Below are 57,671 nucleotides of genomic sequence, written 5' to 3' on the forward strand. Positions count from 1 at the left end.
ACGCGGACGAAGCCGATCGGAAGGCGGTCGAGAGCAAGGTCGAGGCGGTCGCGTTCGGGTTCCTCGTGCCGGTCTTCTTCGTCTACACCGGCGTGACCTTCAACCTCGAGGCACTGCTCGAGCAGCCGGTCCTCTTCCTGCTGCTGCCCGTGGTCCTCGTCCTGCTCCTGGTGGTGCGGGGCCTTCCCTCCATGCTCGCGGCACCCGAGGGCGCGACCCGGCCCGAGAGGGTGTCGCTCGCGCTCCTCGGCGCGACGGCGCTGCCGATCATCGTCGCCGTGACGGCGATCGGGGTCGACGAGAAGATCCTCTCGACTGCGAACGCGGCACTGCTCGTCGGTGGCGGCATGCTCTCGGTGCTGCTGTTCCCGCTCCTCGCGATGACCATCCGCGGAGAGCGGAAGGCCCTTCTGCGCGAACCGGTCGAGGACGATCAGGCGTGACGCTCGCCGGGCTTCTCGCCGACGCCCGCGCCGCGCTCGCCGGAGCGCCGCGCGAGCCGCTCGGCGAGCTCCGCGAGCCGCGACGGGTGCTCGGTATCGCACGTGCGTCGCGGATCATCCCGGTCGGCGAGGCCTGGCATCTCGGCGTGCTGCTCGTGGGCGACGACGCCGTGTTCGCGACCGGTGACATCGTGCGTGCGCGCCAGGACGCACCGCGAGGCTACACCGCGCAATCGCAGCGAGCACGCGCGGAGCTCGCGGCCGCCCTACGTCGCGGCGGCTTCGCCGAGGGACAGCCCGTGCACATCGGGTGGCGGATGCTCGACCTCGATGCCGTGGAACGGGGTGAGGCATCCGGCCCGCTCGCCCTGCGCAACGGTGTCCCGAGCGTCCGCTGGAGCGCCTCCGGCGCGTACGTGCCGCTGGACGGCTACCTCACGGAGCGCATCGCCCTGCTGCGCGACCCGCCGGCCGGCGCGTAGCAGGATGACTCAGTCGGCGGCCGGTCCGAACGCACGCGCGAACGCCCGCAGCAGCCGGGCCGGCTCGGTGACGGATGCCGCGAGCACCCTTGCGGCGATCGCGTCGTAGTCGTTCGCGGCGAAGTACCCGTCGTCTCGGTACACCGCCATGCGCTCGGTGAAGGCGGCTCCGGTGGGCTCGGGATGGAACTGCGTCGCGTAGAGGCGGTCACCGATGCGATAGGCCTGCACCGGGCACGCGTCGTTCCTCGCCAGCAGGGTGGCGTCCGGAGGCGGCTCACCCGCTCCCTCCTTGTGCGCCGTGAGGGCTGAGAAACGCGTCGCGAGCCCTCCGAAGAGCGGGTCGGACTGGCCGTCGGGGCTCAACTCGACCGTCACCGGGCCGGTGTTCTCCGGGTACGCACGGCTGACCTCGCCGCCGAGCATGCGGGTGACGATGCCGATGCCGTAGCACGTGAAGATCGCCGCGGGCCCGGTCGAGCCCGACGACGGCGCCGCAGCCGCAGCGATGCGTTCGAGATCGGACTCGAGCCTGCGCTGCACCTCGGTCTTCGTCGACTCCGGATCCGAGACGTTGAAGGGGCTGCCGCCGATCAGGAATCCGCTGTACCGGTCGAACACGTCGTCCGGCAGCGGCTCGCGCACGAGGTCGAGCTGGGCCACCTGGTCCTCGGCGAGCTTCATGGCGTGGCGGAACGACTCGTACTCGGCCGCGGCCGCTCCTTTCTGCGGACGAACGCAGACGTAGAGCAGCGGCGCGGACATGGCGCGAGTCTAGGCGGGCTCCTCGGACGGCGCGAGCGTGTTCGACACGTGACGAGACCTCCGGCCGCGGGCGGCGCGGGCGCGGCATCCGCTCGGCGAGGGGCGCTGCATCCGCTTGGCAGACATGTATCAGCGGGCACTATCGCTTCTCTGCTCAGTGTGGACACAATTGGCGCTATGACGCATGCGGGCGGTGAGGCCACCGTCGACTCCGTCGAGCCCGCACGCTGGGAACGCGCCGCGGCGCTCTTCGTGCGCTGGCGCGAAGGCGAGTCCCGCGCCATGGATGAGCTCGTGCGCCTCATGACGCCGCCGCTCTGGCACATCGTGCGGGCCTATGGGCTCGACGCGGCGCTCGCGCAGGATGTCGTGCAGACGACGTGGCTGACGCTTGTGCGCCGGCACGAGTCGATCCTCGATCCGCAGGCGGTGTCGGGATGGCTCACGATGTGCGCACGCCGAGAGGCGTGGCGCGTCGGAAAGCTGCATCGCCGGGCAGACGCGACTGATGTCGAGACGCTCGAGCCGCACCTGCCGGTGCAGGAATCCGCCGAGCAGACCGCCGCCACGGATGACGAGTCGCACCGCCTATGGGTGGCGGTGGGCACGCTCAACGAACGATGCCAGCGCCTGCTGCGGATCGTCGCGTTCGAGGAACGACCCGACTATGCGCGCATCGCGGAGGATCTCGCGATGCCGATCGGGTCCATCGGGCCGACGCGCCAGCGCTGTCTCGCAAAGCTTCGCGCCGTACTCGAGGGCGCCGGATGGGGGAGTGATGACGATGGAGACTGAGGACTTCGGCGCCGATGCGGCGCTGTTCGCGCGACTTCGCGCGGTGTGGGAGGAGGTCGATCCGGCACCGGCCGACCTCGTCGACCGGATGGTGGCCGCGGTCGCCGTCGAAGACCTCTCACGCGAGTACGCGATCCTGACGCTGGTGGAAGGATCGACGCTCACCGCTGTGCGCGGTGAGACCGATACGGCGACGCTGCAGTTCAGCGACGGCGAGACGAGCGTGCTCCTGCACGTGACGACCGCGGAGGGTGGGTCGCATCGGGTCGATGGGTGGGTGGATGCCGAGGCTCTCGCCATCCGCCTCATTCAGGGTGACCGCGATTGGTCGGCCGAGGCAGGGGCGCACGGGCGCTTCGCGTTCGAGGCCGTGCCCTCGGGCGTCTCGAGGATGCGCATCGTCGTGCGCGGCGTGGATGGCGAGCTGCGTGAATTCCAGACTCCGCAGTTCGAGGTGTGAGAAGCGATCGGGCGTTGCGATCCTGTGGCGCGCTGGGTCCTGAGACGAAAGGCATGATCCGTGGCCGAAGAGCAGACATGGCGCGACCGAGAAGCGGCAGACGAATTCCGAGGGGTCGTGCTCGACCCGTCGCGGGATCCTGTCCCGGGTCTGCGCGCGTACACGACGGTCTACGCCCCCGGGCACCTGCTGATCTCCGGCGGCACAGACGATGCCGCGAGTGCGCTCAGATCCGCGGGCGCCGAGCTCGGCTGGGATATCGAGTTCGAAACGGTCGGCAACCCTCAGCGAAACGGCGCTCCGCTCACCCGGGCGCGCATCATCCAGCTGCCGAGACCCGATCGTGACGACGAGCCGGTGCCCGTCGTCGATGCATGGCGCCTCCTGCAGCTGGCACGCAGAAAGGCACTGTTGGCCGACGTCGTCGGTCCGATCGACGTGATCCGGCCCGCGAGGCCGAGACCGCGCGATGCAGCGGCACCGATCGGCGACCGACCGGACGTGGTCGCGGCACCCGTTGCCGACCGCCCCGAGGACGTCGCGATCGACGAGGACTCCGCGGCGAGGATCGCCAGCGCACGACGGGACATCGCGCTCGCCGCATCCGCGTCCGTCGATCGAATCAACCTCGGACCGAAAAGGGAGGACCCGAGGTACCTGCGTCGGGAGGGCGATGCTCCTGCTCTTCGCGGGGTCGGGCTCGACCATGTGCTGACCGTCGATCCGATCGGGCTCAACCCGCACGGCCGCACCAATCCCCACGGCAGGACCAATCCTCACGGGCGTACCAATCCCTCCGGCACGGAGGGCTACGGATACCCCGGAACCGGGGGGCTCGAGATCGTGTCGTACGTCGGGCCCGCACCGGTGCGCACGCTGGGGTTGGCGGACAACGGCCGGCGCCCCGTGGTCGCGATCGTCGACACGGGATGCGGCATCCACGATCCCTGGCTTCCGGCGGAGACGGGGACGGACGACATCGTGCGTCGGCGCCTCGCGTCCCCCTCGGGTGTGGGCGTGGTCGGCATCGAGGACCCCAACACCGATCCCGAGGTCTACGGCGATCAGGCGGGGCCACGCGACGGCTTCCTCGACGATGCGGCCGGTCACGGCACATTCGTCGCGGGCATCATCCGGCAGGTCTGCCCGGAGGCGGATCTCATCTCGGTCCGTGTGGCGGACAGCAACGGCAGCGTGCTCGAGAGCGAGCTGATCGTCGCCGTCGAGGAGCTGGCGGACTGGGTCGAAGGCGTCGGGGGCAACGCGCCCCAGCACCTCGACGTGCTGAACCTGTCGCTCGGCTACTACCACGAGACGCCCGAGGACGGCCGATACAGCACGCGTCTGCACGAGGCGCTCTCGCGCCTGCGCGCCAAGGGATGCGTCGTCGTGTGCTCCGCGGGGAATGACGCCACCGACCGACCCACCTTCCCCGCCGCGCTGTGGCAGTGGGACGGCTCGGAGCTGAACCTCGATGAGCCCGATGGACTCGCCAGACACCTCGCCGTCGGAGCCCTGAATCCGCAGCGCACGTCGGTGGCGCTGTACAGCAACATCGGAAAATGGGTCGGGTATTTCGCCCCGGGGACCTCGGTGCTGAGTTCCTTCCCTTCGCTCACCGGAGGCGTGCAGGCCGGGTCTCGGTTCGACCTCTACGGGCGCTGCCGCCAGGGCATCGATCCGGACGACTACACGGGCGGGTATGCCATCTGGAGCGGAACGTCCTTCGCCGCGCCGTTCGTCGCCGGCACGATCGCCAACGCGCTGGCGCCCTCCCTGATGGCCGCCGCGCCGAACCTGGTCGACCCGCTCGTGACCGCGCTCGCTGCAGTGGAGAGTATCGACCTCTCCAGGAACTGATCGCGGGAGATCCCCGGCGGCGATCTCGCAGGTGGCCGCCGGGGAGGCCATCATTGCTGAATGGCCAACCGCGCCGAAGGACTGTATCGCCGAGGCGTCGAGCTCGCCAACCGCGGGCGCTACGCGCAGGCCCAGCGGGCGCTCGCCGCAGCGCAGCGGGTGGCGTCGACGGCCGGCGATCCCGACCTGCTCGCACGGATCGAGGGCACCACAGCGTATGTGCTGGCGCGACTGGGCGACGTGGACGGCGGCGAACGGCTGTGCCTGGAGGCGATGGGTCGCGACGGTCTCTCGGCGGCGGCGATCGCTCAGCTCCAGGGCCAGCTCGGCGCGCTCGCACTGGAGAGAGGACTGCTGGATGACGCCGCCACCTGGCTGAGCAAGAGCATCCACGGGCTCGCGGGCGAACCGGTCAAAGAGGCGAACATGCGCATGAACCGCAGCCTCGTCGACATGCAGCGCGGACGGCTCACCGAGGCCATGACCGACCTCGAGCTCGCCGAGGCGGCCTATCTCGAAGCAGGCCTTGTCGCCGAAGCCAATCAGGCGATCCACAATCGGGGATACACCTGGATGCTCTCGGGAGACCTGGTTCGTGCGCTGCAGATGATGCAGGCGGTGCGCGAGCCGCTCGACGAGGAGTCCGACATGTGGGCGGCCATCAACGAGCTCGACCATGCCGAGGTGCTGCGCGAGGCAGGACTCGTCACCGAGGCGGAGCGGATCCTCGAGAGCGTGTCGGTCGCCTTCGGCCGCCACCGCGCCCCGCGCGAGCGGGCCTCCTCCGACTACCACCTCGCGCGGTCGCTCCTCAGTCATGATCCGGTGCGCGCAGCGGTCGTCGCTGCGGCCTCTGCCAGGCGATTCCGGCGGCTCGGAAGCCACGGCTGGGCCGTGCGCGCCGAGGCCATCCAGCTGCGCGCACGGCTCGCGCTCGGTCGCGACGATCGCGCGGGCCAGTCGACCCAGGCACCGGGGCGACTTCCTGCCGCCAGTCAGATCGCGGCTGTGGTCGACGAGCTGCGCGCGACGGGGTTCGCGCCCGAAGCCGATGCGCTTCACCTGACGGACCTGCTGGCGCGGATGCGGCGGCGGCTCCCGGTGACGGTCTCGCCGATGCAGGTGCGCGAGAGCACCCCCCTCGAGGTGGCGCTGCTGGTTCACGAGGTACGGGCCGCCGGCGCCGCGTCGCGCGCGCACGAAGGGCAGGTGCGCCGGCACGCCGCGCGAGGTCTCGACCTGCTCGAGCACACGCAGCTGGCCACGGGCAGCCTCGATCTGCAGGGTTCGTCGGCCATGCGCGGCTCGGGCCTCATCACCGCCGGCCTCTCGTCCGCAGTGCGGTCGAGGCAGCACGATGTCGTCTTCGACTGGTCCGAGAGGGCCAGGCTGATGAATCAGCAGATCATCCCGGTCCGGCCCTCTCCCGATCCGGCGCTGGCCGCGGACCTCGCCGAGCTTCGGGTCCTTCGTTCGGCCGAGCCAGACGGCGACTGGCTCGCAGGTCCACGTGCTGTCGTCCTGAGAGACCGCGCGCGCGAGCGACAGTGGTCGGCCACGACCGCGGGTGAGCTGCGCCGTCGTGCGAGTCTCGAGGAGGTGCGGGCCGCCCTCACGGCCGACGAAGCGCTCGTCTCGTATGTGTTCGACGGGCGGAGACTTGTTGCCCTCGGCGTCTCACTCACGCGCGTGGAGCTCGTCGACCTCGACTGGCGTGCGGTCCGGTCGGCGTTGGGCGGACTGCGCGCCGAACTCGATGTGTCGGCGGGTTTGACGACCGGGCCGATGGCCCGGGTGGTGCGCGCGAGCCTCGACGACCGCCTCGCGGCGCTCTCGTCGCTGCTCGTGTCTCCCCTCTGCTCCGTGCTCGATGGGGCGGAACGCGTCGTCGTGACGGCCCCCGGAGTGCTCGCAGGACTGCCGTGGACGATGCTGCCGCCGCTCGTGGGGCGTCCCTTGACCCTGGCGTCATCCGCGTCGGGATGGATGCGCGATCGACGACGCGGGTGGGCGAGGCCGAACGCGGCGGGTTTCGCGGTGGGGCCGCGTGTGGCGCGAGGAGAAGAGGAAGTGAGCGTCGCAGCATCCGCGTGGGGCGAGGCGACAGCGCTTCTCGGGGACGCGGCTTCCGTGGCGGCCGTCATCGGCGTGGCTTCGACCGTGGACGTGCTGCACATCGCGGCGCATGGTCGCCATGCCGTCGACAACCCGCTGTTCTCGGGGCTCGAGCTCGCCGACGGCGCGCTGTTCGGCTATGACATCGACCTGATGGAGTCTGTGCCTGACACCGTCGTGCTGTCGTCCTGTGAGGTCGGGCGGTCGTCGGTGCGGTGGGGGGAGGAGGCGATCGGCATGGCCCGCATCTGGCTTCACGGCGGCGCTCGATGCGTGATCGCAGCGCCGGTGGTCGTCGCGGATGACGCCGCCTGCGAACTGCTCGGCGCCATGCACGAGGGGCTGGCGGCCGGCGCAGCGCCCGCGATCGCCCTCGCCGAGGCCGTGACACGGACCGGGGTCTCGTCGCCCTTCCAGGCGCACGGCGTCGGATTCTGAGACCGATGTATCAGGGAGCATCGCATCCGCTCCTGCATTTCGGAACGTCTTTCGCGGCCCGCGATCGGGGAATCACGGGCACTGGGGGCGACAGGCTCTACGGGGGCGTGATCTGGACACGGAGCCTCAGAGACGGAACCACGGGGGATGTCGCCGGTATCGATCGGAGACATCCCCCGAACCGTCCCGCCCCGAATCCAGTCGGAGTCAGCGGGACGAATTGGCGGTGCGCCCGCGCACGATGCCGACGAACGCCTCGACCGCGGGCGTCGTGCGTCCGGCTGGCCACGCCAGCGCCACGGTCGAGCCGGGCCCGTCGCGAAGCGGTCGGTGGTCGACATCCTTGCGACGGTGCAGCCGAGCCAGCGACATGGGCACGATCACCACGCCCACACCCGAGGCGACGATCGCGATGGCTTGCTCAGTGTCCTCGGGTGGGGAGAACGATGCCGCGACACCGCCGGGAACCAGGACGCCGAGCACATCGTCCTGCGGCACGATGACGATCTCGCCGGCCAGATCGTCGAGACAGAGGTCGTCGGCGGCCATGAGGTGCGAGTCGACAGGCGCGATGACCACGGGCACTTCGTCGTACAGGGCGATGACGTGGAGGTCGTCTCTCGAGATGGGCAGCCGAACGAGTGCGGCACTGAGCTCGCCGTCGAGGACGGCGGCGCGCTGGCCGGCGACCGAGATCGGCCGCAGTTCGAGCGCGATGTCGGGCGTGCGCTCCTGCCACTCGTCGATCCACTTGCCTGGGGTCGCACCGGGGATCGCGCCGAGGATGAAGGGCCCTTCGATCACCGGGCTTTCATCGAGTGGCTCGACCGCCGGGCGGGCGTCGGACTTCTTGGCCGGCTTCGAGGGCTTCGCCCCCTTCGCGGGCTTGCCGGGGCGCTGGGCGCCGGCATTCCGTCGTGGACGAGCCGGCCCACCGCGCGAGCCGCGCGCACCCGGGGTCTTGGCCATTCCGCCAGCGTAGCCCGGGCGATATCGTTCGGAACATGATCCCGATCCTCGCCACCGTGTTCGGCTCGCTGGCCGCCCTCCTGCACGTCTACATCTTCGTCATGGAGAGCGTGCAGTGGTCCCAGCCGCGCATCTGGCGGCGATTCGGTGTGCCCGATCAGGCGACCGCGGACGCGACCAAGCCCATGGCCTACAACCAGGGCTTCTACAACCTCTTCCTCGCGATCGGCGCCATCATCGGAATCGTGCTGTTCTGGGCGGCAGGCCCCGATACGCCGGTGGATGCCGCGGGGCGAGCGCTCGTCCTGTTCACGCTCGGCTCGATGGTCGCGGCGGCGCTCGTGCTCCTGACGACCGGCATGAAGTACCTGCGCCCGGCGCTCATCCAAGGCACCCTGCCGCTCATCGGCTTCGTGCTGTTCCTGTTCGCCTGACCTTTGCGGCACCTCGTGTCAACCCGGTTCTGCGGCGGTCGCGGCGCACCGTACGGTGGGGGCGACGCGTCACAGCGCGTCGGAGGAGATGATCATGGCCGATCACATCGCGCGGGTCGAGACCGACATCCGCGCCACACCCGAGCATGTGTGGCACCTGCTCACGCAACCCGGATCCAACCCCGACATCATGTTCGGCGCCGAGGTCGTCAGCGACTGGCTGGTCGGCTCGCCGATCCGATGGAAGGGCGAATGGGAGGGCAAGTCCTTCGAGGACAAGGGCGAGATCGTCGAGATAGACCCGCCCTCGCGCCTCGTCGTCACGCACTTCAGCCCGATGTCGGGCGATGACGACGTTGCGGAGAACTACCATCGGCTGTCGTACGAGCTGGAACGGTCGGATGACGGCACGCACGTCACGCTCGAGCAGGGCGGCAACAAGACAGCGGATGCCGCGGAGCACTCGTCGGCGAACTGGCAGGCCATGCTCGACGGCCTGAAGAAGGCAGCCGAGAACCCCTGAAGGTGGGCAGGAACGCGCTCAGGCCGCTAGACGCAGGCCCTTCCGGTCGGTCGCGACACGTTCGCCGTCGCCGATCGTCTCGTCATCGCCGATGAGCGAGCCCACTGCGACACGAGCTCCGGTTCCGACGTGCGTGCGCACGCCGATCTTCGCGCCGGCGCCGATCGCGGCTCCGGAGCCGATGTAGGCGTGCGGCGCGATGTCGGCGTCAGGGCCGATCACGGCATCCCGTTCGACCCACACGCCGCGGCCCACGTGCGCGCCGGCAGCGATCTGAACGCCCGGCTCGACGTACGCCCCGGTTTCGACGACGGCGCTCGGGTGCACCTTCGCGCCATGCGCGACGAGTCCGCGACCGTTGGCGTGCTTGCGATAGCGCAGCATCTCACCGCGGTCGTTCTCGATGTCGACGTAGTTCTTGCCCACTGTCCCCTCCGGCGGCGCCCTGATAGTGCCGAGTAAATGAATAACCGTCACGGCGGATGATTCATTCCCGTGCATGCCTTTCTGCCGCACCGATTATTCGAAGACGACCCGAGATCGGATTGCGCCGGCCGGCGCCTCGGCGCTCTGGCCGACATCCGGACAGATCGACCGGGTGGATTAGGCTGACGGAACCCCGGTACGGCAATCCAGAAAAGGCGTTGACGGTGCTCGAACGACGTGATGATCGGGCGATCAGTACAGATCGTCCGGGCCAGGCCTCGGCCTCCGAGACGTTGCCCACGGTGCGCGAAGTGATCGCGCTCGACGCGGTCGCCTCCGGCGTACCCGAGGTGCTGGTGGGCGATGACGCGCTCGAGGCGCGCGTGCGGTGGCTGCACGTCTCCGACAGCGCAGGCGTCGCGCGCCTGCTCGACGGCGGTGAGCTGCTCCTGTCGACCGGATCGTCCTGGCCCTCCGAACCGCCGGCTCTCCGCCGCTTCATCGGCGAACTGGCGGATGCCGGGCTGTCCGGCCTGGTTCTGGAACTCGGGACGCACCACCGTCACGTTCCCCCGGGTGTCGTCGAGGCAGCCGCGGAACGGGGACTCGCGCTGATCGTGCTCCACCGCGAGGTGAAGTTCGTCACGCTGACCGAGGCCGTGCACAGCCGGATCATCGCGGGGCAGACCGACGCGCTGCGTTCTCGTGACGAGGTGCGAGAACGATTCACGGCACTCGTGCTCCGCGGCTCGCCCGCCGACTTCATCGTCCATCAGGTGGCTCAGACTCTCAGCGCGCCCGTCATCCTCGAGAACCTCGCGCACGAAGTCGTGGCGGCCGAAGTCCCGCTGGCACTCGAGGAGGAGCTCTTCACCGAGTGGGAGCTGCGCTCCCGTTTCGCCCACCGACGCGCGCAGCAGCGCCGCGAGCGCGGCGGAGCCTCGCTGGGCGAGGACGAGTGGCTCGTCGTTCCGGTCGAAGCCCGTGGCATCCGCTGGGGCAACCTCATCGCGCTTCCGGGGCCCGATCACGCGGCCGGTCGCACCGCCGTTCTCGAGCAGAGCGCCATCGCGCTCGCGGTGGGCAGACTCGCAGACGGCGACTCCGACGAGTGGGGACGGATCGGGCGTCAGAGGCTGCTCGACGGCCTGCTCGCGGGCCGCTTCGCCGGTGCCGGGGGTGCGGCGGCGCGCCTCGAGGCGGCGGGTCTTCCGCTGCGCGGTGCACGGCTGTTCGGCATCGTGGTCTCGGGCGCGCCGGTGTCGGCGGAGGCTGCCACTGCGGCAGCCCGCGCACTGCGCGGACGCGCGCTCACCGGATCGGCTCCGGACGGCGTCGTCGCACCGGCATCCGCAACTCTGCTGTCGATCCCGGCCGACGTGACGTTCGACGACACCGCGGCGCTCGCGTTCGCCCGGTCGCTCGTCCAGGGCACCGGCGAACTCGATCGAGTGGTCGTGTCGGTCGGGCGGAGTGCGGAGGGGCTCGACGCGGCGCTGGTGTCGCTTCACGAGGCGGTCGACCTCGCGCGAGGCCGTCGTCGCCGCGCCGGGGCGGGGCCGCACCTGCGCCGCGCCGAGAATCGGCCGCTCGTACAGCTCGTGACCGCGCTGCGCGACGATCACCGGGTGCTCGAGCACGGTGAGCGGATGCTGGCGCCGCTGATCGTCCACGATCTCGGGCGCGGCGGCGACCTGCTGGACGTGCTCGAGGCGATGCTCGCGCATCCGGGCAACCGGACCGCCGCGGCATCCGCTTCTCATCTCTCGCGTTCGGTGTTCTACCAGCGCATCGCACTGCTCGAGGAGCTGCTCGGCGTCGATCTCGATGACGGCGAGACGCAGACGGCGCTGCATCTCGCATTGCTGGTACGGCGCAGCGCCGGGCGCTGACGGTGGTGGCCCGGGGGACTGACCGGTGTCGGGCTCCGGTGCTAGCGTCGGATCATGACCCCGCAGGAGATCGAGACGCTGACGTACCTGCGCCGCGCCCGGGATCTCATCGACCGCGAGTACGCGAAGCCGCTCGATGTCCCCACCATGGCCGCGAAGGCCCTCATGTCGCCGGCGCATTTCTCTCGCCGGTTCCGCGCCGCGTACGGCGAGACGCCGTACACCTATCTGATGACGCGCCGTATCGAGCGCGCCATGGCCCTGCTGCGCGAAGGGGCGAGCGTCACCGATGCATGCATGACGGTGGGCTGTACATCGCTCGGGTCGTTCAGCTCGCGATTCGCCGAGATCGTCGGAGAGTCGGCGAGCTCGTACCGCAACCGAGAGCATCACGCGGTCAATGCCATGCCGGCCTGTGTGGCGAAGTCGCACACGCGCCCGGCACGCAATGCATCGAGCAGGAATGGAGAAGCGGTGGCGCGAGAGGCGGCCTAAAGTCGCACTCATGACCATTGCACTCCGTTTCACCAATATCACCGTCAGCGATGTCGACGAGGCGATCGCGTTCTATCGCGACGGGCTCGGCCTCGAGGTCACGAACGACGTCGGCTCCGGCGATTACCGCTGGGTCACGCTCGGCAGCGAGTCCCAGCCGGGGCTCGGAATAGTGCTGTCGGAACCGCATGCGGGTCGTTCCCAGGCGGACGGCGACACCATGCAGGAGCTGCTCGCCAAGGGCGTGCTGCCCATGCTCGTCTTCGTGACGGACGACCTCGACGCGACCTTCGAGACCGTGCGCGCGTTCGGCGCCGAGGTTCTGCAGGAGCCCATCGACCAGGGCTGGGCGCGCGACTGCGCGTTCCGCGACCCGTCTGGCAACACCGTCCGCATCTCCCAGGCGGCCAGTCGCTGACCCGGGACCTGCTGCTCGGGGCGCCAGTTTACGGCGTGAGGTAGACCTTTCGCAGCGTCTCGCGCACGGTCCACACTGTGCGCATTCCCGCGGTGAGCCGCACCACGGCACCGGGCGCCAGCGGGATCGGCGGGAGCGCCGGGTCGACGAACTCGACCGTCGCGTCACCCGCGAGGACGACGAACAGCTCGTCCGCCTCGACGTCGCTCATCGCCCCAGGTGACATCTCCCACACCCCGAGCTCGGCGCCGCCGCTCTCATCGAGCGTCGCGTAGCCGGTGGTCGGGTCGCCCGCCACGATCTGTTCGGCCGGCACCGGATCATGCTCGAGCGGCAGAGCCGCGGCATCCGTCGCCGTACCTGGACTCAGCCGGCTCACGAGTCGAACCCGAGCCCGAGTGAGTCGAGCGTCTTCAGGAGGAGGTTGCGCCGTCCGCGGTTGTGATCGGCGCGGTCGAGAGACCAGCGTGTGGCATTGATGCCGACGGCCGCAGCCGGCTCGGGCGGGAAGGGCAGCGGGCGCTTGCGCACCATCTCGAGCTGAGTGCGTTCGGTCCGCTCGCCGGCGAGGAGATCGAGCATGACGTCGCCGGCGAACCGCGTCGCGGCTACGCCGAGTCCGGTGAAACCGGCGGCGTATGCGACGCGGTTGTCGCGGGCGGTGCCGAAGAACGCGCAGAACTGCGTCGAGGTGTCGATCGCGCCCGCCCAGCGGTGCGTGAATCTGGTGCCCTCGAGCTGAGGGAAGGTCGTGAAGAAGTGGCTCGCGAGCTTGTCGAACGTCTCGGGGCGATTCTCGTAACCCGACCGCACTCGGCGTCCGTAGTGGTAGACCGCGTCGTAGCCGCCGAACAAGATGCGCTTGTCGCGGCTCATCCGGAAGTAGTGGAACTGGTTCGCGAGATCGCTGATGCCCTGCCGGTCACCCCACCCGATGTCGTCGAGCTGGTCGTCGGTGAGCGGCTCGGTCATGAGCACGTAGTCGTATACGGGAACCGTCATGAGCCGATTGCGGCGGAGGAGCGAAGGGAAGACGTTGGTGGCGAGGACGACGCGCTTCGCCGTCGCCCGGCCGCCGTGTGTGATGACCGTGACGGACGCCTGATCGTCTTCGAGCCCGCGCACGGGCGACGACTCGAAGATCTCGACCCCGGCGTCTTCCGCGGCGCGTGCGAGCCCCGCTGCGAGCTTGCCCGGATGGACCAGCGCTGTCGCGTGCTTGTCCCACACCGCACCGAGGAAAGTCGGCGACGCGACGGAGGCCTGCACCTCGGTCGCGCTCAGCCGCTGGATGCCTTCGTCGCCGCGGGATGCGGCATCCGTCGCCCATTCATCGAGCCATTCGAGTTGGTGCGGCTCGGTCGCGACAGCGAGGCTGCCGACACGCTCCCAGTCCGCGTCGATGCCGTAGGCGGCGATGTCTTCGCCCATGGCGTCGAGGTTCGCCATGCCGAGCCGGTCGAGGGCCGCGATCTCGTCGGGCCACCTGCTGATCCCGTTCTCGTGGCCGTGGGTGAGGCTCGCCTCGCAGAACCCACCGTTGCGACCGGACGCCGCCCACCCGACCGTGCGCGCTTCGAGGATGACGACGCGGGAACTCGGGTCGCGACGCTTGGCATGCAGCGCCGTCCAGAGGCCGGTGTATCCGCCGCCGACGATCACGAGGTCAGCGGTGGTCGGGCCGGCGAGCCGTGGACGCGCCTCGCGTGCACCGAGGTCGTCGAGCCAGAACACGCTCTGCCGCGCGTCGGCGAGGCTTTGACGGATGACGGATGCTGCCGGCCGCTGTCGTTCGAAGACGGTCGTGCCCACGGGTATCACTTCCCTGTCGCTCGGTGCTCTTCCCATCCTTCCGGGCGCGTGCTCGCGACGCGAGTGGTGGCTGTCGGGACTTGCGCGACTTCCGGACAGGCTGTCGGGGCGGGGCGGGGCGGGGCGGGGCAAGCGTCGGGCCTGAGCACCGGGAGCGGGTCAGGCATCGGGTGCCGCGTAGACGCGGGCGCCCTCGACGAAGGTCTGCAGCACCCGCGTCGCTCCGATCTGATCGGCCGGACCGTCGAACGGATCGCGGTCGAGCACCGCGAGGTCGGCGTACTTTCCGGTCTCGATCGTGCCGGTGTCGGCGTCGAGATGGTTCACCCACGCAGAACCGGCGGTGTACGCCGTCAGGGATGTCGCGAGGTCGATCGACTGCTCGGGGAGGAACGCGTCGTACTCGCCCTCTTCGTAGCCGGGCGCGGACCTCCGGTTCACCGCGACGTGGATCGCCGCGAGCGGGTTGGGAGTCGAGACCGACCAGTCGCTGCCTGCGGCGAGCACGGCGCCGGAGCGCTGCAGGTCGCCGAACGGATACTGCCAGGCATCCCGAGGCGAACCGAGGAACGGCAGCGTCAGGTCGACCATCTGCGGCTCGAGGGCCGCCCAGAGGGACTGCATGTTGGCGGCGACTCCGAGCCGACGGAACCGCGCGATGTCTTCGGGATGCACGACCTGGATGTGGGCGATGTGGTGACGGTTGTCGCCGCGGCCGTTGCGGGCGATCGCGGCCTCGACGGCATCGAGGCACTCGCGCACGGCTCGGTCGCCGATGGCGTGGAAGTGCACCTGGATGCCCTCGGCATCCAGCCGGGGCACCGCCTCGGTGAGGATCTCGGGCGGCACGAACGAGATGCCCGAGTTGTCGGTGAAGTGCCCGTGGCCGTCGTGATACGGCTCGAGCATCGCCGCGGTGAAGTTCTCGGCGACGCCGTCCTGCATGATCTTGACGGATGTGGCGGCGAAGCGGCCGCCGCGGTAGCGCTCGCGACGCTCGAGGATGGAGGGGATCTGCTCGAGACCCCTCGCACGGTCCCACCAGATCGCCCCGACCACGCGGGCCGTCAGCGTGCCGTCGGCCGCGGCTCGCAGGTACGCCGGTGCCGCATCGATCAGGTCGGCGTACTCGCCGATGATCGCGTCCTGCCACGCCGTGATGCCGTAGGAGTGCAGGTACTCCTGCCCCCGCAGCAGGGCCTGCGTGAGCACGTCGACGGTGGTCTTCGGCAGCAGCCGGTTCACGAGCGACATCGCACCCTCGTGGAGGGTGCCGGTGGGCATGCCGTCCCCGTCACGCTCGATGCGGCCGTCCGCGGGGTCGGGCGTGTGCCGGTCGATGCCGGCGAGCCGCAGCGCAGTGGAGTTGACCCACGCGCCGTGGCCGTCGCGGTTGGGAAGGAACGCCGGGCGGTCCGGAAGCACGCGATCGAGGGATGCCGCGGTCGGCGTGCCGCCGGGGAACGCCGACATGCCCCAGCCCCCGCCGAGGATCCACTCGTCATGCGGATGCGCTGCCGCGTACGCGGCGATGATCTGCAGGTACCCCTCTTCGGTCGAGCCTGCGTTGAGGTCGCAGCGAAGCAGCTCGAGGCCGCCGGAGACGGGATGCACGTGCGCGTCCTGGAAGCCGGGCACCAGCATCCGCCCGCCCAGGTCGACCACTTCGGTGCTCGGTCCGATCAGCGCGCGGACGTCATCTCCGCCGACGGCGACGATGCGACCATCTGTCACCGCGACCGCGCTGGCGCGTGAGCGCACCGTGTCTGCGGTGAAGACGGGTCCGCCGCTGAAGACGAGATCGGCGTGGGGCATGGATGACTCCTTGGGGTGTTCGGTCGTTGAGCGACGAGCGAAGCGAGGAGACGAAACGCAGCGGCCCAGGCGTTTCGTCTCGGTCGCTCCGCTCCCTCGCTCAACCACCGAGAACGGAGCGACCGAACTGCCGTCAGCCGCCGGCCATCGTGCGGGCTATGTCGGTGGCGGAGTCCCCGGCGCGCCTGAGCACCCACGCCACGACGGCGAGCGCGAGGAGCGTGAGGAGGAGCATGACCGTCGAGACCGCGGCGATCTCGGGCCGCAACCCGCTCCGGAGGGCGCTGAGGACGTAGACCGGCCACGGTGTGGAGCCCGAGACCTGCACAAAGGACGAGACCACTGTGTTGTCGAGGCTGAAGGTGAATGCCAGCAATGCACCGGCGAGGACGGCGGGCAGGGCGAGCGGCAGCGTGACGCGGCGGAACGTCTGCAGCGGCGACGCGTAGAGGTCGGCGGAGGCCTCTTCGAGGTTCGCGGGGAGCCCGATCAGACGGGCGCGCACGATGTAGGTGACGACCGCCACCGAGAACAGCGAATGGCCGACCACGAGGCGCACGGTGCCGTCGTTGAAGATCGACATCCCGAGGTCCTGCCCGAGGAAGACCAGCCACGGCAGCAGCGACACCGCGTCGACGATCTCGGGCGTGACCGACACGAGCAGCAGCAGAGCGACGAACCAGTACGTCCACTTGCCAGGCTTGCGCGCGAGGGCGATGCCGGCGAGCGTGCCGAGCAGTGTCGCAAGCACCGACGCGATGGCACCCGTCTTGATCGAGACCAGTACCGCGTCACTCAGGACGCTCTTGTTCAGCAGCGCGAGGTATCCGTTGAACCCGAACTCGGTGAAGGCGGTCAGCAGGCGTCCGTTGTTGAACGAATACAACACGATGACGACGATCGGCGCGAACAGGAACGCGAAGATCAGGATGCTCCACACCACGAGCAGGCGGTCGGTGAGCGGTCGGCGATGCCGATGCAGGGGTGCCAGTGCCCGCGGGGCGCGAGGTGCTGCGGCATCCGGGCTCGCCATCGGACCCGTCTCGAGGGCGGTCATCACGTGACCTCCTCGAGGACGAGGCGATTGCGGCGGCGGAAAGGCAGCGAGACGAGCCACAGCAGGCCACCCATCACTGCGACCGACAGCATGATGATCGCGATCAGCATGATCGCCATCGCCGAGCCGAGCGCCCAGTTCTGAGCGGTCTGGAACTGGCTGGCGACCAGCTGTCCCACCATGTTGCCCTTCGCTCCGCCGAGCACGGTCGCCGTGATGTAGTCGCCCATCAACGGGATGTAGACGAGCAGTGCGCCGACGATCACGCCAGGCCGGGCAAGAGGGAACGTGACGCGTGCGAACGTGCGCCAGCGGTCGGCTCCGAGGTCCTTCGAGGCCTCGCGCATCGCGGTGCCGACGCGGTCGAACGCGACGAAGAGCGGCAGGATCATCAGCGGCAGGTAGTTGTAGACCACACCCAGCAGCACCGCGGGGCGGGTGTACAGGATGTCGAGAGGTCCGAGCCCCATGGCCTGGAGCAGCTGCGACAGCCAGCCCTGCGGCGAGAGGATGACCTGCCAGCCGATGGTGCGAACCAGGAAGTTGGTCCAGAACGGCACGAGCACCAGGGCGATCAGGATGCCCTTCATGTTCGCGGGTGCCTTCACGGCCATCCAGTACGCGACGGGCGCCCCGATGGCGAAGCAGATGGCGGTTCCGGCGATCCCGATCCACAGCGTGTTGAGGAACGTGTCGAAGAATGTCGGCGTCAGCGCCTCGAGGTAGCGGTCGAACGACAGGATGTCGTTGGCGTGCGTGCCGAACATCCCGGGCTTGTAGCCGAAGCTGTACCAGAAGACGACCGCGACCGGCGCGACGAAGAACACCAGCAGCCACGCCCACGCGGGAATCGCGAGCGCGAATGCGGGAAGGCGGACTTTACGCACCCGCAGCGGCCTTGGCCTTGTTCCAGATGTCGACCGTGCGCTGCTGGGCCTCGTTCACTTCGCCGTCGACCATGGTGTCGAGCTGCTCGGGTGTGAAGAACACGAGGTCGAGCATCTCGAGATCCTCGCCCTCAGCCGTGGCCTGGATGTCCTTGGCGCCCGTGTGGTATCCGATGTAGTCGAGCTCCCGCAGTGCATTCTCGGGAGTCAGCACGTAGTCGATGAAGGCGTGCGCTGCTTCGGGATGCGGCGCGCTCGCCGAAATCGCCCAGTTGTCCATCCACAGTTCGGTGGTGGGCGACCCGAGCACCCATTGCCACTTGTCGGGATCGGGGGAGTTGAGGATGCCCTGCCGTGCGTCGCCGTTCCACACCTGCACCAGCGCCTGGGTGCCCTGCGGGATCGCACTCGAGCCTGGGTAGGAGTCGAAGGCGGCGATGTTCGGTGCGAGGGTGTTCACGATGAAGTCCTCGCAGGCGTCGATGTCTGCGGTGTCGGTCGTGTTCCAGTCGATGCCGTTGGCCCAGTAGTACATCCCGGTGATCTCCGCCGGGTCGTCCAGAACACTGACCTTGCCGCTCGCCTCGTTCTGCGCGGCATCCAGGAAGTCGTTCCAGTCCTTCAACTCGCGCGTGATGACGGTCTTGTCGTACACGAAGCCCGTCGTGCCCCATGCCTTGCAGATGGAGTACTCGTTCGTGGGATCCCAGCTGCGGCCGAGGAACGCGGCATCCATGTGCTCGAGGTTCGGGATGAGGTCCTTGTTGAGCTTCAGCAGCAGGTTGTTCTGCACCATCTGCGGGATGAAGGCGCCGGTCGGAACGATGATGTCGTAGCCGCCGGTTCCCTTGGCCGCGACGAGCTTCGAGATGAGCTCTTCGTTGGATCCGAACGCGTCGACGGTGATCTTGGGGCCGAATTCCGACGTGAAGTCCGTCAGCACTTCGGGCGCGTCGTAGTCGCCCCACGAGTAGATCGACAGCTTGTCTTCGAGCGTTCCGCCGGTTGCAGCCGGTTCCGCCTTCGCACCAGGGGAGGCGCACGCTGCAAGGAACGCCGCGCCGCCGGCAGCGGCCGCGAACGAAAGGAACCGGCGGCGCGAGAGCTCTCGCACCAGGATGGGCGCGGCGTTGCGATGCGCCAGGATTCGGACGGGGTTCTGCTCGGCCATGGACGGGTCCTCTCGGGTTCGGGCTCGGGGGGTCAGGCGGCGATCGGTGGATCAGACGGGCGGGACCGCCTCGGCGGTCGGCGGCTCGACGAAGCCGGCGGCGGCAGCGGCGGCATCGGCGGCGAACACCTGGACGGATTCGGCACGCCACGAGCACCAGGCGGCGTCGCCGACCGCGAGCCGCGGGGCGTCAGGGGTGGGCCGTCGGGCGATGACGGAATGGTCGGGCCCGAGCTGCACCAGGAACTGCATCGTCTCGCCGAGGTGCGAGACGCCGATGATGCGACCCTCCGCCAGGTTCGCATCGCCGTCCGGCCGTGTCGCCGAGAGCTCGATGAACTCCGGGCGGATCGCGGCGCGCGCCGCGGCCCCCGCTGCCACAGAGGTCACCGGCTGCGCCGGCCGCACCAGCGCGCGTGGCGTGTCGACGGCGTCGGCATCCGGTGTCACGCGGCCGTCGAAGAAGTTCTGCTGGCCGACGAACGCCGCGACGTAGGCCGAGATCGGCGCGCCGTAGATGGTGTCGGAGTCGGCGAGCTGCTCGATGCGGCCGTCGCGCATGACAGCGATGCGGTCGCTCATCGACAGCGCCTCGCCCTGATCGTGCGTCACGAACACGAACGTGATGCCGAGCCGCGCCTGGATGAGCTTCAGCTCGAGCTGCATCTCTTCGCGCAGCTGACGATCGAGTGCGCCGAGAGGTTCGTCGAGCAGCAGGACGGCCGGCCGGTTCACCAGGGCCCGCGACAGCGCGACGCGCTGCTGCTGCCCGCCGGAGAGCTGGGTGGGCTTGCGATCGGCGAACCTCCGCATCTGCACCATGTCGAGCGCGGTCGAGACCCGTTCCCGGATCTCTGCCTTCGGAGTGCGACGCTGCTGCAAGCCATAGGCGACGTTCTCGGCGACGCTCATGTGCGGGAAGAGCGCGTACGCCTGGAACACCGTGTTCACGTCGCGCCGGTAGGGCGGCGTGCCCAGGACGCTCTGCCCCGAGACGAGGATGTCGCCGGCATCTGGTTCTTCGAAGCCCGCGATCATGCGCAGAGTGGTGGTCTTGCCGCACCCGGACGGCCCGAGGAGCGAGATGAACTCGCCCGGCTCGATCGTGAGCGACAGGTCATCCACTGCGAGCTGATCGCCGTAGCGCTTCGAGATGCGGTCGAGGACGACCGCGCCGCGACGTTCGTGCGAGAGGGGATTCGCCGTCGGAGCCATGTCCGAATCGGTCGCCGTGCTCACGTCGTGGTGCCCTCCTGCTCTCGCGCCGTGCAGCGTCGCACGGTGGTGGGATGTCTGGGTATTCAATATCGCCGAGAGGTGAGGTGCAACGTCGTGCTCGCCGAACCGGACGATTCGCGGTGTGCACGTGTCCAGACCGACAGATCGTCCGGTCCTGTGTGACGACTGGAAAACAGCGCGGTTTCGAACGGCGCAAGGCGCCCTTGGAGCGCCCGAGGGACAAAGTGCGACAGATCGTCCGCCTCAGCTCGAATCGTGGCAGCCGTGTCGTCTCATCGCGGCGCCGTCTGGCACTCCGGGCACCAGAAGATGTTGCGCTCGCGGGTGGGATCGGCACCGAGCGAGCCGCTGCGGATGAGGGTGCCGCAGCGCCGACACGGCCGACCCTCGCGCCCGTACACCCAGGTCGCGCGGCCGGGTCGAGAGTCCCCTGTGAAGGTCCGGTTGCCGCGATCCTTGTTCGCGCGGAGCATGCGCGCGCCGAGATCGACGATCGCCGCGGCATCCGTCTGACTGGCAGGAGTCGTGGGCAGGATGCCGCGCACGAACAGGATCTCGTTGGCGTACTCGTTGCCGAAGCCGGCCACGTTGCGCTGATCCAGGATCGCGACGTGGACGGCGCGCTCGTCGCTCGAAAGCCGGCGCGCCGCTTCGACCGGGTCCCAGGTCTCCGCGAGCGGGTCGGGTCCGAGATGGCCCACGAGCCGCTCCTCGTCGGCCGTCGCGACCACTGCGATGTCGGCGATATCGAAGCCCACGGTCTCGCGCTCGGCGGTGCCCACGATCGCCCGGGCGGTGTACGCGGGCTTGTGCCAGCGCTCCCCAGGGCGATAGACCCGCCACTCGCCCTCCATCTTCAGGTGCGAGTGCAGCGTGTAGTCGCCGATGTGGTGGAGCAGGTGCTTACCGCGCGGCACGACCTCGTGCACGACCAGCCCACGCAGGTCCACGGTCGCCGCCTGGGGAACCCGCAGCTCGAATCGCGTCACTTCGGCACCGGCGAGCGCCTCGTTCAGGCGGCGGGCGGCGCGGTAGACGCTGTCTCCCTCAGGCATACGGCGGCACCCGAGCCTCACGCACGGGCTGGACCCTGCGCCTGCCGGAGGGCGCGCGTCTCGTCGCCGGCCGTCAGCCGCCGCAGCGTCAGGCCGCGCGGCGACTCGACGAAGCCGGCATCCCGCAGCCCTCGACCGACGGGGGTCCCGTAGACGAACTCCCCGTTCACCTGCTCGATCGTCAGCGTGTCGAGTCGGCGGGCACGGGCGGTCACACCGAGGTCGCGGGTCGCTGCACCGAGCACTGCCTCGTCGCCCGTGAAGGCGAGTGCGGACTTGCCGCCGCGCTCGAGGTAGAGCGCCAACGTGCCGTCGACGATCACGACGAGCCCGCCAGCCTTGCGACCCGGGCGGTGCGAGATGCCTTCGAGCGCCGGCCAGGCGAGCGCCGCGCCGTAGGGGTTTGCCGGATCCGTCGCGGCGAGAGTGACGGCGAGCAGCGGCGGCGGGTCGGACACGCCGGCGAACTCACGCAGCCTGTCGACGGTGGCGGATGCCGCGAACTGCGCCGCGCCGAGCTTCTCGATCACGTACCCGCGGCGGCAGTGACCGGCCTCTTCGAACCCGGCGAGCACGCGATAGGCCTGAGCGAAGCCACCGGGAAGACCCTCGGCCTGCACGGCGCCCCGCGTGACGACCCCGTACCGGTCGAGCAGCAGGCTCGCAGCCGCGGTGGCCCGGAGTGCTGGGTCGTCCTCGGGGGCCGCGAGCAGCGACCACCGCCCTCCCACCGACGCCGGGCGGGGCACCGAGGCGGCGACGGTCCGCACCGCTGCGCCGCGGTACACCCGTGCGCGAGGTGTCTTGCGCGCCACCCGATGCGCCTGCGAACCGCCGCCGACGAGTGCGCGCACCGGCGCGAACGTATCGTTGGTCACGCGGCCCGCCCAGGTCAGGCTCCACAGCGCCTCGACCACCGCCTGTTCGTTCTCCGCACCGGTGAGCTGGCGCAGCTGCGCGGCGAAGTACGCCCCGCCTGCTGCGAGTGCGAGCAGCAGCTGAGCCTCGAGACTGCCTGGGGCGATGTCGTCCTCGGGAGGCGGGAGGGTCAGCGCGACGGCGTCCGCCGGATGCAGCGCGATCCAGCCGTCTCGCCCCGGGAGGCTGCCGTGGCCCGACCACACGACCTCGCCGGTCGCTGTCAGCTCGTCGAGCATTCCGGGGGCGTAGTCTGCGACGCGCGCCGGCAGCACCAGCGATTCCCATGCGCTCGCCGGGATCGGCACTCCGGCCAGCTGCTCGACGACGGCCAACACTCCGTCGATGCCGTCGAGCGGGCGGGTGAGGTGCTGCCACACCGGGAGGAACCGGGCGTACGCCTCCTGCGACACCGGTTCGACGCTGCCGCGGATCGCGGCGAGCGACCGCATCCGGAGCCGCCGCAGCACTTCGGCGTCGCACCACTCGGCCTCGTCGACGGCGCTCGCGCTCGTCGCCGATCCCACCCCGGTCCCCGAGCCGAACCCGGTCTCTGCGTCGAACGCGGTCTCTGCGTCGAACGCGGTCCCTGAGCTTGTCGAAGGGGCGGGCAGGAAGAATCCGCTGGCGACCCGGCCCTGCGACTCGAGTCGCTGCAGAGTGTGCCGTGCCACGGCGACGCCGACGCCGAGCCGCTCGGCGACCGCATCCGCTCGGAACGGGCCGTGGGTGCGCGCGTACCTGGCCACCAGATCGCCGAGCGGGTCGGCCAGCGGCTCGAGGAATGCGGTAGGGATGCCTACCGGCAGTGCCACCCCGAGGGCATCGCGGAGTCGCCCGGCGTCTTCGATGGCGGCGACTCGGCTGATGCCCGCGATCGTGATCGGGATGGCGCGGCGGGCATCGATCAGCGCGGTCAGGAGGGCTTCGGCTTCGGCCTCGGTCGCGGTGGCCGAGCCGTCAGAGGGCTCCAGGCGCGCCTGCACGTCGGCGGCACTCTGCGGACCGAGGATGCGGAGCAGATCGGCCACGCCCTCGACGCCGCGTGCCCGGCGCTCGGGGTCGAGCCGCTGCGCTTCGCGCTCGAACTGGGCGATCACGTCGGGGTCGAGCAGCTCGCGCATCTCGATCCGCCCGAGGAGCTCAGACAGCAGCGCCGGATCCACCGAGAGGGCTGCTGCCCGGCGCTCGGCGAGCGGTGAATCGCCCTCGTACATGAACGCGCCGACGTACCCGAACAGCAGGTCGCGCGCGAACGGAGACGGCTGCGAGGTCGTCGTCTCGACGAGCCGGATGCGGCGCTCGCCGATTGCTCGCGCGATGCGAAGCAACGCGGGCACGTCGTAGACGTCCTGCAGCACCTCGCGCAGCGTTTCGAGGATGATCGGAAAGGTCGGGTAACGGCGGGCGACTTCGAGCAGCTGGGCCGAGCGCTGACGCTGCTGCCACAGCGGGCTCCGCCGGCCGGGATTGCGGCGCGGCAGGAGCAGGGCTCTGGCCGCGCACTCGCGGAAGCGCGAGGCGAAGAGCGCCGAGCCGCCGACCTCGTCTGTCACGATCTGCTCGAGCTCGTCGGGGTCGAACACGAAGAGGTCCGCGCCGGGCGGTTCGGCCGCGGCATCCGGCACCCTCGCGATGATGCCGTCATCGCTCGCGACGGCCGAGCCCTCCACCCCCAAACGCTCGCGGATGCGGGCGTTGACGGCGAGTGCCCACGGCGAGTGCACCTGCATGCCGTACGGGGAATGCAGGATGACGCGCCAGTCGCCCACCTCGTCGCGCGAGCGCTCGACCGTGAGGGTGCGGTCGGTCGGGAGGGTGCCGGTCGCCTCGCGCTGCTCGCTCAGGTAGGCCAGCAGGTTGCCCGCGGCGTTGTCGTCGAGGCCGGCATCCCGCAGCCGATCCTCGGCCTTCTCGGGGGTCGCGGCCGAGACCTCGCGCGAGAACTTGCCGAGCGCCTCGCCGAGCTCTGCCGGGCGGCCGATGCCGTCGCCGTGCCAGAACGGCACCTTGCCCGGCTGACCGAACGCCGGCACGACGTTGACGCGGTCGTGGGTGATCTCGACGATCCGCCAGCTGGTGGTGCCGAGGGTGAACACGTCGTTCACCCTCGATTCGTACACCATCTCTTCGTCGAGCTCGCCGACGCGTGCGTTCTGCGACTCACCTGCGATGAAGACGCCGAACAGTCCGCGATCGGGGATGGTGCCACCGCTCGTCACAGCGATGCGCTGCGACCCGGGGCGCCCGGTCAGCGTGCCGTGATCGCGATCCCAGACCAGGCGGGGACGCAGCTCGGCGAACTCGTCGGAGGGGAACCTGCCCGCCAGCAGATCGAGCGTCGCCTCGTAAGCGGATCGCGGCAGTGAACGGAACGGTGCACTGCGCTTGAGCGTCTCGAACCAGCCCTCGACGTCGACGGGTCCGAGGGCGCTCGCGGCCACGGTCTGCTGGGCGAGGATGTCGAGCGGGTTCTGCGGGATGGAGATGGACTCGATCTGCCCCGCGAGCATGCGCTCGGTGACGATCGCCGTGTGCAGCACGTCGCCGCGGTGCTTGGGGAAGAGCGCAGCCCGGCTGACCTCGCCCACCTGGTGACCGGCGCGGCCGATCCGCTGCAGGCCGGATGCCGCGCTCGGCGGCGCCTCGACCTGGATCACGAGGTCGACCGCGCCCATGTCGATGCCGAGCTCGAGGCTGCTGGTCGCCACGACGCAGCGCAGGATGCCGGACTTCAGCTCGTCTTCCACCTGCGCGCGCTGCTCCTTGGAGACCGAGCCGTGGTGGGCCTTCGCCAGGACGGCATCAGCACCTGCCGTTGCGCCGGCTTGGGCCATCATCGCGGCGGGCACGCCCGGGTACGGGAGTTCCAGGCCAAGCCGCTCTGCGTAGATCTCGTTCAGTCGTCCGGTGAGCCGCTCCGCGAGTCGACGCGAGTTGCAGAACACGATCGTGGAGCGATGTCGGACGATGCGGTCGACGATCGCCTCTTCGACGTGCGGCCACACCGATCCGGTGAGCTCGGTCGACTCGGGGCGGTGGGCGGTGCGGGACCCGGTCGAGCCGTCCGAGAACCAGTCCTCGTCCACGACGTCCGCGGAGTCGACCGAGTCGTCGGCCAGGGCCTCGGTCGGGACTGCCTCGGCGCCCGGCGGCGGGGGAGGGTTGAGCATGTCGTCGACCGGCACGATCACGCGCAGGTCGAAGGCCTTGGTGGATCGCGGAGCGACGATGTCGACGGGCGCAGCGCCACCGAGGAAGCGTGCGACCTCATCGATGGGTCGGACGGTCGCCGAGAGTCCGATGCGCTGTGCGGCCGCGACACCCGGCTGGTGCGCCTGGCGCAGCGCGTCGAGCCGTTCCAGACTCACCGCGAGGTGTGCGCCGCGCTTGGTCGCGGCGACGGCGTGCACCTCGTCGACGATGACGGTGTGCACTCCCGTGAGCGTTGCGCCGGCTTGGCTCGTCAGCATCAGGTAGAGCGACTCGGGGGTCGTGATCAGGATGTCGGGGGGCGCCGAAACGAGCTTGCGCCGGTCGCTCGAGGTGGTGTCGCCGGATCTCACACCCACGGTGACGTCGGGCACGGCGATGCCGAGTCGACGGGCGGACTGGCCGATGCCCACCAGCGGCGAGCGGAGGTTGCGCTCGACGTCGACGCCCAGTGCCTTCAGGGGCGAGATGTAGAGGATCCGCGTGGGGGAGGGCACGGCATCCGTCGACCGTCGCTTCCTCCCCGTGGCGACGGGCGGCGCCGCATCCTTCTCGTGGAAGACCCGGTCGATCGCCCACAGGAACGCTGAGAGCGTCTTGCCGGAGCCCGTGGGCGCAACGACGAGGGCGTGCCGTCCGAGCGAAATCGCATCCCACGCGCCGATCTGCGCATCGGTGGGCCGCGGGAACGCGCCACGGAACCAGTCCTGCGTAGCAGGGCCGAACCGCTCGAGCACATCGCTCATCCATCCATCTTCGTCGGTGGCGGCGACATCCGGGCGGGGTTGACGACGTTGCACGATCGTTGTGGAGGGAAGCCAGGATCGCGACACCGAGTGGATAGATTCACTCGACAGTTCGGAAAGGATGGTCTATGCGACGCTCCCTTCTCGCCGCAGCCCTCGTCGCGGCGGCCGTGCTGGTGGTCGCAGGGTGCACCAGCGCACCCGCGGCTACCAGTCCGGCCGCAACGCGGACGCCGACGCCGACGCCGATCGCGACGCCGACGCCGATCGCGACGCCGACGCCCGAGGCGCTGGTCGTCGGGCCGGCCGAGAGGCCTCCCGTCGTCTTCGACGGAGATTGCGATGCCGCGCTGACGGTCGAGCAGGTCGACGCGGCCACGGGGCTCGCCGTCGAGGAGCCGCTCAGTGAGTCGGTCGGCAGCATCGCCAACGTGGGCGGACTCACGTGCAGGTACGTGGGCGCCGATGGCACGGTGCAGGTCCAGATCCTCCCGGCGACCGGACTGGGCGACAGCGAGTTCCCGCCCGGAGAGGTCGACTACTACTTCGAGGCCTGCGACCCGATCTGGGTCTGCGCTTCGCGCACCGAGACAGCTGGGCTGTGGATCGCGTCCTCGTTCGAGCACGCGCCGGACATGACCCGCGAAGGGGTCGATGCCTGGGGCGATGCACTGAGCGGGCAGATCGACGCTGCGTTCGAGGCCACCCCCAAGGATCCGTGGGAGCGCGACACGACAGGATGGTGGCCAGTGCTGGATTGCGCCGCGGTAGGTGCGCAGCTGGCAGGCGCGGCCGAGGGCATCACGGGTGAGGACTCGTCAGGCTACTTCGATCCGCCGTCTCCAGGTTTCGTGATGGCGAATGCCGCATCCCACCCCTCCCAGTGCGCCCTCGAGGAGAACGGCGCGCTGGTCGTCGACTTCTCCGCGCTTGCGGGCGTGGCGTGGGAACTCGAGGGAGCGACAGGCTTCGTGCCCGTCGATGGCGCTCCTGGGATCCAGTCGAAGGCGGGGTCGGGCAGAGGACCGTTCAATGGCGTCCCCTATGTCATGACCGATGGCGTGAACGTGATGCACGCCGAGATCAAGCCGACCTCGGCGTGGACGGTCGAAGAGATCGCGCAGGCGCTGGCGGGCGCGGCATCCGGCTGGTGACGCACCACGGCGGCGGTGGGCGCCGTTCACCGGCGATCGAGCGGGATCACCAGCCAGAGGATCAGGTAGAGCCAGATCGACAGGCCGAAGAACAGCACGGAGATCACCATCAGGGCGCGGATCACCGCGACGCTCATGTCGAAACGGTTTGCGATCGCGACGCAGACGCCGGCGATGACACGGCCGTTGCGAGGGCGGATGAGTTCGGCCATGCGCCCATCCTGCCCCCGCAGCCCTTCCGTGTGAAGCCGAGCCCGCAGTTCGGCAGGCTCAGCGCTCCGTCAACGCGCCCTCCGCATCCAGTTCGAGCAGCAGGCTGACGCCGAGCCGCTTCACGAAGGCGTCGTCGTGGCTGACGACCAGGACTGCACCTCGGTAGGCCGTGAGCGCCCCGATCAACTGGTCGACCGTGTCGAGGTCGAGGTTGTTGGTCGGCTCGTCGAGCACGATGAGCTGCGGCGGCGGGTCGGCGAGCAGCACTCGGGCCAGCGCGACGCGGAACCGCTCACCCCCCGACAGCGTCGACACCGGCCGATCGACGCCTGATCCGCGGATCAGGAATCGTGCGAGTCGATTGCGAAGCTCGGTGACCGGCACCTCGGGGGCGGCGATCTGCACGTTGTCGAGCACTGTGGCAGCGTCATCCAGCCCGTCGACCCGCTGCGGCAGGTATCCGACGCGGTCGGTGTACAGCACTGAGGATTCGCTCGCACCGTGCAGCAGATGCTCGAGCAGTGTCGTCTTGCCGGCCCCGTTCGGTCCGATCAGGGCAACGCGTTCCGGACCCTGGATCACCCACGAGCGCGCGCCGTCGCCGATCTTCGCGATGCGGCGCCCGGCGGGAACACCGGGGTCGGGCAGGTCGATCCGCACGGTGCCGTCGTCGCGGACGCGGCGCTCGGCCGCATCGAGTGCCGACCGCGCGGCGGATTCCTTGTCGCGCGTCTCGGTGCGCAGCTTGCCGGCGGACACCTGTGCCGCGCTCTTCCGATTGCCGGCGATGATCCCCGGCACTCGCTTCTCGAACTGCGCCTTCCTGCCGACCGCCTGGCGCTGTGCGATCTTGGTCTCGGCCTCGATTCGATCCTTCTTCTCGCGACGCACCACGGCGGCGGCTGCCACCTCGGCTCGTTTCGCGGCGGACTGCTCCGAGTCCAGCCACGCCCGCCACTCGGAGTAGGGACCGCCGAACACACTGAGCTCGTTCCGGTACAGCTCCGCGGTCTCGTCCATGAGCTCGAGCAGCGAGACGTCGTGGCTCACCACGACGAGCGTGCCGCGCCAGCCTCGGACCATCGCCGCGAGGCGCGCCCGAGCTTCTCGGTCGAGATTGTTGGTCGGCTCATCGAGCAGCGCGATCGATGCGCCGCGCAGACGGATGCCGGCGATCGCTGTCAGCACGGCCTCGCCGCCCGACAGCTCGCCGACGCGTCGATCGAGCATGCCCGGGGCGAGCCCGGCTTCGGCCAGTGCGACGTGCGCGCGGGATTCGACATCCCAGTCCGAGCCGACGGCGTCGAAGTGCGAAGGATCCACGTCGCCCGACTCGATGGCCCGCAGCGCGCCGAGCGTGGCCGAAACGCCGAGCAGGTCGGCGACGGGCCGGTCGACGTCGAGCGTGAGTCGCTGCGGAAGGTATGCGACATCCGCTGACGTGGTGACGTGCCCGCCGGCGGGTGACAGCTCGCCGGCGACCAGGCGCAGCAGCGTGGACTTGCCGGAGCCGTTGCGGCCCACGAGTCCGGTGCGTACGGCGCTGAACGCGCCGGAGACGTCCGTCAGGGCGGACGAGCCGTCCGGCCACGCGAACGAGACGCGGTCCAGGACGATGGAAGGGGTGAGGGTGTGAGCAGGCATGAGGTCCTTCGTGTCAGGGGTGCACTGACACCGAAGCCCGCGAAGCGTCCGGCAGGGAGCCGAAGCAGGTAGCGGCGGGATCGACGGTCAGCGCGGCGGAAAGCGCAGACACGTCGACGGGACGGAGAGTGTCACCGGTTCTGAGGAGCGGCGGGGCCGCTCATCGAGGTCGACGATCAGCGCGTGGTTACAGCGCGGTCGCGACGATCTCGGTCAACTCAGTTCCTCACACTCGGGACAAGGTCGAGACAAACGATAGCGGATGCCACTGGCCGACGTCTGAAAATGTGCCGGGACCGCGGCGGACGTATCGAATCGATAACTCTGCCTGCGAGCGGTCGGAATCGGCGGTGCCCGGTCGGCTAGCGTCGGCTGACCGTCGAAAGGAAACGATGTCCTCCCGCCATGTCGTCGCCGTTGCCGTCGCGATCCTGATCGGGGGATCGCTCACCGCCTGCGCGTCGCAGGAGGTGGAAGCCGCTCCTCCATCGGAGCCGACCGCGAGCCAGACCCCGGCACCGACACCGACACCCACTCCGACCGTGCTGGTCGTCGGTCCGGGCCAGCGACCGCCCGCATTGTTCGACGGCGACTGCGACCAGATGCTGTCGCCCGAGGAGGTCACCGCGGTCCTGGGCCGACCGGGCACGCTCGACACCATTCAGGCGTCGACGGGCTACAACGTCATGGCGGGGGCGGGCGGGTTGCACTGCGTGTGGGTCGCCGACAACGTGGACGGCCTGCACGTCGCCGTCTTCCCCGAATCAGGAGTGAGCGAAGTCGACCTTGCCGCGGTCGACCCCGATCGCGTCGGCGACGACTGCACATGGTACTGCGGGGTGGTTTCCCGCCAGGACGGGTACGTCGTCGTGACCAACGTGAACGGGATCGATGCGCGCCACGACGACGCGGTGCGAACCTCGGCGCTCGTGACGCCGTTGGCCGTGGCCAATGCTCGAGCGACGGCAGAGCCGTGGATCCGGGACCGCACAGGCTGGTGCGAGCAGGACTGCGCTCAACTCGGTGCCGAGGTGAGCGCTGATCTGGGGATGTCGCTGACCGGCGAGGAATGGGGCATCTACATCGACCCGCCCCTGACCGCCGGACTGCTCGCCGACGAGGCCGCCCGGTTCTGGGCGTGCCGTCTCGTCGACGACGCCGGCCAGTACGCCGAGGTATGGGCCCACTCGGGCGCCGCGTGGGGAGCGGGGGACGGACTCTCGTCGAGTGGTCTGCCGGCGCCGTGGCAAGGAAGGGCGGTCGAGGAGGAGATGCGGAATGACTTCGTGCGCGGCTCTGGCCGGCGCATGACCGACGGCGTCAACCTCGTCACGCTCTCGCCTGTGCCCATCGAACTCGGCGTGGACGTCGGCACGCTCGCCACGGCGGTCGCGGCGGCGCTCACTCCTTAGCCCGCGTCCGATCCGTCGTCAGCGGACGCATCGACAGGCTCAGCGACCGCGGCCCGCGTCGGATTCGAGCTGTTTCTCGAGGAAGACGGTGACGTCGTCCAACTCCTGCTGCGAGACGCTGTGGGTGAGGCCCGGATATACCCGGCCGCTGAGGTCGGAGTGCTCCGGCAGCCACAGCGTCGTGTGGGTGACGAGAATGTCCGGGATGACGTCATCCCGCGTTCCTCGTCCCCAGAACGCCGGCGGCCGCGACGCTGCGAGAACGCCGTCGCCGGGGAGCTCGCCGGGGGTCGCGTAGCCGCTCAGATTCACGAGGAACGACAGGCGCTCGGGATCGAGCCGCATCGCCTGGATGCCTACCGCCGCCCCTTGAGAGAAACCCAGGACCCCGACCTGAGCACCCGGCGCGACCTCGTCGAGCCACGCGAGCAGGCTGGTCGCGGCATCCGTCACATGTGTCGGGTCGCGGCTTTCCAGCCCCTCGATGGGGTACCACGAATACCCGGGCGTGGGCCATGGCGGGGCGAGCGGAGCACGAACGGCCGCCACGACGAACTCCGGGGGCAGTGCGGCGGCGAGGCCGAACAGGTCGCGCTCGTCGGCACCGTACCCGTGCAGGAGCACGAGCAACGGCCTGCCGGAACGCTCGCCGGCAGGCGCGGACCACAGCACGGCCTCGGAATCGAGCGATGGGAGCGGCACGCCATCCATCATGCCGCGCCGCTCCGACGCGCGGGGAAGGTATGCCTGGTCCGACCGACGGGGTATACAGGAGACATGCCCGTCCGAACCCCAGACCCCGATCCGAACGAGCGCGACGATCAAGGCACCCCCCGCGACCCCCTCGGCGGCATCGGCGCGTCGTTCGGGCGCGGGGGTCATCCACTTGGCGACGGCTCGTTCGGCTCGCCCACGCCGGCGAGTGCCTCCAATCCCGGCTGGCTCAGCGACATCGAACTCGCCGAAGCGCGACGACGGATGCCGATGCTCTATGTCGAGGCCGTGCCGGTGCGCACCGACGGGGTCGGTGCCGTCACCGAGGTCGGGATCCTGCTTCGTGCGACGCCGCTCGGCGAGATGACCCGCACGATCGTGAGCGGCCGCGTGCGCTACGGCGAGACGGTGCGCGATGCGCTGTTCCGGCACCTGGAGAACGATCTCGGCCCGATGGCGTTCCCGCTCCTTCCACCGCAGCCGGTGCCGTTCACGGTCGCGGAGTACTTCCCCATGCCGGGGCTGAGCGCGTTCCACGATGACCGCCAGCACGCCGTCTCGCTCGCCTTCGTCGTGCCCGTCAGCGGTACATGCGAACCGCGCCAGGACGCACTCGAGGTGACCTGGATGCCGCCGGCCGAGGCGGCATCCGATGCCCTCGCGGCCGAGATGGAGGGCGGTCGCGGCACCCTCATCCGGCTGGCGCTGGCGAGCGTCGGCGCGCTGCGCTGACCGTCGGATCGAGGCATGCGTCGTAGGCTCTTCGGGTGACCGCTGACGCTCTCGAACCGCTTTCGTTTCCCATCGACGCCGCCGGCTGGGAGCGGTTCTCCGACGAACGCCCCAGAGCCCGGCTCGCCGCGGTGCAGGACGTCGACGCCCGGCTGAAGGACGGGGTCGCGCTCAGCGCGATCGAGCGTCTCGAGCTGTGGAACGACGCCGACATCGCGCTCGCGGAGGCGCTCAGCGAAGCGAACCTGCTCAGTGAAGCGCACCCGGATCCCACGGTGCGAGCGACCGCGGAGTCTCACGTGCAGGTCATGGAGGCGCTCAGCAGCGCACGGCTGCTCGATCGAGACCTCTGGCGGGTGTTCGCGGATGCCGCCGCCGACGGCCTCGACGACGAAGCGGCAAGGCTGCTGGCACATGTGCTGCGGGACTTCCGGCGCGGTGGGGTCGACCTCGAGGATGCCACCCGCGAGCGCGTGCGGATCCTCACCGAGCGCGACACCGAGCTGTCGCTGACCTTCTCGCGGAATATCCGCGAGGGTCGGCGGGAGGTGAAGGTCGCGCCCGAAGGGCTGGCGGGTCTGCCCCAGGACTTCATCGACTCGCATCCTGTGGGCGACGACGGGCTCGTCACCCTGACGACCGAATACACCGACCTCATGCCGGTGCGAGAATATGCTTCGGCCCGCACCACGCGTGACGCCCTCACCAGCGCGTACAACGAGCTGGCTTGGCCCGAGAACCACCAGGTGCTCGCCGAGCTTCTCGAGGTGCGCGCCGAGCGGGCACGCCTGCTCGGTTTCTCGGACTGGGCGGACTACGAGACCGAGACGCGCATGATCGGCTCCGGCGCAGCCATCCCGGAGTTCCTCGCCCGGCTGGACGCGGCATCGGCCGAGGCGGCCGCTGCCGAGTTCGTACGGCTGCAGGAGCGCCTGCGCCGAGAGGTCCCGGATGCCGAGACGGTCACGATCGCGGACTTCTGGTACCTGCTCAGCGGGCTGAAGCACGAGGACTATGACGTCGACCCTCAGCTCGTGCGCTCGTACCTTCCGTTCGATCGCGTCCTTCCCGGCGTCCTCGATGTCACCGGCCGCCTGCTCGACCTGGAGTATGTGCCGATCGCCGAGTCGACGTGGCATGCGGACGTGCGCTCGTACGACGTGATGCGAGGCGAAGTCCGTCTCGGCCGGATCCACCTCGACCTTCACCCACGCGACGGCAAGTTCAACCACGCCGCCTGCTTCCCACTCGCTCCGGGAATCCGCGACCGCAGCCTTCCCGAGGCGGTGCTGCTCTGCAACTTCTCGCGCGGGCTGCTCGAGCACGACGAGGTCGTGACGTTCTTCCACGAGTTCGGGCACCTCGTCCACGACATCCTCGCCGGCCGCCAGCGCTGGGCCCGGTTCAGCGGCGTGGCGACGGAATGGGATTTCGTCGAAGCGCCGAGCCAGCTGCTCGAGGAGTGGGCGTGGGATGCCGATGTGCTGCGCTCCTTCACCGCGAATGCCGCGGGCGAGCCGATCCCCGCCGAGCTCGTCGCGAAGATGCGCACTGCCGACGCGTTCGGCCGCGCACTCGAGGTGCGCCGCCAACTGGGCCACTCGAACGTGTCGTACCACTTGCACGTCGATCGACCCGCCGACCTGCAGGCCGCCACCGAAGGGTGGTACGCCAGGACGTCTCCCGTGCAGCCGCTGCCGGGGCTGCATCCCTACGCCGGTTTCGGGCATCTGACGGGTTATGGCGCGTGCTACTACACGTACCAGTGGAGCCTCGTGATCGCTCGCGATCTGCTCTCGGGCTTCGGCGCGGGGCTCATGGATCCGGAGTCGGCGGAGCGCTACCGCCGCGAGATCCTCGAGCCCGGAGGCAGCCGCGACGCGCGCGATCTGGTCGCGGCGTTCCTCGGTCGTGACTACTCGTTCGAGGCGTACCGGGAGTGGCTCACACCCCGGGCGTGAGCATGGCCGCCGCCGGGTAGTATTCCACTACCCGAGGCGCACCCCCCGCGCCGAACGACCTTCAACGGTGTCGCGGAAGTCGCGCGACGTCCCTCGCCCTCCACCGCCGCCGGCGTGCGCGCCGCGACGTGGAAGGCGGGGCCGTCGGCCTGCACTCCCCGCGACGATCGTCGAGATCAGCAAGCCGAGAAGCGAGAGACATGTCCGATCACGTGCCGCCGCCCCGAAACGCCAGGGTCGAGGAATCGTCGCCGTTCGACGAACTCCTGAGCGGTCAATCCGCACCGGCGCCGGCCAGCACCACCTTCACCACGGCGTTCCGTGGCTATGACAGAGACGAAGTCGATGAAGCGATGCAACGACTCACCGCGCGGCTTCGCGCTGACGGCGACGAGATCGCATTGCTGGAAGAGAGGTACCGGCGCTTGACCGAAGCGGCGACCGCCCGCAGTCGCGAGTTCGCGGCGGCCAACGACCGCGCCGCGAAGGCCGCCCGGCAGGCGGAGGCCGAGGCCGCGGACGAGCGGAGACGCGAGGCCGTCGAGCGGCTCGAGGCCGAGCTCGTGGCAGTGAATGCGCGAGCGGCGAACGCCGAGCACCGGGTGGAAGCCCTCACCGCTGAGCTCGTCGAGGGAGGCGGTCAGTCCGCCGACCGTCCGCAGTTCGAGGAGATCCTGCGCGTCGCTGAGGACCAGGCCAGTCTCGTCATCCGCAATGCCAGCGTGCAGGCCGACCGCCTGCTCGAGGCTGCGCGCGAAGAGGTCCTGAACCGCCGCAGAGAGGTGCAGGCCGAGTCGGAGTCGATCCTCATCCAGGCGCAGCACGACGCCCAGCAGGCGCGGCTGCGCATCGAGACCGAGCTCACGGCTCATCAGGCGAGGCTCGAGCGCGAGGCGGCCCACGCCGCCGAGAGGGTGTCGCAGGCCGAGCAGGAGGCGGCGGCCATCCGCACCGAGGCGGAGAAGGGCGCCGCGGCGCTGCGGTCCATGGTGGCTCGCGAGACGACGCTGGCTCGCGCCGAGGCCGAGGAGGCCGTTCGCGAGCTGCGGGTCTGCGCGCTCGAGTTCGAGGAGTCCCTCACCCGGCGTCAGGATGACGCCCAGCAGGAGTTCCTGCTGCTGCACAACCAAGCCGTCGCGCACGCCGAGCGCATCACACAGGATGCGAACGAGCAGGTCGGCGCTTCACTCGAACACGCCCAGCGGCTGGCTGCCAAGGCCGACGACTTCGACCGGCTGATGCGTGCCCAGGCGCAGCAGATCGAGGCGGATGCCAACATCCGTGCTCGTGATCAGCTCGACCGCGCCCGCGCCAAGGCGCAGAAGATCATCGAGACCGTCACCGTGCACTCGCAGGCCGTGCTGCGGGACGCGGAAGACCGCACTCGCCAGCTGCGGTGGCAGCAGCACCAGCTGACGAGCTTCATGTCGGAGGTGAACGAGCTCATCCGTCCGGAGATGCGCCTCGACACATCGCCCGAAGAAGCGGCCGAGGATGTCGTGGTGCACAGGGCGGACGTCCGGGCCGGGGCGGACGTCGACGAGGACGGTCAGACCGAGCCGGCGGAGCTCCTCGATGAGTCACCGCTGCCTGAACCGGTTGAAGATGATGGCGCGACCGCTGAGCACGACGAGCCGACCCAGCAGGTCGACCACGCAGAACACGTCGAGCACACCGCGCGGGTCGAGTTCTCAGACCAGGATGGCGGCGCCGACGAGCCGGCTCACCACGATGACCACGATGAGCGCGCCGAGCAGCACGAGTACGTCGAAGCGGCATCGGCGCACCACGAGCACTGAGAGTTCCGGTCGTTGAGCGCGGAGCAGCGCTCCCGCTCAACGACCCGGGCTCGTCAGCGCGTCGTCTCGCGCTCGATCGCTGCGATGAACGCGTCGATGTCGGCTTCGGTCGTGTCGAAGCTGCACATCCATCGCACCTCGTTCTTCGCGGCATCCCAGTCATAGAAGCGGAATGACTCGCGCAGGCGATCGGCGACGCCGTCGGGCACCGTCGCGAAAACGCCGTTCGCCTGGGTCGGCTGTGTGAAGGCGACGCCGCGGATCGAGCCGTCGGCGATGCCCGCCTCGACGCCTGCACGCAGGCGCTGCGCCATGGCGTTCGAGTGGGAGGCGCTGCGCAGCCACAGGTCGCTCTCGAGCAGCGCGATGAGCTGAGCCGAGACGAACCGCATCTTGGACGACAGCTGCATGTTGAGCTTGCGGAGGAACGTCAGTCCGGCGGAAGCCTCGGGATTCAGCACCACGATGGCCTCGCCGAGCATGGCGCCGTTCTTCGTGCCGCCGAAGCTCAGCACGTCGACGCCGGCGTCGCGGGTGAAGTCCCGCAGCGGCAGACCGAGGGATGCGGCGGCGTTCGACACGCGCGCGCCATCCATGTGCAGCCGCATGCCATGCCCGTGCACGTGGTCGGCGATCGCGCGGATTTCACCGACCGAATAGAGGGTGCCGAGTTCGGTGGACTGCGTGATCGACACCACCAGCGGCTGCGCGCGGTGCTCGTCCCCCCAGCCCCATGCCTCGCGGTCGATGAGCTCCGGGGTCAGCTTGCCGTCATCCGTCGGCACGTTCAGGATCTTGATCCCCGCGACCCGTTCCGGTGCGCCGCCCTCGTCGACGTTGATGTGGGCGGTGGATGCGGCGATCACCGCACCCCAGCGGGGCAGCATCGACTGCAGCCCGACCACGTTCGCACCGGTGCCGTTGAAGACCGGGAAGGCCTCGACGCCGACACCGAAGTGCTGGGTGAAGACCTGCTGAAGCCTGGCGGTGTACTCGTCCTCGCCGTACGCGACCTGATGGCCGTCGTTGGCCGCCGCGATCGCGGCGAGCACCTCGGGATGGATGCCGGAATAGTTGTCGGACGCGAAGCCGCGGACGTTCGGGTTGTGCAGGGTGGTCACGGTCATCAAGCCTACGGCCGCGGCATCCGCTCACCGTCCGTCCGTCACCCTCCGTCGACAGTGTCGCCGCTTCCCGCTACGGTCGGTTTCGACCGGCTCAACGATGAAGGGCGCCTCATGGCCGAGCAGACTTTCGATGTTCACGTCGAGCGTGAGTTCGACGCACCGATCGAGCGCGTGTGGGCGGCGTGGACGACGCCAGACGACCTGCGCGCGTGGTGGGGGCCGACGGGCTTCTCCTGCCCGCGCGCCGAGGTCGACATCCGAGAAGGTGGCAGCATCTTCGTGACGATGCGTGCCCCCGACGAGTGGGGTGGGGGCGAGTACCACTCGGTGTGGGAGATCACCGAGCTCGACGAACCGGTGCTCCTGCGCTACATCTATCGGTTCACGGACGCCGACCGCAACGTGATCACACCGGCCGAGTCCGGCGTCCCGGCAGAGGGCATTCCCGACGAGGCCCACCACGAGGTGCTGCTCACGGCGGTGGGCGACGGCCGCACGCGGCTCGAGATGACCGAGCACGGCTACACGAACGAGCAGACGCGCGACATGTCGCGCAGCGGGCTCGATCAGTGCCTCGACAAGATGGCAGAGGTGGTCTCGGCGCAGCCGCGCTGAGGCGGCAACGTCAGGGCGATTCGGTCCATCAGCCCGCCCTCGTCGGTCGGGGTGCTCGCGTGGCTAGAGTCGAGTCCATGCCCGTGGACCCCCTCGACGCAGAGTCCGTCGCCGCCGCGCTGCGCCGGATCGTGCGGTCCGATCAGCTGCTCTCGGATCCGGCGCTTCGCGACGAGTATGCGCACGACGACGCCGAGTGGGCCGATTTCCACCGACCGCTGGCCGTGGTCCTGGCCGAATCGGCCGACGACGTGGCCGCCGTCGTACGTTTCGCCGCCGGCGCGGGTCTGTCGGTCGTCGCCCGCGGCGCAGGCACGGGGCTTTCGGGCGGCGCCAACGCGCTCGCGAACTCTCTCGTCGTCTCGCTCGAGCGCATGACCCGGATCCTCGAGCTCGACGTCGCCGAACGGGTCGTGGTCGCCGAGGCGGGAGTCATCAACGACGACCTGCGCCAAGCGGTCGCCGCCGAGGGTCTGTGGTATCCGCCCGACCCGGCGAGCTACCGCATCTCGACGATCGGCGGAAATGTCGCCACGAACGCGGGCGGCATCTGCTGCGTCAAGTACGGCGTCACGCGCGACTACGTCCTCGGCATGACGGTCGTGCTCGCCGACGGCGCGATCGTGCACCTCGGGCGCCGCACCGCGAAGGGCGCGACGGGCTACGACCTGACGGCCCTCATGGTGGGATCCGAGGGCACGCTCGGCATCGTCACCGACGTGACGCTGAAGCTCCTGCCCCTCGGCGGTCGCGAAGATCGCGCGATCGTGGGCTCGTTCTCGTCACTCGAGGCCGCCGGAGTCGCGGTCGCGGCGATCGGCGCGGCGGGCGTCATCCCGTCCGCCCTCGAGATCGTCGATGAGATGTGCCTGCGCGCGGTCGACGAATGGCAGTCGCTCGGGCTGCCGCATGACGCGGCCGCGGTGCTCCTGGCGACGGTCGACGAGCCTGGAGATTCGGGTGCAGCGGTAGCGGCATCCGTCGCCGTTCTCATGACGGATGCCGGAGCTCTGCGCGTCGAGCAGGCGGCGGCACCCGACGAGATCGAGCGCCTCTTCCTCGCTCGCCGGCTCGCGTACCCCGCGCTGGAGCGGCTCGGACCCGTGCTCACCGAAGACATCTGCGTGCCGCGCAGCGCGGTGCCCGAGATGCTGGCTCGCATCCGCGACACCGCCGCCGCGCACGACGTCGTGATCGCGACGATCGCCCATGCCGGGGACGGCAATCTGCATCCGCTCATCATCGCTCCCGAGGGCGACGAGGCCGCCAAGGCGCGTGCGAAGGAGGCCTTCGATCGCATCGTCGACGACTGCCGGGCCCTCGGCGGCACCGTGACGGGCGAGCACGGCGTCGGGCTGCTCAAGCTGCCGGGCGCCCGACGGGAGCTCGGAGAGCGCGTTGTCGGCATGCACCGGGACATCAAGGCCGCGCTCGATCCGCTCGGCATCCTGAACCCTGGCAAAGCCTTCTAGGACTGGCACCGAGGAGGTCCCGCCGCTACGGTCGGCGGTGGGGAGACGTCGCGATCGAGGTTCATAGGTCGCTGACGGGTCATGCACTGCGCAACCGTCGGCACGGAGGATGTTGTGAACCACAAGGAGAAGACGATCGCGCGCGTCCGGGTCGGACTGGCGATCGCGGTGATCGCGGGATTGGCGCTCGCCGCATCGCCGGCCGCCGCCCGAGAGGTCCCGAGCGTGGATCAGGATCCGGGGCGGACGGGGATCCCCGGCGAGGTGGTCGATCTCGCCGGCGCGCCGATTCCCGGTGCTCTGGTGCGGATCACACCGACCGACCGCGACCCCGAGCTGTTCTCCGAAGAGACGACGACCGACGCGAGCGGCGACTATGCGGTCGACCTCGAGCCCGGCTTCTACGTGGTGCGGGTCGAGGCCCAGGGCTACGTCGGCGAGTACTGGAGCAACGCACGCATCAGCGCCTATGCGCGCGAGCTGTCGTTGAGCGCCGGCCGGACGGAGGATGTCTCGTTCGATCTGGCGCCCCTCTCCTCCGAGGTGGGCCGCGTCACGGCAGACATGCGGCGTGCGCCCACCGCGGCTTCCGAGTCGATCCTCGCGAATGCCGTCGCCGACATGCTGCGGGCGCAGCCTACGAGGGACTCGTCGAACGTCGCGGCGATCGTGTCACCGTACGAGCTGCACGCCGATCTGCTGTACGCACAGTCGGCGGGCGAGGGCGACGGGGTCGTGACGTATGAAGAGCTCGCCGCGGTCATCTCACCCGATGCGGTCTCGGGCTCGACCATCCTCACCGGCGCTCAGATCCGCGGCATCCTGACCCCGTCTGCCGCAACCACAGGCGGAGTCGGATACGGACTGTCGGGAATCACCTACACGGTCGACGAGACCGCCACGGGAGCGGCACGCCTCCAGAACGTGGTCATCGACGGCCAGCCTATGGAGGGTGCCGGAGAATACCGCGTCGCCTACTTCGGGGTATCGGCGTCGGGCGGATTCGAGACGGAGAGCCACCCGGGGTGGGCCCTCGAAGGCGCGATCCGCGGTCTCGGACGCGACCGTCCCATCGCCTCGGGCGATCTCGCCCAGAAGTCGATCGGTCTCAACCTTCACGCGGCGACCGCGTCGAACGCGCCGGGCTACTCCGCGCTCCTGCCCATCGTCGTCACCATGTCTTCACTCGACTTCGTCAACACGCCTGCACGGGCAACGCTCGTCGAGGCGTCGATCGCCGGCATCCACGTCGGATCCGGAGCCATCGATCACGTGGTCGACCCCGCGCGTCCGGATGCCATCGGGCATTCGCAGCTCACCGTGTCGATCCCCACGGGTGTCGTAGGCGAGGTCCCGCTGGAGCTCACCACCTCGACGGGCACGTTCTTCTCGATTCCGATCACGGTATACAGCGGGCCACCACCGGCAGTGAAGGTGCCTTCGCGGGCATGGGGTGTGCCGACGAGCCTGGTGCCGCGGTCGACGGAGAACCTCACGTTCGTCGCTCACGTCATCGCGAGCGGCACACCCACCGGTGTCGTCACGGTCTTCGACGGATCGAAGGCGATCGCTTCGCGGTCCATCGATGCGCGGGGCCGTGCGGTCTTCACCTTGCCGCCGCTGAGTCCGGGGCTCCACAAGCTCTCTGTGGACTACCCGGGCGATGTCAACACCAAGCCGTCGAAGAGCGTCCCTGTGCCCGTCTTCGTCCGCGCCCCCGCGCTGAGCAGTCACTCCGAGGAGGGGCTCTGGAAACGCCTGCCTTCGCCGGCCTCTTCGACCAGCGGGGGCGCGGACAGCCAGGCCAGCACCCCGTCGTTGAACGCCTTGGGCTGCTCGAGGTTCGTCGCATGGCCCGCTTTGCGGATGACCGCCGACGTGCCTCTGGGGGCGAGGGATGCCGCCGCGGCCGCATGCTCGCACGGCCAGAACTCGCTCTCGCGACCCGCGACGAACAAGACCGGAACCTGGGTCGCCGCGATCGCCGGGCGCCAATCACGCCGGGCGTGATCGCCCAGCAGCTCGAGCTCGGCGGAGGTGAATCCCGCCTTCGCGGCCTTGAGGTCCATCGCCTTCAGCAGCCGCCCGATCCGCACCGGACCCTTCGACACGAGCGGATGACGCGCGGGGTCGGGGATGCCGGTCGCGAAGAACGTGTCGACGTTCGAGCTGTCGTAGTCGTAGAAGCCGTACGCCCAGTCGTCGGAGTTCAGCATCTTCGGCGTCTGGTCCACGATCACGATGTCGCGGATGCCGGCTGCCCCGCCGTTCGACAGCAGCGCCCAGATCGAGTTGCCGCCCATCGACTGACCGATCAGTGTCACGTCCTCGAGGCCCAGTTCACGGATCGCATCGCCGACGTCGGCACCGTGGCGGTCCATCGTGTGGCTGCCGTCCGGACCGACCTCCGAATCGCCGTGGCCGCGACGGTTGAACGCGATGACGCGATGACCGGCCTTCTCGAGCGCCGCGAGCTGCGGCCTCCATGACGTCGCGGCGGCCTTGAAGCCGGCGATCAGCATGACCGGTCGGCCCGCGGCATCCCCGGACTCGAGGTAGGTGAGCCGGACTCCGTCGGAAGTCGTGATCCCGGGCATCGTCGCCTCGCTCTGCTCGTCGTACCGACGCATCCGCGCCGACGATCAGCCTATGTCGACAGGTCGATGACGGTGTCGTTCACCGCCGCGGCATCCTGTGAGAACAGTCCGAGGTACGTATCGGCCAGCGTCTCTTCGAGGCCGGCGAGCGCCTTGACACGGAAGATGACGGATGCCGCGCGCAGCGGCTCGCCGGCATCCCGAGCCGCTTTCGCGAAGCCCTGCGCGACCGCGCGCATCCATGCCTCGCTCGCCGCCTTGACCGCGGCATAGTTCGCGCCCCCGGCGAGCGGGCGCGCGACGGCGGTCGACGACACGATCGCCTCGCGCCCCGCGGTGGAGGCTCGAACGTCAGCGTCGAACTCCCGGCTCACGAGGCGCAGAGCCGTGAGCGACGACTCGAGGAAGCGGAAGTCGTCGTCCGTCTGACCGGCGAGCCCGCCGCCACCCCGCCACCCGCCCACCAGGTGCAGGATGCCGTCCACCGGGCCGAGTCTGTCGTGCACCCGTTCGGCGAGCGCCGCCACCCCGGCTTCGTTCGTGAGGTCGCACACCTCGGCGACCATCCCCGCAAGGCTGCCGGCCAGCACGTCGGTCTTCTCGGGGTCGTGTCCCGCCACGACGACGTGCGCGCCGGCATCGAGGAGCGTCTGTGCCGCCGCGCGACCCGCCATGCTCGTGCCCCCGGCCAGGAGGATGGTGCGCCCGCTCATGGATCCCGTCATGGGCTCATCCTCGCACCGGGACTTCACTTTTGTCGGAGGCGGCCGTTACCGTCGAACGATGGCAGCCGACACCGATTCGGGCGCTCAGGGCGGAGCAGTGCTCGCCCCGCCTGGTGGCATGCGCATTTTCGTGCAGGTGCTCATCAACACCGGCGCCGCGAACGTCACGACGAGCTTCCTCTGGTTCGCGCTCACGTTCTGGGCCTATCTCGAGACGAGGTCGGTGCTCGCGACCGGAGTCATCGGCGGCGTGTACATGCTGCTGATCGCGGTGTTCGGGATGCTGTTCGGCACGCTCGTCGACCGGCATCGAAAGCACCGTGTGATGGTGCTCTCCGCCTTCGTGACGCTGGTTGCGTTCCTGGTCGCAGGTGCCCTGTACCTGGCGTTCCCCGAGTCCGCACTGGCCGACCTCGGCGAGCCCTGGTTCTGGCTCTTCTCGGGCGTCATCCTGCTCGGGGCGGTTGTCGAGAACCTGCGCAGCATCGCCCTCTCGACGACGGTGACGCTTCTCGTGCCCGTCGAACGGCACGCGAACGCGAACGGTCTCGTCGGCACCGTCCAGGGCGTGGCATTCATGGTGACGAGCGTCTTCAGCGGGCTCGCGATCGGCCTCCTGGGGCTCGGGTGGACGCTCGTGATCGCGATCGTCCTGACGGTCGCGGCCCTCGTGCACCTGCTGCTCATCCGCATCCCCGAGGCCGCCCCGGCGAGGACGACCGAGAGGCGGCCGCTGATCGATCTGCGGGGCAGCGTCCGCGCTGTCGCCGCCGTGTCGGGCCTGTTCGCGCTGATCCTCTTCTCCACGCTCAACAACCTCATCGGCGGCGTCTACATGGCGCTCATGGACCCGTACGGTCTCACCCTCTTCCCCGTCGAGTGGTGGGGCGTGGTCCTCGGCATCACGGCCACGGGGTTCATCATCGGCGGCGCCTTCATCGCGAAGTTCGGCCTCGGTCGCAATCCCATCCGCACGATGCTCCTGTTCGTCATCGTGATGGGTGGGCTCGGCAGCCTGTTCACGATTCGCGAGTGGTGGTGGCTGTACGCGATCGGGATCTGGCTGTACATGTGCCTCATCCCGATCGTCGAGGCATCCGAGCAGACCGTGATCCAGAAGGTCGTGCCGTACGAGACGCAGGGACGGGTCTTCGGCTTCGCTCAGGCTTTCGAGGCCGCGGCGGCGCCTGTGACGGCGTTCCTCATCGCGCCGCTCGCACAGTTCTGGATCATCCCGTACATGAGCTCCGAAGCGGGGCAGCAAACCTGGGGCTGGCTGCTCGGCGAGGGCCAGGCGCGCGGCATCGCGCTCATCTTCTTCTTCTCGGGCTTGATCATGGTCGTCCTCGCCATCCTCGCGTTCATGACGAAGGCGTACCGCACACTCTCTGCCGAGTACGCCGAGGCGCCGTCCGGCGACGGGGAGGATGCGTCGGAGGCGGACATGACCACCTCCGACGCGCGGGACTGACGGCTCAGTCCGTTCCGCGGATGCCCGCCGTCGACTCGATCACGGGCCGCATCTTCTTCTCGAGCGCCTCGTAGAACATCGAGAGCGGGAACTCGTCGTCCATCACCGCGTCGGTGTAGCCCCTCGGCAGGCCGGCCAGGATGTCGTCCGGCAGACCACGTGCCCACGCCGACGCCGGGTTCGGCGTGAGCGTGCTGCGCACCAGCTCGTACGCGGCCAGCCAGTGCGCGGTCTTCGGACGATCGATCGAGCGCCAATAAAGCTCGTCGATGGCGTCGCCGAGCGCGACGACGGCTGCCGGCACACCGTCCCAGTCGAACGCGAGGGACGTGTCGGTCCAGTGGAGCACTCCGTGCTGGTGCAGCCACGCGAACAGCAGCTGCCCGCCGACGCCGTCGTAGTTGCGCACGCGCGTGCCGGTGATGGCGAAGCGGAAGATCCGATCGAAGATCACGGCGTACTGCACGAGCACGGCGTGGTCGAGCATCTCGTCCTCGGTGTCCGTCAGTGTGGTGCCTTCATCGATGCGCGCCCGCAACCGGGCGGTGATCGCCACGCACTCGCGGAAAGCGGTGAGGTCGCAGCGCAGCTCCTCCAGCGAATACAGGAAGTACGGCATCCGCTGCTTGATCATGAACGGGTCGAACGGCAGGTCGCCGCGCATGTGCGTGCGGTCGTGGATGATGTCCCACATCACGAACGTCTGCTCGGTGAGCTCCTGGTCATCGAGCATCCGCGCGGCCGCCTCAGGAAGGTCGAGCTTCGTGATCGCGGATGCCGCCTGCACGACCCGCCGGTAGCGTGCGGCCTCCCGATCCTGGAAGATCGCGCCCCACGTGAACGAGGGGATCTCGCGCATCGCGACGGTCTCGGGGAACAGCACGGCGGAGTTGGTGTCGTAGCCGGGCGTGAAATCGACGAGGCGGAGGGAGACGAAGAGCTTGTTCGTGTACTCGGTCTCGAGCTGGGCGATGAACTCGGGCCAGATGACTTCGACGATCAGCGCCTCGACGAAGCGGTTGGACGACCCGTTCTGGGTGTACATCGGAAACACGACGAGGTGACGGATGCCGTCGATCCGATGCCGCTGCGGCTGGAACGCGACGAGCGAGTCGAGGAAGTCGGGCACCCCGAATCCTTCGGCCTCCCACCTCGCGAAGTCGGCGATGGACGCCTCGAGGTACTCGGCGTCATGGGGAAAGCGGGGGGCGAGCTCGGCGATCGACGCGATGATCGTCGCAACGTGCGAGCTCGCGGCGGCGTGAGCGTCCTCGGCCACCGAGCCTGTCGAAGGCCCCGAGTTTAGGGACGGGACCGATCCGTCCTTCGCCTGGAGCGCCTGCAGCGCGATCGCTGCGCCCTTGAGCGCGTGCCACGCCGCGGCGTCCTCGACGACCTCGGGTTCTCCGACGATGGACTGCGATGCACCGTGCTGGGTTGTCTGGGTGAAAGACATGGGAACCTCCGATCTTGCCGATAGGGCGGAAACATTCCGGTGATGTGCGGAATCTACCGATATTCTTCCATGTCATGGACGACCCTGTCGACGCGGCGATCCTGACCGAGGTTTCCCGAGACCCACGGGCGACTCTCGCCCAGCTTTCCGAGAGCGTCGGCCTCGGGGTGTCGGCCGTCCAGGCGCGGCTGCGCCGACTGGAGCACAGCGGAGTCATCGTCGGCTATCGCGCGATCCTCGACCCCGAGGCGGTCGGAAAGTCGCTGTCGGCTTTCATCGAGATCACGCCGCTCGATCCGTCGCAGCCCGACAACGCCCCCGAGCTGCTCGAGCACCTGGCAGAGATCGAGGCGTGCCACTCGATCGCAGGCGACGCGAGCTACATCCTCTTCGTCCGCGTCGGAACGCCGCGCGATCTCGAGGCGCTGATCCGCGACATCCGTCTCGCCGCGTCGGTGAGCACACGCACCACGGTCGTTCTGCAGACGTTCTACGAGAACCGGCCGATCTCACTGCCAGGCGCCTGAGCCGCCCGCGGAGCCACGCCCACGCTGCGGAAACCGCCATACGCGCCCGACCGCACAGGGGCCGTACGGCGGTTCGGACGGCGCACAGCGCTGGGTCATCGAGCACAGGCGTTCATGGCGAGGCGCGATGGGGCAGGTACGCTCAGCGACATGCACCAGTCTCCGCCTCTGCTTCCGAAGGTCAGCGACGGTGAGGGCGTGCTGATCGTCCTGAACGCCCGATCGGGGACGTCCGTGCTGCGCATGGATCCGCGGCCGGTGTTCGCGGCGCGACTCCCGCGAGCCGTCGTGCACGAGCTGGCTGAGGGCGACGACCTCGCGGATGCCGTTGCCCGGCACATGGTCGGCGCCTCAGCCCCGATGGTGCTGGGCGTGTACGGCGGCGATGGCACGGTCTCTCGGATGGCCGGTGTCGCACGGCATCACGTGCGGCCGATGCTCGTGCTGCCCGGCGGGACGTTCAACCACTTCGCCGGGTCGCTGGGGCTGGATGGCGTCGATGCCGCCATCGACGCACTCGAGACCGGATCGGGCCGCGAGGTCACGGTCGTGGAGGCATCTGCCGATGGCGACGACCCGCTGACGGTGCTCACCGCCGTCTCGGTCGGAACGTATCCGGCGTTCGTCGAGAAGCGCGAGGGCCGCGAGCATCTGGGCAAGTGGCTCGGCGGCCTCGTGGCGACGTTCGGGGAGCTGCGCGAGGCACGACCCATCGGGATCGCCAGCGGGGGACGCCGAACGTCGGCGTGGTCGGTGTTCGTCGGAGCAGGCCGCAACGAACCCGATCTGGTCGCCATGGTGCATCGCCAGACGGTGGATGACGGCGTGCTCGACGTCCGCGTGCATCACGCGCGCGGGTCGAAGGTGCAGGCCATGGCGTCACTCGCGTTCGGGCGGCGCACCACCGCCATCCTTCGCTCTCTCGGGCTCATGCCGAAGGGGTCGGATCTCGAGCGACTCGTCGTGCCGGCGTTCGAGTTCACAGTGGGTCCGGGGCCCGGCCGTCCGTCGGTCTTCGTGCACGACGGCGAGATCGAGCAGCGCGACCCCGCAGGCTTCACTCTGCGGTGCGTCGCCGTGCCCTCGGCGCTGCGGGTCTACGCGCCCGCGGTGTGACGGAGCACAGCACGTTTCGTCTCGTCGCTGCGTTCCTCGCTCACAACCCGCTGGTGGCGGTCGATGAGCGAGGAGCACCCCCCGCCGCTCAGTCGTGCTGCGGGAAGCCCAGATTCAGGCCGCCGTGCGACGGGTCGAGCCAGCGCGACGTGATCGCCTTCTCAGCCGTGAAGAAGTCGAACCCGTGGGGGCCGTATGCCTTCGCGTCGCCGAAGAGCGAGGCCTTCCATCCGCCGAACGAGTGGTACGCGACCGGAACCGGGATCGGCACGTTGATCCCGATCATTCCGACCTGCACTTCGCGCTGGAAGCGCCGAGCCGCGCCGCCGTCGTTCGTGAAGATCGCCGTGCCGTTGCCGTAGAGGCTGCTGTTGATGATCCCGAGCCCCTCCTGGTAGCCATCGACACGGACCACCGACAGGACCGGTCCGAAGATCTCGTCCTTGTACACGGCCGAGGATGTCGGCACGTTGTCGATGAGGGTGGGTCCGAGCCAGAAGCCGTCGGGGTCGCCGTCGGGCTCGACGTCCCGCCCGTCCACGACGACGGTCGCGCCGTCGGTGCCGGCGACGTCGATGTACGACGACACCTTGTCGCGGTGCTGGCCGGTGATGAGGGGTCCCATGTCGCAGCCGCGCGTGCCGTCGCCGGTGCGGAGCGTCGCCATGCGCTGCGAGACCTTTTCGACGAACTCGTCGGCGATGGTGTCGACCGCGAGCACGACCGAGATGGCCATGCAGCGCTCACCCGCCGAGCCGAAGCCCGCATTGACGGCGGCATCGGCGGCCAGGTCGAGGTCCGCATCCGGAAGGATCAGCATGTGGTTCTTGGCGCCGCCGAGAGCCTGCACGCGCTTGCCGTGACCGGTCGCGGTCTCGTAGACGTACCGGGCAAGGGGGGTCGAGCCGACGAACGAGATCGCGCGCACGTCGGGGTGCTCGAGCAGCGCGTCGACCGCTTCCTTGTCACCGTGCACGACGTTGAGCACGCCGTCCGGCAAGCCCGCTTCCTTCAGGAGCGCGGCCATCCAGTTCGCTGCGCTCGGATCCTTCTCGGACGGCTTGAGGATCACGGCGTTGCCGGCCGCGAGGGCGATCGAGAAGAACCACAGCGGCACCATCGCCGGGAAGTTGAACGGGCTGATGATGCCCACCACGCCGAGCGGCTGGCGCAGCGTGTAGACGTCGATGCCGGTCGAGACGTTCTCGGAGTAGGCGCCCTTCGTGAGGTGACCGAGGCCGCAGGCGAACTCGACGACCTCCATGCCGCGGGCGATCTCGCCGTGCGCGTCGGACAGCACTTTGCCGTGCTCGGAGGTGAGGATCTGCGCGAGCTCGTCCTTGCGGGCGTTGAGCAGCTCGCGGAAGGCGAACATCACAGTCTGGCGCTTGGCGATCGAGGCATCCCGCCAGCCGAGCCAGGCAGCGGATGCCGAGTCCACGGCGGCAGCGACGTCCGCTGTGGAGGCGAGCCGCACCTCCTTCTGGACCGTGCCGAGTGCAGGGTTGAACACCGGAGAGGTGCGTGCGGATGCACCCGCCCAGGCGGCACCATCCACCCAGTGGTCGAGGATCGTGGTGGCGGACGGCGTCGTCCGCTCGAGGGTTGTGGTGTCGGTCATGGTGCTTCCTTCCTTGGAGCCCTCCTCGTGGGAGAGCGGGGGCGTGCCCTTCGACAGGCTCAGGGACCGGGCGTCAGCCGCGTCGGAGAAGGTCGTCCTCGACGCTCGTCAGACCTTCATCGTAAATCGCCAGCGCCCTGGCCGCCTCGTCCTCGGTGACGACGCACGGCGGAACCACATGGATGCGGTTGTCGGCCGAGAACGGAACGAGCCCCCGCGAGACGAGCGCCCCCTTCAGCCGGCCGATCACGTCGGCACCTACGGGCTCACGGGTTTCGCGGTCGCTCACGAGCTCGATCGCCCAGAACACGCCCTCACCGCGTACCTCGCCGATGAGCGGATGCCGCTCGGCCAGAGCCTGGAGGCCGGGCCCGATCACTTCGGTGCCGATGCGCCGCGCGTGCTCGACGATTCCCTCGTCCTGCATCGCGTCGATCGACCCGACGATGGATGCCGCCGCCAGCGGATGCCCGCTGTAGGTGAGCCCGCCGGGGAAGACCCGGTCGTCGAAGGTCGCCGAGATCGCGTCCGAGATGATGACACCGCCGACCGGCACGTATCCCGAGTTCACGCCCTTGGCGAAGGTGATCAGGTCGGGCACGACGTCGTAGCCCTCGAACGCGAACCAGCGCCCGGTGCGTCCGAACCCGCACATCACTTCGTCGAGGATGAGGATGATGCCGAAGCGGTCGCACAGCGCCCTGACCCCGTCGAGATAGCCGGGCGGCGGAACCAGGATGCCGGCAGTCCCCGGTACCGTCTCCAACAGGATCGCGGCGATGGTCGCCGGCCCTTCGGACTCGATCACACGCTCCAGGTGTCGCAGCGCCCGCTCGGATTCCTCTTCGGGCGTCGTCGCCCAGAACTCGCTGCGGTACAGGTAGGGGCCGAAGAAGTGCACGTGTCCGCGTGCGTACTGGTTCGGCATCCGCCGCCAGTCGCCGGTGGCGACGATCGCCGCGCCGGTGTTGCCGTGGTACGAACGGTAGGTCGACAGCACCGTGTCGCGCCCGGTGTGAAGGCGCGCCATCCGGATGGCATTCTCGTTCGCATCCGCGCCGCCGTTGGTGAAGAAGACCTTCGCGAAGCCTGCCGGCGCCTTGTCGATGATCCGCTCGGCCGCCCGGCCTCTCGTGAGGTTGGCGGTCGCCGGTCCGACGGTGACGAGCAGGTCCGCCTGCTCGTGGATGGCCTTCACCACGGCGGGATGCTGGTGCCCGATGTTGACGTTGACGAGTTGGCTCGCGAAGTCCAGCATGCGGTTTCCCGCGTGGTCCCACACCGTGGCGCCGGACCCGCCGGCGATAACCGGGAGGTCGAGGCCGGCCTGCGCCGACCAGGAGTGGAAGACGTACTCCCGGTCGAGCTCCTTGGCCCGCGCGTCGAGGTCTTCTGTCATCGTCCGTCCTTGGGTGCTCGCATCGGTCGTCACGTGGCTACATTCGTCGCTTGCCGCGCGCGAAGCAACCGGCAGCCGGTCGCCGAGCAGGCGAAATCAGGACATTCTGTCCGTACGCCTGCTCGACGACCGGTCTGGAGGTACTACTGACCGCCCTCGGTGAGGGTCACATCGATCGGCGTGTACTCGCCATCGACGACGACACCCTCGTCCTTGAGCTCGGCGAGAGCCTTCTCGATGTACTCGTTCGAGTACGCGGAATCCGCGGGCTCGGTCGTGATGAGCTCGATGCCGTCCTGGTTCTTCGCCGAGAGAGCGCCGGCGACCGTCTTGTCCCAGAGCGCCTGGTCGACGACGCCGAACTCGCCGCCCGCCCAGATCAGCTTGTTGACCTCGTTCATCTGCCAGACCTGGTGCACCGGGCCGACGGGGAATGCCGCTTCGGCGTTCACCGCGATGTCGTACACGATGGATGCCGCCTCTTCCGGGTTGTCGCGCGAGAAGACCCAGCCCTTGGTGATGGCCTTGAGGAAGCGGACCGCTGCGTCGGCGTAGGCCGGGTCCTGGAGCCGCTCGGTATCGGCCCAGATGGCGTCCTGGTACATCGCGCCCACGGTGTCTTGGTAACTGACGACGTCGAAGTCCTCGGGCTGGTAGAGCTCGCCGGTGTCGGGGTTCACGACCTCGAGGATCTGCGCCCACTCGTTGTAGGTCATCGCCTGAGCCGCGTCGACATCGTGGTCCAGGAGCGCGTTCATGCTGAAGTCCTGGGTGGTGATCGACACGCTGGTCGAGTCGAGGTCTTCCGCTGCCATGGCTGCGAAGATCTCCCACTCGTTTCCGAAGCCCCACGAGCCGATCTTCTTGCCTTCGAAGTCGGAGACCGATGTGATCCCGTCGCCGGCCCACGAAACCTGCAGCGTGCCCGACTTCTGGAAGACCTGCGCGATGTCGGTCAGTTCGACGCCGGATGCCTCGAGCGTGCCGAGCACCTTGGGGACCCAAGCGATGGCGAAGTCGGCCTCGCCGGCGACCAGTGAGTCCTGCGGGACGATGTCTCCGCCGGTGGGGATGATCTCGACGTTGTCGAAGCCCTCCTCCTCGAAGTAGCCCTTCTCCTGCGCGATGTAGTAGCCCGCGAACTGCGCCTGCGGCAGCCACTGCAGGATCAGGCTGATGTCGGTGATCGGCTCGAAGTCCCCGGCGTCGCCGCTGGCGCTCGTGTCGGGGGATGACGGGGCTGAGCACGCTGCGAGTGCGAGCGCTGTGATGACAGCGGTGGATGCGACCGCGAGTCCGCGTCTGGTGCTGGTTCTCATGCTGTTCCTTTCGGGTTCGGTGATGCGGGTCCTGCCCTTCGGCAAGCTCAGGGACCGTGCGCCGGTCAGACCGACGAGTGCCTCGTCACCAGCCTCTCCAGCAGCGAGGTCACAAGGAAGAACACGAGGCCGATGAGGATGCCGCCGACGACATAGGCCCAGGCCAGGGCGGCACGACCGGATTTCGCGTAGGTCGCGATCGCCGTGCCGATGCCGTCGGACGGACCGCCGAAGTACTCGGCCACCAGCGCGGCGATGACCGCGAGGGACGCCGCGATCCGGAGGCCGGTCATGAGGTACGGCAGGGCGGTGGGCAGCGTGAGCAGACGGAATGTCTGGCTGCTCGACGCGGCGGTGGCCCGAAGCACATCGCGGTGGACCGGACGGGTCTGGCGAAGGCCGCGCAGCACGTTCACGAACACCGGGATGAATGCCGCGATCGTCGCGACGGCCTGCCGGCCGAACTGGCTGGACGCGCCGAACATCGTGTTGAGGATGGGGGTGATCGCGACGATGGGGATCACCGCGAGAGCCGCGATGAGCGGTGTGAGCATCCCGTCGATGGGCCGGGCAGCGGCGGCGAGCCCCGCGAGCAGCACGCCGAGGAGTGCGCCCACGACGAGCCCGATGAGGGCGTTGGTCGCGGTGACCGCCATGTCCTCGACGATGATGTCCCAGTGTGCGACGAGTTCGGTGCCGATGGCTGCCGGGCCAGGCAGCGCCCTCGGAGCTGAGCCGAGGGCGACGTACAGGGCCCAGAGCACGAGGATGAGCGCGCCCACCACGATCGGCGCGACGAACCGCAGCCAGCCGGGCAGGGTTCTCTCGCGTGTGGAGGCGCGCACGTCGTGGGTGGTCATCGCTCGTTCGCCCTCTCGACCGGTGATCCGTGCAGCGCCTCGCGCACGGCGGTCACACGGTCGAAGTACGCCGGTGCCTCGCGAAGGCTCTCGCCGCGCTCGCCGCCGAGCCCGGTCGTGATGACGTCCGTGATCCTGCCCGGTCGCGGGCTCATGACGACAACGCGATCCGACAGGAAGACCGCCTCGGGAATCGAGTGGGTGACGAAGACGACGGCTGCACCGGTCTCGGCCGTGATCCGGGTGAGCTCGGTCTGCAGGTACTCACGGGTCATCTCGTCGAGCGCGCCGAACGGCTCGTCCATGAGCAGCAGGCGCGGGCTGGTCGCCAGGGCCCGCGCGATCGCGACGCGCTGCTGCATCCCGCCCGACAGCTGGTCGGGGTAGCGATCCACGAACTCGGTCAGCCCGACGAGTTCGGCGAGCTCCGTGACTCGCGAGGCGCGCTGCGCCTTGGAGGTGCCGTGCACCTCGAGCGGGAGCGAGATGTTCGCGCCCACCGTGCGCCACGGCAGCAGCCCCGACTGCTGGAAGGCGATGCCGTAGTCCTGATCGACGCGCGCGCGGCGCGCGGGCTTGCCGAAGATCTCGAGCGTGCCGCCGGTCGCCTGGTCGAGATCCGCGATCAGCCGCAGCAGCGTCGACTTGCCGCACCCGGACGGGCCGATGAGCGAGACGAACTCGCCCGCGGCGACCTCGAGGTCGACGCCCACGAGGGCTTCGACGTCGCCGGTCTTGGTGGGGAAGACCTTGCCCACCCCTGCGGCCCGGACGGCGAGTCCTGATGCTGCCGCATCCGGTGAAGGAGCCGGTGCGGCATCCTGAGTCTGTCGGCTCATGCCGTCGATTCCCCTCGTCGGTAGTTCCTGAGCCAGAGGCCGATCAGCGCCACGGACCCCGCGGCGATCAGACCGAGCGCGATGGCGCCGAAGGTCGGCCCCCACGGCGCGGCCGGGTCACTCGAGGCCTGGCCGGCCAGCTGGATGAGCATGCGTCCGATGCCGCCGCGCATGCCGATCGACACCTCGGCGACGACTGCACCGAGCACGGCATTCGCCGCGGCGAGCCGAAGCGCGGGCAGCAGATAGGGCACCGCGGCCGGGAACCGCAGCCGCTTGATCGTCGGCCAGTACCCCGCGGCATAGCTGCGCATGAGATCGACGTGGATGCGGTCCGGAGCTGCGAGTCCGCGGAGGACCCCGATCGCCACCGGGAAGAACGCGAGGTACGAGGCGATGATCGCGACCGAGAGCCACTGCGGCCACGGCGTCCCGCCTCTGTCGATCTGGTTGCCGATGGCGTTGATGACCGGGGCGAACGCGATGAGCGGCACGATCTGGCTGACCACGATCCAGGGCAGCAGCCCCCACTCGACCAGGTGCCAGCGCTGCATCGCCATGCCGAGGATGGTGCCCACCGCGACGCCGATCAGCCAGCCGACGGCGGCGATGCCCAGGGTGACGAGCGCGGCGGAGGCCACCGACATCCAGAGCGGAGGCGTGTCGCCGCCGCTCGTGGGGGCGAAGAGGCGGGCGACCATGTCCCAGATGTGCGGCATCGCCCGGTCATGGGTCCGCGGCAGGATCATGACGCCTGAGCCGGACTCGCCCGGGGTCGCGCCGATGAAGAAGCCGTTCGCGGGCCCGACGAACTTGTAGAGCTCCCACAGCAAGAGCACCGCGACGATGCCGACCACGCCCCACCCCACGGCGTACCAGCGCTGCGGGTCATCACGACCGCGATAGCGCTCGAGCCGGCCGCGCGGCGGCGGGGCCAGGACGTCCGCCGGTGTCGCGGCGTCGGCAATCGTGGTGTCGTGCGGCGGATCCGGCGTCACAGCTTCGCCGTCACATGGCTGGAGAGGGCAGGGATGACCGTCTCGCCGTACACCCGCATCGTCTCTTCCTTGCTGTCGTGCTGCAGGTAGCCCGCGAACTGGGTGACGCCGAGCGCACGCAGCTGCTCGAGTTTGGCGATGTGCTGCTCAGCCGTGCCCAGGATGCAGAAGCGGTCGACGATCTCGTCGGGCACGAAGTCGACGTGGTCGTTCTCGGCTTTGCCGTGGGAGTTGTAGTCGTAGCCCTGCCGACCGGCGATGTAATCGGTCAGCGCATCGGGAACGGCTCCGTGGTGGCCGTACTTCGACACGATGTCGGCGACGTGGTTTCCCACCATCCCGCCGAACCACCGGCACTGGTCGCGCATGTGCTCCCAGTCCTCGCCGATGTACATCGGGGCCGCGACGCAGAAGGCGAGCGAGTCGGGGTCGCGCCCTGCCGCGGCTGCGGCATCCTTCACCGTCTTGATCATCCACGCAGCGATGTCGACGTCCGCGAGTTGCAGGATGTAGCCGTCGCCGACCTCGCCCGCGAGCTTGAGCGCCATCGGACCGTACGCGGCCACCCAGACCTCGAGCTCGGAGCCGCGGCTCCACGGGAACTGCAGGGTCGCGCCCTTGTACTCGACCGGGCGCGAGTTCGCGAGCTCGCGGATCACGTGGATCGACTCGCGCAGCTCGGCCATCGACACCGGCGCCCCGTTCGTGACCCGCACCGCCGAATCGCCGCGCCCGATGCCGCAGACGGTGCGGTTGCCGTACATCTCGTTGAGCGTGGCGAAGACGGATGCCGTCACCGTCCAGTCGCGCGTCGCGGGGTTCGTGACGAACGGGCCGACCGTGATGCGCTTCGTCTCGGCGAGGATCGCCGAGTGGATGACGTAGGGCTCCTCCCACAGCAGGTGCGAGTCGAACGTCCACACGTGGCTGAAGCCGTGCGCCTCGGCGAGCTTCGACAGCTGCACCGTGCGCGCGGCCGGTGGATTGGTCTGGAGAACGACTCCGAAGTCCATGTCACTCGTTCCCGTCGCTCATGTCGTGTCCCACTCTCTCGGTTACGTGTCCCATTTCCCCCGGTCTGCGCTCCGCATGGCGGGGGAAAGTGGGACACGGCGCCTCTACGTCAGGTACTGGCTGAGGCCGCGCTTGACGAACCGGCCGTCGCCCTTGGCGCCGAGGTACTGGCCGCCGTCGACGATGACCTTGCCCCGCGACAGCACGGTGTCGACGTGCCCGTCGATCTCGAAGCCCTCCCACGCGGAGTGGTCCATGTTCATGTGATGGGTCTTGCCGACGCCGATGCTCGTATGACCGTTCGGGTCGTACACCACGACGTCGCCGTCGGCGCCTGGCTGGATCACGCCCTTGCGGCCGTAGAGCCCGAACATGCGGGCGGGAGTCGTCGAGGTGAGCTCGACCCAGCGCTCGAGGGTGATCTTCCCCGTCACGACCCCCTGATACATCAGGTCCATGCGGTGCTCGATCGAGCCGATGCCGTTCGGGATCGCGCGGAAGTCGCCGAGGCCGAGCTCCTTCTGGTCCTTCATGCAGAACGGGCAGTGGTCGGTCGAGACCATCTGCAGGTCGTTGGTGCGCAGCGCCTGCCACATGTGGTCCTGGTGACCCTCGGCGCGCGAGCGCAGGGGCGTAGAGCACACCCACTTCGCACCCTCGAACCGTCCCCACTCCTCGCTCGACGCGCCGAGCTGCTCCTCGAGCGACAGGTACAGGTACTGCGGGCACGTCTCACCGAACACGTTCTGGCCCTTGTCGCGCGCCGCGGCCAGCTGCTCGACGGCCTGCTTGGCGCTCACGTGAACGACGTACAGCGGGGCACCGGTGAGGTTCGCGATCATGATCGCTCGGTGCGTCGCCTCCTCCTCCATCTGCCACGCTCGCGCGATGCCGTGGAAGTACGGGTCGGTCTTGCCTTCCGCGACGAGCTGCGCCGCGAGCACGTCGATGACCGGACCGTTCTCGGCATGCATCATCGTCAGCAGCCCGGTGTCGCGGCTGACCTGCATCGCCTTGAGCACCTGCGCGTCATCCGAATAGAACACGCCGGGGTACGCCATGAACAGCTTGAAGCTCGTGATGCCCTCGTCGATGAGACCCGGCATCGCCGCCAGGGCGTCTTCATCGACTCCGCCGATGATCTGGTGGAAGCCGTAGTCGATCGCGCAGTTGCCCTCAGCCTTGGCGTGCCACGCCGCGAGGCCGTCCTGCACGCGCTCGCCGTAGCGCTGCACGGCGAAGTCGATGATGGATGTCGTGCCGCCCCATGCTGCGGCGCGGGTGCCGGTCTCGAACGTGTCGATCGCGGCCGTGCCGCCGAACGGCAGCTCCATGTGGGTGTGGGCGTCGATCCCGCCGGGAATGACGTACTTGCCGGTGGCGTCGATGACCGTGTCGACGGATGCCGCGACATCCGTCCCGAGCAGGTTCGAGCCCGGAGCCAGCACGGCGGTGATCGTCTCGCCGTCGATGAGCACATCGGCCTCGCTGCGGCCGGTCGCCGACACGAGGGTACCGCCGGTGATGAGTGTGGTTGTCATCGTGTTTCTCCTGATCCCCATCGTTCGTTGAGCGAGCGAAGCGAGACGAAACGCATCGAGCTGCCCAACGCGGTTCGTCTCGGTCGCTGCGCTCCCTCGCTCAACGACCGGTGCTCCGAGGTCACGGCTTCGCGATCCCGGTGTAGGAGTCGGGACGACGGTCGCGGTAGAACTGCCAGTCGTCCCGCATCTGACGGACCATGTCGAGATCGAGGTCGCGGACCAGCAGCTCCTCGTGATCGCCCGAGCCCCGCTCGCCCACGAAATTGCCCCTCGGGTCGATGACCTGACTCGTTCCGTAGAAGTCGACGGCGAGGTCGCCGTACTCGTTGTCCTCGCGCCCGACACGGTTGGGCTGCAGCACGAAATAGCCGTTGGCGACCGCGGCCGCTGGGCCCTCCACCTCCCACAGCCGGTTCGACAGGCCGGGCTTGGTGGCGTTGGGGTTGAACACCATGTGGGCGCCGTTGAGGCCGAGCTCGCGCCATCCCTCGGGAAAGTGCCGGTCGTAGCAGATGTACATGCCGATCTTTCCGACCGCCGTGTCGAACACGGGATAGCCGAGGTTGCCCGGCCGGAAGTAGAACTTCTCCCAGAATCGGTCGAGGTGAGGGAGATGGTGCTTGCGGTACTTGCCGAGGATCGTGCCGTCCGAGTCGACCAGCACCGAGGTGTTGTAGTACACGCCCGTCTGCTCCTCCTCGTAGATCGGCAGCACGCTCACGAGGCCCAGCTCCTTCGCAAGGGCGGCGAAACGCTGCACGATGGGTCCGTCGGCGGGCTCGGCGTATTGGTAGTACTTCTTGTCCTGCGTGATCCCGAAGTAGGGGCCATAGAAGAGCTCCTGGAACGAGATCACCTGCGCACCCTGGGCCGCGGCATCCCGTGCGAACTGCTCGTGCTTGTCGAGCATCGAC

General features: G+C 69.2%; 49 protein-coding genes and 1 pseudogene (2 of these 50 cut by a window edge). 22 read left to right on the forward strand and 28 right to left on the reverse strand.

The features are described 5' to 3' along the window. Together ABD188_RS07090 and ABD188_RS07095 are read left to right on the forward strand one after the other, a co-directional pair. Positions 1–443, forward strand: partial view of a cation:proton antiporter gene (locus tag ABD188_RS07090; RefSeq protein ID WP_344059907.1) — the final stretch only. The gene continues 760 nt to the left of window position 1, outside the view; 443 of the gene's 1,203 nt are visible here — the last part of the coding sequence; the start codon falls outside the window, past its left edge; it ends in the stop codon at positions 441–443. Continuing rightward, entirely contained in the window at positions 440–925 is a 486-nt protein-coding gene (locus tag ABD188_RS07095; protein WP_344059909.1) for a glutaminase, read from the forward strand. The genes ABD188_RS07090 and ABD188_RS07095 overlap by 4 nt, the downstream gene beginning before the upstream one ends. A 9-nt stretch (positions 926–934) precedes the next feature. Here ABD188_RS07095 and ABD188_RS07100 read toward each other — a convergent pair whose 3' ends face one another. Then, positions 935–1,690, reverse strand: coding sequence for a glutamine amidotransferase-related protein (locus ABD188_RS07100; protein ID WP_344059911.1), 756 nt, complete (start codon positions 1,688–1,690; stop codon positions 935–937). A 177-nt stretch (positions 1,691–1,867) separates the two neighbouring features. Here ABD188_RS07100 and ABD188_RS07105 point away from each other — a divergent pair, with 177 nt between their 5' ends. From ABD188_RS07105 to ABD188_RS07120, 4 genes are read left to right on the forward strand one after another with little or no spacing between them, the layout of a single operon-like run. Then, positions 1,868–2,485 carry an RNA polymerase sigma factor gene (locus tag ABD188_RS07105; RefSeq protein WP_344059913.1) on the forward strand — a complete coding sequence of 206 codons (618 nt, stop codon included), beginning with the start codon at positions 1,868–1,870 and terminating at the stop codon, positions 2,483–2,485. After that, positions 2,469–2,945 (forward strand): hypothetical protein, encoded by a 477-nt coding sequence (locus ABD188_RS07110; protein ID WP_344059915.1) that lies wholly within the window; start codon positions 2,469–2,471, stop codon positions 2,943–2,945. Before ABD188_RS07105 ends, ABD188_RS07110 begins: the two co-directional genes overlap by 17 nt. A gap of 60 nt (positions 2,946–3,005) precedes the next feature. Continuing rightward, a complete protein-coding gene (locus ABD188_RS07115; protein WP_344059917.1) occupies positions 3,006–4,805 on the forward strand; it encodes a S8 family peptidase in 1,800 nt (599 codons plus the stop codon). A 60-nt stretch (positions 4,806–4,865) separates the two neighbouring features. After that, a complete protein-coding gene (locus tag ABD188_RS07120; RefSeq protein ID WP_344059918.1) occupies positions 4,866–7,358 on the forward strand; it encodes a CHAT domain-containing protein in 2,493 nt (830 codons plus the stop codon). A 207-nt stretch (positions 7,359–7,565) separates the two neighbouring features. Here ABD188_RS07120 and ABD188_RS07125 read toward each other — a convergent pair whose 3' ends face one another. Continuing rightward, positions 7,566–8,327, reverse strand: coding sequence for a LysR family substrate-binding domain-containing protein (locus tag ABD188_RS07125; protein WP_344059920.1), 762 nt, complete (start codon positions 8,325–8,327; stop codon positions 7,566–7,568). Positions 8,328–8,362: 35 nt separating this feature from the next. Between ABD188_RS07125 and ABD188_RS07130 the strand changes: the two genes are divergently transcribed. Further along, entirely contained in the window at positions 8,363–8,761 is a 399-nt protein-coding gene (locus ABD188_RS07130; RefSeq protein ID WP_344059922.1) for a DUF1304 domain-containing protein, read from the forward strand. Positions 8,762–8,855: 94 nt separating this feature from the next. Further along, the gene (locus ABD188_RS07135) at positions 8,856–9,284 is read left to right on the forward strand and encodes an SRPBCC domain-containing protein (protein WP_344059924.1); all 429 of its coding nucleotides are present in this window, start codon (positions 8,856–8,858) and stop codon (positions 9,282–9,284) included. An 18-nt stretch (positions 9,285–9,302) separates the two neighbouring features. On the opposite strand, the gene ABD188_RS07140 is transcribed toward ABD188_RS07135, so the two are convergent. Then, the gene (locus tag ABD188_RS07140) at positions 9,303–9,710 is read right to left on the reverse strand and encodes a transferase (RefSeq protein WP_344059926.1); all 408 of its coding nucleotides are present in this window, start codon (positions 9,708–9,710) and stop codon (positions 9,303–9,305) included. Positions 9,711–9,934: 224 nt separating this feature from the next. On the opposite strand from ABD188_RS07140, the gene ABD188_RS07145 reads away from it, so the two are divergent. Genes ABD188_RS07145 through ABD188_RS07155 form a run of 3 tightly spaced genes read left to right on the forward strand, consistent with a single transcriptional unit; the run spans position 9,935 to position 12,515 of the window. After that, positions 9,935–11,602: a PucR family transcriptional regulator gene (locus ABD188_RS07145; protein WP_344059928.1), complete on the forward strand. Its 1,668-nt coding sequence runs from the start codon at positions 9,935–9,937 to the stop codon at positions 11,600–11,602. A 54-nt stretch (positions 11,603–11,656) separates the two neighbouring features. Beyond that, positions 11,657–12,097: a helix-turn-helix transcriptional regulator gene (locus tag ABD188_RS07150; RefSeq protein ID WP_344059930.1), complete on the forward strand. Its 441-nt coding sequence runs from the start codon at positions 11,657–11,659 to the stop codon at positions 12,095–12,097. A gap of 10 nt (positions 12,098–12,107) precedes the next feature. Then, positions 12,108–12,515 carry a VOC family protein gene (locus tag ABD188_RS07155; RefSeq protein ID WP_344059932.1) on the forward strand — a complete coding sequence of 136 codons (408 nt, stop codon included), beginning with the start codon at positions 12,108–12,110 and terminating at the stop codon, positions 12,513–12,515. 28 nt (positions 12,516–12,543) lie between these two features. Here the strand turns inward: ABD188_RS07155 and ABD188_RS07160 are convergent, their stop codons facing one another. From ABD188_RS07160 to ABD188_RS07200, 9 genes are all read right to left on the reverse strand, one after another. Beyond that, on the reverse strand, positions 12,544–12,894 hold the full coding sequence (locus ABD188_RS07160; protein WP_344059934.1) for a cupin domain-containing protein: 351 nt from the start codon (positions 12,892–12,894) through the stop codon (positions 12,544–12,546). Then, on the reverse strand, positions 12,891–14,327 hold the full coding sequence (locus tag ABD188_RS07165; protein WP_344059935.1) for an NAD(P)/FAD-dependent oxidoreductase: 1,437 nt from the start codon (positions 14,325–14,327) through the stop codon (positions 12,891–12,893). The genes ABD188_RS07160 and ABD188_RS07165 overlap by 4 nt, the downstream gene beginning before the upstream one ends. A gap of 159 nt (positions 14,328–14,486) precedes the next feature. Then, positions 14,487–16,142 carry an amidohydrolase gene (locus tag ABD188_RS07170; protein WP_344059936.1) on the reverse strand — a complete coding sequence of 552 codons (1,656 nt, stop codon included), beginning with the start codon at positions 16,140–16,142 and terminating at the stop codon, positions 14,487–14,489. 133 nt (positions 16,143–16,275) lie between these two features. Further along, entirely contained in the window at positions 16,276–17,199 is a 924-nt protein-coding gene (locus tag ABD188_RS07175; RefSeq protein ID WP_344059938.1) for an ABC transporter permease, read from the reverse strand. Beyond that, positions 17,199–18,086 (reverse strand): ABC transporter permease, encoded by an 888-nt coding sequence (locus ABD188_RS07180; protein WP_344059940.1) that lies wholly within the window; start codon positions 18,084–18,086, stop codon positions 17,199–17,201. The genes ABD188_RS07175 and ABD188_RS07180 overlap by 1 nt, the downstream gene beginning before the upstream one ends. After that, the gene (locus ABD188_RS07185; RefSeq protein WP_344059942.1) at positions 18,079–19,257 is read right to left on the reverse strand and encodes a polyamine ABC transporter substrate-binding protein; all 1,179 of its coding nucleotides are present in this window, start codon (positions 19,255–19,257) and stop codon (positions 18,079–18,081) included. The genes ABD188_RS07180 and ABD188_RS07185 overlap by 8 nt, the downstream gene beginning before the upstream one ends. A gap of 51 nt (positions 19,258–19,308) precedes the next feature. After that, positions 19,309–20,496: an ABC transporter ATP-binding protein gene (locus ABD188_RS07190; protein ID WP_344059945.1), complete on the reverse strand. Its 1,188-nt coding sequence runs from the start codon at positions 20,494–20,496 to the stop codon at positions 19,309–19,311. 272 nt (positions 20,497–20,768) lie between these two features. Next, positions 20,769–21,551: a DNA-formamidopyrimidine glycosylase family protein gene (locus ABD188_RS07195; RefSeq protein WP_344059947.1), complete on the reverse strand. Its 783-nt coding sequence runs from the start codon at positions 21,549–21,551 to the stop codon at positions 20,769–20,771. Between the two features lie 17 nt (positions 21,552–21,568). Next, the gene (locus ABD188_RS07200) at positions 21,569–26,428 is read right to left on the reverse strand and encodes an Lhr family ATP-dependent helicase (RefSeq protein ID WP_344059948.1); all 4,860 of its coding nucleotides are present in this window, start codon (positions 26,426–26,428) and stop codon (positions 21,569–21,571) included. A 128-nt stretch (positions 26,429–26,556) separates the two neighbouring features. Here ABD188_RS07200 and ABD188_RS07205 point away from each other — a divergent pair, with 128 nt between their 5' ends. After that, positions 26,557–27,582 (forward strand): hypothetical protein, encoded by a 1,026-nt coding sequence (locus ABD188_RS07205; protein ID WP_344059949.1) that lies wholly within the window; start codon positions 26,557–26,559, stop codon positions 27,580–27,582. A gap of 26 nt (positions 27,583–27,608) precedes the next feature. On the opposite strand, the gene ABD188_RS07210 is transcribed toward ABD188_RS07205, so the two are convergent. Both ABD188_RS07210 and ABD188_RS07215 read right to left on the reverse strand, forming a co-directional pair. Then, complete coding sequence (locus tag ABD188_RS07210; RefSeq protein WP_344059951.1) at positions 27,609–27,794, reverse strand: PspC domain-containing protein; 186 nt, start codon at positions 27,792–27,794, stop codon at positions 27,609–27,611. Between the two features lie 58 nt (positions 27,795–27,852). After that, on the reverse strand, positions 27,853–29,439 hold the full coding sequence (locus tag ABD188_RS07215; protein WP_344059953.1) for an ABC-F family ATP-binding cassette domain-containing protein: 1,587 nt from the start codon (positions 29,437–29,439) through the stop codon (positions 27,853–27,855). A gap of 392 nt (positions 29,440–29,831) precedes the next feature. Between ABD188_RS07215 and ABD188_RS07220 the strand changes: the two genes are divergently transcribed. Further along, on the forward strand, positions 29,832–30,851 hold the full coding sequence (locus tag ABD188_RS07220) for a hypothetical protein (protein ID WP_344059955.1): 1,020 nt from the start codon (positions 29,832–29,834) through the stop codon (positions 30,849–30,851). Between the two features lie 39 nt (positions 30,852–30,890). Here ABD188_RS07220 and ABD188_RS07225 read toward each other — a convergent pair whose 3' ends face one another. Beyond that, positions 30,891–31,553 (reverse strand): alpha/beta hydrolase, encoded by a 663-nt coding sequence (locus ABD188_RS07225; protein WP_344059957.1) that lies wholly within the window; start codon positions 31,551–31,553, stop codon positions 30,891–30,893. Positions 31,554–31,628: 75 nt separating this feature from the next. On the opposite strand from ABD188_RS07225, the gene ABD188_RS07230 reads away from it, so the two are divergent. From ABD188_RS07230 to ABD188_RS07240, 3 genes are all read left to right on the forward strand, one after another. After that, positions 31,629–32,297, forward strand: coding sequence for an NUDIX hydrolase family protein (locus ABD188_RS07230; RefSeq protein WP_344059959.1), 669 nt, complete (start codon positions 31,629–31,631; stop codon positions 32,295–32,297). Between the two features lie 35 nt (positions 32,298–32,332). Then, positions 32,333–34,258 carry a M3 family metallopeptidase gene (locus ABD188_RS07235; protein WP_344059961.1) on the forward strand — a complete coding sequence of 642 codons (1,926 nt, stop codon included), beginning with the start codon at positions 32,333–32,335 and terminating at the stop codon, positions 34,256–34,258. Positions 34,259–34,458: 200 nt separating this feature from the next. Continuing rightward, positions 34,459–36,057 (forward strand): DivIVA domain-containing protein, encoded by a 1,599-nt coding sequence (locus ABD188_RS07240; protein WP_344059963.1) that lies wholly within the window; start codon positions 34,459–34,461, stop codon positions 36,055–36,057. Between the two features lie 53 nt (positions 36,058–36,110). Here ABD188_RS07240 and ABD188_RS07245 read toward each other — a convergent pair whose 3' ends face one another. Continuing rightward, on the reverse strand, positions 36,111–37,184 hold the full coding sequence (locus ABD188_RS07245) for a threonine aldolase family protein (protein ID WP_425561332.1): 1,074 nt from the start codon (positions 37,182–37,184) through the stop codon (positions 36,111–36,113). 111 nt (positions 37,185–37,295) lie between these two features. Between ABD188_RS07245 and ABD188_RS07250 the strand changes: the two genes are divergently transcribed. The 3 genes and pseudogenes from ABD188_RS07250 to ABD188_RS07260 form a co-directional block, all read left to right on the forward strand. Continuing rightward, positions 37,296–37,799 (forward strand): SRPBCC family protein, encoded by a 504-nt coding sequence (locus ABD188_RS07250; RefSeq protein ID WP_344059967.1) that lies wholly within the window; start codon positions 37,296–37,298, stop codon positions 37,797–37,799. Between the two features lie 77 nt (positions 37,800–37,876). Continuing rightward, positions 37,877–39,271, forward strand: a complete 1,395-nt coding sequence (locus ABD188_RS07255; RefSeq protein WP_344059969.1) for an FAD-binding oxidoreductase — start codon at positions 37,877–37,879, stop codon at positions 39,269–39,271. A gap of 81 nt (positions 39,272–39,352) precedes the next feature. Then, positions 39,353–40,969 (forward strand): annotated as a pseudogene (locus tag ABD188_RS07260) (carboxypeptidase regulatory-like domain-containing protein); the annotation flags it as partial. Positions 40,970–41,001: 32 nt separating this feature from the next. Here ABD188_RS07260 and ABD188_RS07265 read toward each other — a convergent pair. Both ABD188_RS07265 and ABD188_RS07270 read right to left on the reverse strand, forming a co-directional pair. After that, the gene (locus tag ABD188_RS07265; RefSeq protein WP_344059971.1) at positions 41,002–41,901 is read right to left on the reverse strand and encodes an alpha/beta fold hydrolase; all 900 of its coding nucleotides are present in this window, start codon (positions 41,899–41,901) and stop codon (positions 41,002–41,004) included. Between the two features lie 17 nt (positions 41,902–41,918). Beyond that, a complete protein-coding gene (locus tag ABD188_RS07270) occupies positions 41,919–42,593 on the reverse strand; it encodes an SDR family NAD(P)-dependent oxidoreductase (RefSeq protein ID WP_344059973.1) in 675 nt (224 codons plus the stop codon). A gap of 58 nt (positions 42,594–42,651) precedes the next feature. Between ABD188_RS07270 and ABD188_RS07275 the strand changes: the two genes are divergently transcribed. Beyond that, positions 42,652–44,064 (forward strand): MFS transporter, encoded by a 1,413-nt coding sequence (locus ABD188_RS07275; protein WP_425561333.1) that lies wholly within the window; start codon positions 42,652–42,654, stop codon positions 44,062–44,064. Between the two features lie 4 nt (positions 44,065–44,068). On the opposite strand, the gene ABD188_RS07280 is transcribed toward ABD188_RS07275, so the two are convergent. Next, entirely contained in the window at positions 44,069–45,520 is a 1,452-nt protein-coding gene (locus ABD188_RS07280; RefSeq protein WP_344059974.1) for a DUF6421 family protein, read from the reverse strand. A gap of 74 nt (positions 45,521–45,594) precedes the next feature. On the opposite strand from ABD188_RS07280, the gene ABD188_RS07285 reads away from it, so the two are divergent. Both ABD188_RS07285 and ABD188_RS07290 read left to right on the forward strand, forming a co-directional pair. Beyond that, complete coding sequence (locus ABD188_RS07285) at positions 45,595–46,047, forward strand: Lrp/AsnC family transcriptional regulator (protein ID WP_344059976.1); 453 nt, start codon at positions 45,595–45,597, stop codon at positions 46,045–46,047. Positions 46,048–46,197: 150 nt separating this feature from the next. After that, complete coding sequence (locus ABD188_RS07290) at positions 46,198–47,163, forward strand: diacylglycerol/lipid kinase family protein (protein WP_344059978.1); 966 nt, start codon at positions 46,198–46,200, stop codon at positions 47,161–47,163. 88 nt (positions 47,164–47,251) lie between these two features. On the opposite strand, the gene ABD188_RS07295 is transcribed toward ABD188_RS07290, so the two are convergent. From ABD188_RS07295 to ABD188_RS07335, 9 genes are all read right to left on the reverse strand, one after another. Beyond that, positions 47,252–48,784 carry a CoA-acylating methylmalonate-semialdehyde dehydrogenase gene (locus ABD188_RS07295; RefSeq protein ID WP_344059980.1) on the reverse strand — a complete coding sequence of 511 codons (1,533 nt, stop codon included), beginning with the start codon at positions 48,782–48,784 and terminating at the stop codon, positions 47,252–47,254. A 73-nt stretch (positions 48,785–48,857) separates the two neighbouring features. Then, the gene (locus ABD188_RS07300) at positions 48,858–50,183 is read right to left on the reverse strand and encodes an aspartate aminotransferase family protein (RefSeq protein ID WP_344059982.1); all 1,326 of its coding nucleotides are present in this window, start codon (positions 50,181–50,183) and stop codon (positions 48,858–48,860) included. Positions 50,184–50,326: 143 nt separating this feature from the next. Continuing rightward, positions 50,327–51,502, reverse strand: a complete 1,176-nt coding sequence (locus ABD188_RS07305; RefSeq protein WP_344059984.1) for an ABC transporter substrate-binding protein — start codon at positions 51,500–51,502, stop codon at positions 50,327–50,329. 65 nt (positions 51,503–51,567) lie between these two features. After that, complete coding sequence (locus ABD188_RS07310) at positions 51,568–52,362, reverse strand: ABC transporter permease (protein ID WP_344059986.1); 795 nt, start codon at positions 52,360–52,362, stop codon at positions 51,568–51,570. Continuing rightward, positions 52,359–53,201 (reverse strand): ABC transporter ATP-binding protein, encoded by an 843-nt coding sequence (locus ABD188_RS07315; RefSeq protein WP_344059988.1) that lies wholly within the window; start codon positions 53,199–53,201, stop codon positions 52,359–52,361. Before ABD188_RS07315 ends, ABD188_RS07310 begins: the two co-directional genes overlap by 4 nt. Continuing rightward, a complete protein-coding gene (locus tag ABD188_RS07320) occupies positions 53,198–54,199 on the reverse strand; it encodes an ABC transporter permease (protein WP_344059990.1) in 1,002 nt (333 codons plus the stop codon). The genes ABD188_RS07315 and ABD188_RS07320 overlap by 4 nt, the downstream gene beginning before the upstream one ends. Further along, positions 54,196–55,212 carry a TIGR03842 family LLM class F420-dependent oxidoreductase gene (locus tag ABD188_RS07325; protein WP_344059992.1) on the reverse strand — a complete coding sequence of 339 codons (1,017 nt, stop codon included), beginning with the start codon at positions 55,210–55,212 and terminating at the stop codon, positions 54,196–54,198. Before ABD188_RS07325 ends, ABD188_RS07320 begins: the two co-directional genes overlap by 4 nt. Positions 55,213–55,317: 105 nt before the next feature. Further along, positions 55,318–56,754, reverse strand: a complete 1,437-nt coding sequence (gene hydA / locus ABD188_RS07330; RefSeq protein WP_344059994.1) for a dihydropyrimidinase — start codon at positions 56,752–56,754, stop codon at positions 55,318–55,320. Between the two features lie 121 nt (positions 56,755–56,875). Further along, positions 56,876–57,671 carry the 3' portion of a nitrilase-related carbon-nitrogen hydrolase gene (locus tag ABD188_RS07335; RefSeq protein WP_344059996.1) on the reverse strand. It continues 53 nt past the right edge of the window, so the window shows 796 of its 849 coding nt (coding positions 54–849); its start codon lies off the right edge, out of view; the stop codon is at positions 56,876–56,878.

This window comes from Microbacterium pumilum, assembly GCF_039530225.1.
Lineage (GTDB): Bacteria > Actinomycetota > Actinomycetes > Actinomycetales > Microbacteriaceae > Microbacterium > Microbacterium pumilum.

Bases quoted from the DNA above. Each gene is read 5' to 3' on its own strand.
- ABD188_RS07300 (WP_344059982.1), bottom strand. From the start codon at position 50,183: ATGACAGAAGACCTCGACGCGCGGGCCAAGGAGCTCGACCGGGAGTAC.
- ABD188_RS07325 (WP_344059992.1), bottom strand. From the start codon at position 55,212: ATGGACTTCGGAGTCGTTCTCCAGACCAATCCACCGGCCGCGCGCACG.
- ABD188_RS07310 (WP_344059986.1), bottom strand. From the start codon at position 52,362: ATGACCACCCACGACGTGCGCGCCTCCACACGCGAGAGAACCCTGCCC.
- ABD188_RS07285 (WP_344059976.1), top strand. From the start codon at position 45,595: ATGGACGACCCTGTCGACGCGGCGATCCTGACCGAGGTTTCCCGAGAC.
- ABD188_RS07120 (WP_344059918.1), top strand. From the start codon at position 4,866: ATGGCCAACCGCGCCGAAGGACTGTATCGCCGAGGCGTCGAGCTCGCC.
- ABD188_RS07175 (WP_344059938.1), bottom strand. From the start codon at position 17,199: ATGACCGCCCTCGAGACGGGTCCGATGGCGAGCCCGGATGCCGCAGCA.
- hydA (WP_344059994.1), bottom strand. From the start codon at position 56,754: ATGACAACCACACTCATCACCGGCGGTACCCTCGTGTCGGCGACCGGC.
- ABD188_RS07100 (WP_344059911.1), bottom strand. From the start codon at position 1,690: ATGTCCGCGCCGCTGCTCTACGTCTGCGTTCGTCCGCAGAAAGGAGCG.
- ABD188_RS07155 (WP_344059932.1), top strand. From the start codon at position 12,108: ATGACCATTGCACTCCGTTTCACCAATATCACCGTCAGCGATGTCGAC.
- ABD188_RS07240 (WP_344059963.1), top strand. From the start codon at position 34,459: ATGTCCGATCACGTGCCGCCGCCCCGAAACGCCAGGGTCGAGGAATCG.
- ABD188_RS07205 (WP_344059949.1), top strand. From the start codon at position 26,557: ATGCGACGCTCCCTTCTCGCCGCAGCCCTCGTCGCGGCGGCCGTGCTG.
- ABD188_RS07315 (WP_344059988.1), bottom strand. From the start codon at position 53,201: ATGAGCCGACAGACTCAGGATGCCGCACCGGCTCCTTCACCGGATGCG.
- ABD188_RS07270 (WP_344059973.1), bottom strand. From the start codon at position 42,593: ATGACGGGATCCATGAGCGGGCGCACCATCCTCCTGGCCGGGGGCACG.
- ABD188_RS07210 (WP_344059951.1), bottom strand. From the start codon at position 27,794: ATGGCCGAACTCATCCGCCCTCGCAACGGCCGTGTCATCGCCGGCGTC.
- ABD188_RS07130 (WP_344059922.1), top strand. From the start codon at position 8,363: ATGATCCCGATCCTCGCCACCGTGTTCGGCTCGCTGGCCGCCCTCCTG.
- ABD188_RS07245 (WP_425561332.1), bottom strand. From the start codon at position 37,184: ATGACCGTGACCACCCTGCACAACCCGAACGTCCGCGGCTTCGCGTCC.
- ABD188_RS07280 (WP_344059974.1), bottom strand. From the start codon at position 45,520: ATGTCTTTCACCCAGACAACCCAGCACGGTGCATCGCAGTCCATCGTC.
- ABD188_RS07250 (WP_344059967.1), top strand. From the start codon at position 37,296: ATGGCCGAGCAGACTTTCGATGTTCACGTCGAGCGTGAGTTCGACGCA.
- ABD188_RS07295 (WP_344059980.1), bottom strand. From the start codon at position 48,784: ATGACCGACACCACAACCCTCGAGCGGACGACGCCGTCCGCCACCACG.
- ABD188_RS07110 (WP_344059915.1), top strand. From the start codon at position 2,469: ATGACGATGGAGACTGAGGACTTCGGCGCCGATGCGGCGCTGTTCGCG.
- ABD188_RS07230 (WP_344059959.1), top strand. From the start codon at position 31,629: ATGCCCGTCCGAACCCCAGACCCCGATCCGAACGAGCGCGACGATCAA.
- ABD188_RS07170 (WP_344059936.1), bottom strand. From the start codon at position 16,142: ATGCCCCACGCCGATCTCGTCTTCAGCGGCGGACCCGTCTTCACCGCA.
- ABD188_RS07255 (WP_344059969.1), top strand. From the start codon at position 37,877: ATGCCCGTGGACCCCCTCGACGCAGAGTCCGTCGCCGCCGCGCTGCGC.
- ABD188_RS07275 (WP_425561333.1), top strand. From the start codon at position 42,652: ATGGCAGCCGACACCGATTCGGGCGCTCAGGGCGGAGCAGTGCTCGCC.
- ABD188_RS07135 (WP_344059924.1), top strand. From the start codon at position 8,856: ATGGCCGATCACATCGCGCGGGTCGAGACCGACATCCGCGCCACACCC.
- ABD188_RS07185 (WP_344059942.1), bottom strand. From the start codon at position 19,257: ATGGCCGAGCAGAACCCCGTCCGAATCCTGGCGCATCGCAACGCCGCG.
- ABD188_RS07290 (WP_344059978.1), top strand. From the start codon at position 46,198: ATGCACCAGTCTCCGCCTCTGCTTCCGAAGGTCAGCGACGGTGAGGGC.
- ABD188_RS07200 (WP_344059948.1), bottom strand. From the start codon at position 26,428: ATGAGCGATGTGCTCGAGCGGTTCGGCCCTGCTACGCAGGACTGGTTC.
- ABD188_RS07305 (WP_344059984.1), bottom strand. From the start codon at position 51,502: ATGAGAACCAGCACCAGACGCGGACTCGCGGTCGCATCCACCGCTGTC.
- ABD188_RS07195 (WP_344059947.1), bottom strand. From the start codon at position 21,551: ATGCCTGAGGGAGACAGCGTCTACCGCGCCGCCCGCCGCCTGAACGAG.
- ABD188_RS07105 (WP_344059913.1), top strand. From the start codon at position 1,868: ATGACGCATGCGGGCGGTGAGGCCACCGTCGACTCCGTCGAGCCCGCA.
- ABD188_RS07150 (WP_344059930.1), top strand. From the start codon at position 11,657: ATGACCCCGCAGGAGATCGAGACGCTGACGTACCTGCGCCGCGCCCGG.
- ABD188_RS07125 (WP_344059920.1), bottom strand. From the start codon at position 8,327: ATGGCCAAGACCCCGGGTGCGCGCGGCTCGCGCGGTGGGCCGGCTCGT.
- ABD188_RS07220 (WP_344059955.1), top strand. From the start codon at position 29,832: ATGTCCTCCCGCCATGTCGTCGCCGTTGCCGTCGCGATCCTGATCGGG.
- ABD188_RS07265 (WP_344059971.1), bottom strand. From the start codon at position 41,901: ATGCGTCGGTACGACGAGCAGAGCGAGGCGACGATGCCCGGGATCACG.
- ABD188_RS07215 (WP_344059953.1), bottom strand. From the start codon at position 29,439: ATGCCTGCTCACACCCTCACCCCTTCCATCGTCCTGGACCGCGTCTCG.